The organism is Persicobacter diffluens (assembly GCF_036244895.1).
GTDB lineage: Bacteria > Bacteroidota > Bacteroidia > Cytophagales > Cyclobacteriaceae > Persicobacter > Persicobacter diffluens.
In genome coordinates, this window is record NZ_BQKE01000001.1 from 1038088 (window position 1) to 1095758 (window position 57671).

Annotated in this window: 47 protein-coding genes (1 of these 47 running past the window's edge); 24 read left to right on the forward strand and 23 right to left on the reverse strand. The window is 42.7% G+C overall.

Features of this window, described 5'->3' with window-relative positions:
- Window positions 1–449: 449 nt before the first annotated feature.
- From AAA970_RS04410 to AAA970_RS04420, 3 genes are all read left to right on the forward strand, one after another.
- Window positions 450–3380 carry a tetratricopeptide repeat protein gene (locus AAA970_RS04410; RefSeq protein WP_338236107.1) on the forward strand — a complete coding sequence of 977 codons (2931 nt, stop codon included), beginning with the start codon at window positions 450–452 and terminating at the stop codon, window positions 3378–3380.
- Between the two features lie 157 nt (window positions 3381–3537).
- Window positions 3538–3780, forward strand: coding sequence for a hypothetical protein (locus tag AAA970_RS04415; RefSeq protein ID WP_053404181.1), 243 nt, complete (start codon window positions 3538–3540; stop codon window positions 3778–3780).
- An 85-nt stretch (window positions 3781–3865) separates the two neighbouring features.
- Window positions 3866–4597, forward strand: coding sequence for an ATP-binding cassette domain-containing protein (locus AAA970_RS04420; RefSeq protein ID WP_060685709.1), 732 nt, complete (start codon window positions 3866–3868; stop codon window positions 4595–4597).
- Window positions 4598–4667: 70 nt separating this feature from the next.
- On the opposite strand, the gene AAA970_RS04425 is transcribed toward AAA970_RS04420, so the two are convergent.
- The 10 genes from AAA970_RS04425 to cdd form a co-directional block, all read right to left on the reverse strand.
- Window positions 4668–5096, reverse strand: a complete 429-nt coding sequence (locus tag AAA970_RS04425; protein WP_053404183.1) for a hypothetical protein — start codon at window positions 5094–5096, stop codon at window positions 4668–4670.
- 10 nt (window positions 5097–5106) lie between these two features.
- Window positions 5107–6006 (reverse strand): hypothetical protein, encoded by a 900-nt coding sequence (locus tag AAA970_RS04430; protein ID WP_053404184.1) that lies wholly within the window; start codon window positions 6004–6006, stop codon window positions 5107–5109.
- Window positions 6007–6096: 90 nt separating this feature from the next.
- Window positions 6097–9207 (reverse strand): ATP-binding cassette domain-containing protein, encoded by a 3111-nt coding sequence (locus AAA970_RS04435; RefSeq protein WP_338236108.1) that lies wholly within the window; start codon window positions 9205–9207, stop codon window positions 6097–6099.
- 76 nt (window positions 9208–9283) lie between these two features.
- Complete coding sequence (locus tag AAA970_RS04440; RefSeq protein WP_053404186.1) at window positions 9284–9646, reverse strand: DUF1987 domain-containing protein; 363 nt, start codon at window positions 9644–9646, stop codon at window positions 9284–9286.
- Between the two features lie 28 nt (window positions 9647–9674).
- Window positions 9675–10202 carry a SiaB family protein kinase gene (locus AAA970_RS04445; protein ID WP_053404187.1) on the reverse strand — a complete coding sequence of 176 codons (528 nt, stop codon included), beginning with the start codon at window positions 10200–10202 and terminating at the stop codon, window positions 9675–9677.
- Window positions 10203–10327: 125 nt separating this feature from the next.
- Entirely contained in the window at window positions 10328–13708 is a 3381-nt protein-coding gene (locus tag AAA970_RS04450) for a PAS domain S-box protein (protein ID WP_338236109.1), read from the reverse strand.
- Between the two features lie 20 nt (window positions 13709–13728).
- On the reverse strand, window positions 13729–14547 hold the full coding sequence (locus AAA970_RS04455) for a GAF domain-containing protein (protein ID WP_053404189.1): 819 nt from the start codon (window positions 14545–14547) through the stop codon (window positions 13729–13731).
- Entirely contained in the window at window positions 14544–15140 is a 597-nt protein-coding gene (locus tag AAA970_RS04460; protein WP_053404190.1) for a chemotaxis protein CheB, read from the reverse strand. Before AAA970_RS04460 ends, AAA970_RS04455 begins: the two co-directional genes overlap by 4 nt.
- 18 nt (window positions 15141–15158) lie before the next feature.
- Window positions 15159–15986, reverse strand: a complete 828-nt coding sequence (locus AAA970_RS04465) for a CheR family methyltransferase (protein ID WP_053404191.1) — start codon at window positions 15984–15986, stop codon at window positions 15159–15161.
- Between the two features lie 272 nt (window positions 15987–16258).
- Window positions 16259–16741 (reverse strand): cytidine deaminase, encoded by a 483-nt coding sequence (gene cdd, locus AAA970_RS04470; protein ID WP_053404192.1) that lies wholly within the window; start codon window positions 16739–16741, stop codon window positions 16259–16261.
- Between the two features lie 93 nt (window positions 16742–16834).
- Between cdd and AAA970_RS04475 the strand changes: the two genes are divergently transcribed.
- The 4 genes from AAA970_RS04475 (at window position 16835) to dapA (ending at window position 21829) form a co-directional block, all read left to right on the forward strand.
- Complete coding sequence (locus tag AAA970_RS04475; RefSeq protein ID WP_338236110.1) at window positions 16835–18166, forward strand: saccharopine dehydrogenase family protein; 1332 nt, start codon at window positions 16835–16837, stop codon at window positions 18164–18166.
- Between the two features lie 243 nt (window positions 18167–18409).
- Window positions 18410–20407, forward strand: coding sequence for an NAD-dependent DNA ligase LigA (gene ligA, locus AAA970_RS04480; RefSeq protein WP_338236111.1), 1998 nt, complete (start codon window positions 18410–18412; stop codon window positions 20405–20407).
- A gap of 3 nt (window positions 20408–20410) precedes the next feature.
- On the forward strand, window positions 20411–20932 hold the full coding sequence (locus tag AAA970_RS04485; protein WP_338236112.1) for a DUF6913 domain-containing protein: 522 nt from the start codon (window positions 20411–20413) through the stop codon (window positions 20930–20932).
- Window positions 20933–20938: 6 nt separating this feature from the next.
- The gene (gene dapA, locus AAA970_RS04490) at window positions 20939–21829 is read left to right on the forward strand and encodes a 4-hydroxy-tetrahydrodipicolinate synthase (protein ID WP_053404195.1); all 891 of its coding nucleotides are present in this window, start codon (window positions 20939–20941) and stop codon (window positions 21827–21829) included.
- A gap of 61 nt (window positions 21830–21890) precedes the next feature.
- On the opposite strand, the gene AAA970_RS04495 is transcribed toward dapA, so the two are convergent.
- Both AAA970_RS04495 and AAA970_RS04500 read right to left on the reverse strand, forming a co-directional pair.
- Window positions 21891–22988, reverse strand: coding sequence for a TIGR04133 family radical SAM/SPASM protein (locus AAA970_RS04495; RefSeq protein WP_338236113.1), 1098 nt, complete (start codon window positions 22986–22988; stop codon window positions 21891–21893).
- Window positions 22985–23431, reverse strand: a complete 447-nt coding sequence (locus tag AAA970_RS04500) for a radical SAM-associated putative lipoprotein (protein WP_338236114.1) — start codon at window positions 23429–23431, stop codon at window positions 22985–22987. The genes AAA970_RS04495 and AAA970_RS04500 overlap by 4 nt, the downstream gene beginning before the upstream one ends.
- A 559-nt stretch (window positions 23432–23990) precedes the next feature.
- On the opposite strand from AAA970_RS04500, the gene nadE reads away from it, so the two are divergent.
- The 4 genes from nadE (at window position 23991) to AAA970_RS04520 (ending at window position 31111) form a co-directional block, all read left to right on the forward strand.
- Window positions 23991–25868, forward strand: coding sequence for an NAD(+) synthase (gene nadE / locus AAA970_RS04505; RefSeq protein ID WP_338236115.1), 1878 nt, complete (start codon window positions 23991–23993; stop codon window positions 25866–25868).
- A gap of 306 nt (window positions 25869–26174) precedes the next feature.
- Entirely contained in the window at window positions 26175–27293 is a 1119-nt protein-coding gene (gene lgt, locus AAA970_RS04510) for a prolipoprotein diacylglyceryl transferase (protein WP_060685721.1), read from the forward strand.
- Between the two features lie 73 nt (window positions 27294–27366).
- Window positions 27367–28767: a BamA/TamA family outer membrane protein gene (locus tag AAA970_RS04515; RefSeq protein WP_338236116.1), complete on the forward strand. Its 1401-nt coding sequence runs from the start codon at window positions 27367–27369 to the stop codon at window positions 28765–28767.
- 115 nt (window positions 28768–28882) lie between these two features.
- On the forward strand, window positions 28883–31111 hold the full coding sequence (locus tag AAA970_RS04520; RefSeq protein ID WP_338236117.1) for a S46 family peptidase: 2229 nt from the start codon (window positions 28883–28885) through the stop codon (window positions 31109–31111).
- A 140-nt stretch (window positions 31112–31251) separates the two neighbouring features.
- Here AAA970_RS04520 and AAA970_RS04525 read toward each other — a convergent pair whose 3' ends face one another.
- On the reverse strand, window positions 31252–31878 hold the full coding sequence (locus tag AAA970_RS04525) for a toxin-antitoxin system YwqK family antitoxin (protein ID WP_338236118.1): 627 nt from the start codon (window positions 31876–31878) through the stop codon (window positions 31252–31254).
- Between the two features lie 131 nt (window positions 31879–32009).
- On the opposite strand from AAA970_RS04525, the gene AAA970_RS04530 reads away from it, so the two are divergent.
- The 3 genes from AAA970_RS04530 to AAA970_RS04540 are packed head-to-tail and all read left to right on the forward strand — an operon-like array spanning window position 32010 to window position 35011.
- Window positions 32010–32243, forward strand: a complete 234-nt coding sequence (locus AAA970_RS04530) for a hypothetical protein (protein WP_338236119.1) — start codon at window positions 32010–32012, stop codon at window positions 32241–32243.
- Between the two features lie 51 nt (window positions 32244–32294).
- Window positions 32295–33086: a hypothetical protein gene (locus AAA970_RS04535; RefSeq protein ID WP_338236120.1), complete on the forward strand. Its 792-nt coding sequence runs from the start codon at window positions 32295–32297 to the stop codon at window positions 33084–33086.
- On the forward strand, window positions 33083–35011 hold the full coding sequence (locus AAA970_RS04540) for a hypothetical protein (RefSeq protein WP_338236121.1): 1929 nt from the start codon (window positions 33083–33085) through the stop codon (window positions 35009–35011). Before AAA970_RS04535 ends, AAA970_RS04540 begins: the two co-directional genes overlap by 4 nt.
- On the opposite strand, the gene AAA970_RS04545 is transcribed toward AAA970_RS04540, so the two are convergent.
- Complete coding sequence (locus AAA970_RS04545) at window positions 35002–36483, reverse strand: S8 family serine peptidase (protein ID WP_338236122.1); 1482 nt, start codon at window positions 36481–36483, stop codon at window positions 35002–35004. The genes AAA970_RS04540 and AAA970_RS04545 overlap by 10 nt on opposite strands.
- A 115-nt stretch (window positions 36484–36598) precedes the next feature.
- On the opposite strand from AAA970_RS04545, the gene AAA970_RS04550 reads away from it, so the two are divergent.
- Window positions 36599–37888 (forward strand): aminopeptidase P N-terminal domain-containing protein, encoded by a 1290-nt coding sequence (locus AAA970_RS04550; protein ID WP_338236123.1) that lies wholly within the window; start codon window positions 36599–36601, stop codon window positions 37886–37888.
- 119 nt (window positions 37889–38007) lie between these two features.
- Window positions 38008–38427: a hypothetical protein gene (locus tag AAA970_RS04555; protein WP_338236124.1), complete on the forward strand. Its 420-nt coding sequence runs from the start codon at window positions 38008–38010 to the stop codon at window positions 38425–38427.
- Window positions 38428–38462: 35 nt separating this feature from the next.
- On the opposite strand, the gene rnc is transcribed toward AAA970_RS04555, so the two are convergent.
- The 3 genes from rnc to AAA970_RS04570 form a co-directional block, all read right to left on the reverse strand.
- The gene (gene rnc / locus AAA970_RS04560) at window positions 38463–39140 is read right to left on the reverse strand and encodes a ribonuclease III (protein ID WP_253275643.1); all 678 of its coding nucleotides are present in this window, start codon (window positions 39138–39140) and stop codon (window positions 38463–38465) included.
- Between the two features lie 75 nt (window positions 39141–39215).
- Window positions 39216–40469: a beta-ketoacyl-ACP synthase II gene (gene fabF / locus AAA970_RS04565; protein WP_060685730.1), complete on the reverse strand. Its 1254-nt coding sequence runs from the start codon at window positions 40467–40469 to the stop codon at window positions 39216–39218.
- A 21-nt stretch (window positions 40470–40490) separates the two neighbouring features.
- On the reverse strand, window positions 40491–40724 hold the full coding sequence (locus AAA970_RS04570; RefSeq protein ID WP_053404211.1) for an acyl carrier protein: 234 nt from the start codon (window positions 40722–40724) through the stop codon (window positions 40491–40493).
- A gap of 338 nt (window positions 40725–41062) precedes the next feature.
- Here AAA970_RS04570 and AAA970_RS04575 point away from each other — a divergent pair, with 338 nt between their 5' ends.
- Window positions 41063–41491: an IPExxxVDY family protein gene (locus tag AAA970_RS04575; protein WP_157600820.1), complete on the forward strand. Its 429-nt coding sequence runs from the start codon at window positions 41063–41065 to the stop codon at window positions 41489–41491.
- Window positions 41492–41771: 280 nt separating this feature from the next.
- Here the strand turns inward: AAA970_RS04575 and AAA970_RS04580 are convergent, their stop codons facing one another.
- Genes AAA970_RS04580 through AAA970_RS04590 form a run of 3 tightly spaced genes read right to left on the reverse strand, consistent with a single transcriptional unit; the run spans window position 41772 to window position 44390 of the window.
- Window positions 41772–43337 (reverse strand): NFACT RNA binding domain-containing protein, encoded by a 1566-nt coding sequence (locus AAA970_RS04580; RefSeq protein WP_338236125.1) that lies wholly within the window; start codon window positions 43335–43337, stop codon window positions 41772–41774.
- Window positions 43338–43348: 11 nt separating this feature from the next.
- Window positions 43349–44107: an MBL fold metallo-hydrolase gene (locus AAA970_RS04585; RefSeq protein WP_338236126.1), complete on the reverse strand. Its 759-nt coding sequence runs from the start codon at window positions 44105–44107 to the stop codon at window positions 43349–43351.
- A 1-nt stretch (window position 44108) separates the two neighbouring features.
- On the reverse strand, window positions 44109–44390 hold the full coding sequence (locus tag AAA970_RS04590) for a hypothetical protein (RefSeq protein WP_338236127.1): 282 nt from the start codon (window positions 44388–44390) through the stop codon (window positions 44109–44111).
- A gap of 32 nt (window positions 44391–44422) precedes the next feature.
- Here AAA970_RS04590 and AAA970_RS04595 point away from each other — a divergent pair, with 32 nt between their 5' ends.
- Window positions 44423–44644 carry a hypothetical protein gene (locus AAA970_RS04595; protein WP_338236128.1) on the forward strand — a complete coding sequence of 74 codons (222 nt, stop codon included), beginning with the start codon at window positions 44423–44425 and terminating at the stop codon, window positions 44642–44644.
- 132 nt (window positions 44645–44776) lie between these two features.
- On the opposite strand, the gene AAA970_RS04600 is transcribed toward AAA970_RS04595, so the two are convergent.
- Window positions 44777–45148, reverse strand: a complete 372-nt coding sequence (locus AAA970_RS04600) for a response regulator (protein WP_053404215.1) — start codon at window positions 45146–45148, stop codon at window positions 44777–44779.
- A gap of 2 nt (window positions 45149–45150) precedes the next feature.
- A complete protein-coding gene (locus AAA970_RS04605) occupies window positions 45151–49374 on the reverse strand; it encodes a PAS domain S-box protein (protein WP_338236129.1) in 4224 nt (1407 codons plus the stop codon).
- 164 nt (window positions 49375–49538) lie between these two features.
- On the opposite strand from AAA970_RS04605, the gene miaA reads away from it, so the two are divergent.
- Entirely contained in the window at window positions 49539–50444 is a 906-nt protein-coding gene (miaA, locus tag AAA970_RS04610; RefSeq protein WP_338236130.1) for a tRNA (adenosine(37)-N6)-dimethylallyltransferase MiaA, read from the forward strand.
- Window positions 50445–50724: 280 nt separating this feature from the next.
- Here miaA and pfkA read toward each other — a convergent pair whose 3' ends face one another.
- Window positions 50725–51696: a 6-phosphofructokinase gene (pfkA, locus tag AAA970_RS04615; RefSeq protein ID WP_053404217.1), complete on the reverse strand. Its 972-nt coding sequence runs from the start codon at window positions 51694–51696 to the stop codon at window positions 50725–50727.
- A 288-nt stretch (window positions 51697–51984) separates the two neighbouring features.
- On the opposite strand from pfkA, the gene AAA970_RS04620 reads away from it, so the two are divergent.
- From AAA970_RS04620 to AAA970_RS04640, 5 genes are all read left to right on the forward strand, one after another.
- Window positions 51985–54411, forward strand: coding sequence for a YfhO family protein (locus AAA970_RS04620; RefSeq protein ID WP_338236131.1), 2427 nt, complete (start codon window positions 51985–51987; stop codon window positions 54409–54411).
- Window positions 54412–54622: 211 nt separating this feature from the next.
- Window positions 54623–55207 carry an ECF-type sigma factor gene (locus AAA970_RS04625; RefSeq protein WP_053404219.1) on the forward strand — a complete coding sequence of 195 codons (585 nt, stop codon included), beginning with the start codon at window positions 54623–54625 and terminating at the stop codon, window positions 55205–55207.
- Window positions 55208–55219: 12 nt separating this feature from the next.
- A complete protein-coding gene (locus AAA970_RS04630; RefSeq protein ID WP_338236132.1) occupies window positions 55220–55639 on the forward strand; it encodes a PH domain-containing protein in 420 nt (139 codons plus the stop codon).
- Between the two features lie 644 nt (window positions 55640–56283).
- Window positions 56284–57312, forward strand: a complete 1029-nt coding sequence (locus AAA970_RS04635; protein ID WP_338236133.1) for a Rieske 2Fe-2S domain-containing protein — start codon at window positions 56284–56286, stop codon at window positions 57310–57312.
- On the forward strand, window positions 57305–57671 hold the beginning of the coding sequence (locus AAA970_RS04640; RefSeq protein WP_338236134.1) for a hypothetical protein. 410 nt of this gene lie beyond the right edge of the window; only the first 367 of its 777 coding nucleotides appear in the window; the start codon lies at window positions 57305–57307; the stop codon falls past the right edge of the window. The genes AAA970_RS04635 and AAA970_RS04640 overlap by 8 nt, the downstream gene beginning before the upstream one ends.

A 57671-nucleotide genomic window follows, 5' to 3' on the forward strand; every position in this document is an offset into this window, starting at 1 on the left:
TTTCAAAAGCAGCAGCAGAATAAGGAGCATGCAATCTCGCCCAAATCAGGGCTATTAATAAAAAAAGGAAACCCTATAAAAAGCACCTAACAGGATTAATGCTATAAATCCAGCGGTGCATTATTTGACTAAAGGTACTGTATGGCAGTGCCTTTTTTGTTTTCAAAGGTTTTTCAAGGCAGAAGACTTACACCATGTCTGAACCCGGCTTATTCATGCTTAAATCCTTGTTCAGTTGCAGGTAGGGGGGAAGGGATTCTTCCTGTTTCAATTTTTTGCAACGAAGCAGATGAATGAGGAGCAAGCAAGCTCGCGTAAATGTAGGCTTTTTATAAGTCAATAAACAACACCTTATCTAATCGGAAATAGGCCATTTAAGGCGAGCTACTGAATTTAGCGGTGAATAATTCGGCTTAAATCCTTATTTTTGCAGGATATAATTAGTATTCATGAGCGATTCGATAAATTTTTGGAAACAGTGGCCAAAGCAATGGTCCTTTTTATTGGCTGGGCTGGGGTTTTTAGTGCTCTTCGCCATCTTAACTTTTTTCTATTTTTATTTTGGCGGAACCGGTTTGGCCATTCACTGGAATTTGGTGAGTCAAACTACTGATTTTCCAATCGCACTACGCATGGTGGAAGTCGGAGCCATGGAAGCTCCCCTGGAAATGAACTTCCTGCTTTTACATCAATACTTTGAAGGCAGCCCTATTCAATATTCTTTCACTGGGCAACTGGTCTTTTGGCTGGCCTGTTTAGGGGCTTTTAATATGCTTTGGGCGGTGGTGAGTGGTTTGAATCGTTTTTGGTATACAGTAGGGCTTTGTGGTTTATTTGCCATATTGGTGTATTTCAAACTGGAAGTGCTTATTCCATTCGGTCAGATCTATAACTGGGGTTTATTATTAGCAGTAGTGCTTTATGGAGGGCTGTCCTTTTTGTTTCAGGCTATTCTTAGTCAAACGCCGCTTTGGTTAAGGTGGCTGACTTTTGTGATTTTGAACGCGCTGCTTGTTTATGGATTTCACCTGATGGCAGAGGAAAATTTTGCCCTGGAGCGGGTGATGACCTATGGTGCCTTGCCCTGGGTAGTGCTTACCGTGGTATTTATATTCATGGTCAGTATAGATAACCTTTGGCTGTTGTTTGATATGGTGAGTCGCAGGCAGGTCGTTGGAAATAACTTTTTCCACTTTATTGCGATATCTTTGTGCTATTTGGCATTGGTCGGCTTAGGTTTTTATCAGCAGAATATTCGTTTGGAGGAGGATGCCCTCTTTTACAGTCCTTTTATACTGTTAGCGGCTTCCACCTTGATTGGTTTATGGGCCATGAAAGGCAAGGATATGAACTGGGGCCGGTTTATTCCTTTTCAGCCTTTGGGTGCTTTGTTATACTTGTCTCTAGCATTAATTTGTTGGAGTACCATTGCGCATTATTTCATCACTGATAGCGACGTGATGCTGGATATGCTGGGGAAGATGGTTTACATTTTTCACTTTTCGCTTTCGCTGGTATTCTTTATTTATCTGTTCGTCAATTTTTCGGATATCATTCAGGCCGGTGCAGCTGCCCATAAAGTGGTTTTTAACGGGCGCAAATTTGGTTTAGGCACCGTTTATTTAATAGGATTTGGAATTGCATTTTTGTTTCTGCTGAAAGACAGTATGGTTCAAAACAACCAGGTGCTTGCGGCTTATAATAATGCCATTGGAGATATGCATTATGCTCATGGGGAAATATTAGAGGCAAAAGGATATTATGAAAAAGGGAGCAGGCTCGGTTGGAAAAATCACCATTCTTACTATGCCCTGGCCATGATAGCCAGTGAGGAAGGGAGAAATGCCCAGGCTTTGGATTATTATAAGGCTGCAAATAAAAAACATCCCAGCCCCTTTGCCTTCGTGAATAGCAGTAATATTTATTTGCAACAGGAAAAGTGGTTTGATGCCATATTTGCTTTGGAAAAAGGGTTAGAACATTTTCCAAATCATCCGGAGATACGCACCAATCTTGCGCGTTTATACGAGAAAACGAACCAGGCTCAGGCTCAGGAGCTTTATAAGGCCTTGATGGGTGATCCCGCGGTTGCGGTAGTGAATGCGGCCAATTGGTTAAGTTGGCATAAACGTTCTCAGGGGGCGCTAACTGCTGATATGATTCATTCTTTTGCGCAAAAAGAGGAGGTGGCGATTAATGCTAACTTACTTCCATTTGTTGAAGTAGGGAGTGAGATCAAAGATTTTCAGTTGACCGAATTGGAAAGTAATTCACTTCCGGAAATTGCCCAGATTCACAATAGAAGTATCCACCAAATCTTTTTAGAGGATTCCGGCTGGGAATCAACGCTTCAAGAATGGAAGGAAGAGGCACAATATGAAAGCTATCAGGCATTATTGGATTATGATTTAGCCATTTATCAATATGAAAAGGGCAAGGTGAGCTCTGCTATAGATGCGCTAAAGGATCTTTCTTTTAATAATTTTTTCAGCAAGTCTTTCTATGAAAAAACGCTAGCTCTTTGGATGTGGGAACTGGGAGAGCCTCAGGTCGGTCTGAAGCATATTCAGGAATGTCTGCGCTTCCCGGATCAGGACACCCGAAAATTAGCCTTTAATGCTTTTGTGGAAGCGGGTAGAGGAGAGGAAGCGCTTCGTTTGGCGGCTGATGAAAGTGATAGTTTGTTGGTAACTCAATTACAATCGCCTGATATGCAGCAAATGGATAATGCGTCTAAGTTTTTACTCATGCGTTATAATATGGTGAACTGGAACTTTGATCAGCAATTCAAAGTAGCACAGGCGATGGATGTGAATGCTTGGAAAGTGAAAGCACTTCGTTGGTTATGGGCAGTGACCATGAAGTTTGACCAGTGGCAATATGTCGATCAGTTGGCAGTTGCAGTAGAGCAGGCGGACGGTATTGCATCTGATATCCGTCTTTCCAATGCTATTTATCAAGGTAATATCAGTGAAATCAAGCAGTATCGGGAAATGTTAGTTGGAGACTGGGCCCTGCTTTCTGATGCCGTTTTGGCAGAAAATGCATCAGTACAGGAAGGACTTTCCGCTTATACAGAATTGTTAGAACGAAACCCATTCTTTGTGCCGGGTGTTGTTGCTGCCTCCCGGTTTTTGAATCAATTACCGCAAAAAGAGGAAAGTTATGAGCTATTCCTTACCTATCTCAATAAATATGAGTATTCCATTCCATTGACAAAAGGGTATGCCGTCCAAAGTATTGCTATGGGATTGGACGGTTATGCTTTTAGTGCTTTGGAGGAGATTAGTGCTTATGCTTCGCCACAAGCTTTTGAACAACTGAGCGCTAATATTGAGGGGAAAATAGTGGAATCAACTGAGGAAGAGCTTAGTTGGTAAGCGCATAATGGCTTGGTGAGTTTTTGCCGGTTTTTGTATTTTTGCCGGCCTTTATCGTGATCTGGCTCAAAATATTACACCGGTCTTTTTTTTATCAGATTGAAACATTGAAGGCTTTGTCGTACTTACCAATAGGAAGTATCATTAAGTTAATTCAATGAAATACACGCATTTAAAAGGGCTTAGTTTTGAGCGGCAGGCCTCCATCATCATGGATGAGGGTACCTGCATTTCCAGGGTGAATGCTGCGGATCTGGAAATTTCCCTCTATCGTTTGGAGGCAGATTATATTGAGGTCTGGTCCTGCCGCAAAAGTGGGAAGGTGAACCGTGTGATTGAAACCGCCTTTGAATTGATTGATCCCTGCCTGAAGCATTTTCTCAAAATCCACTCCAATTAGCCGTTAAAATAATTCTTCCTCCAACAGTCCTGATTACCTCGCTTTTTTCGGTTTAATTGTTCATATTTTAGAAAATATCTACATTATGAAGCCAATCATCAAGACCGAAAATATTTCCCGCCTGTATAAAATGGGGACAGAAATTATTTCAGCCCTGAAAAGTGTGTCCATTGAAATTAATAAAGGGGAGTATGTTGCTTTTATGGGACCTTCAGGTTCGGGGAAATCTACTTTAATGAACATAGTGGGCTGCCTCGATACGCCGACCGGAGGCAGTTATGAATTAAAGGGGCAGGATGTTTCCCATATGAATGAGTCAGCATTGGCAGAAGTTCGGAATAAAGAAATTGGCTTTGTCTTTCAGACTTTTAATTTGCTTCCCCGCGCGAGTTCTTTGGACAACGTAGCGCTGCCTTTGGTCTATGCCGGAATAGGTAAGAAAGAACGGGAGGCGAAGGCTTTAAAAGCCCTAGAAAGTGTGGGGTTAGGCTCCCGGGCTAATCATAAACCTAATGAGCTTTCCGGTGGACAGCGACAGCGTGTCGCTATTGCAAGGGCTTTGGTGAATGATCCCAGTATTATATTAGCTGATGAGCCTACCGGTAATCTGGATACCCGTACCTCCTATGATATCATGTCCATTTTTAAGGAATTGCATGATCAGGGAAATACCATTATTATGGTCACGCATGAGGATGATATTGCCCATTACAGCCACCGTATTGTGCGCCTGAGAGATGGCTTGATTGAAAGCGATATTGAGAATGATGATATCCGCGATCCGGCTTATGAAAAGTCTTTGTTGCCAGCAGAATAATCATTTTTATTCTATATAAAAAAACCTATTCCGATTTGGAATAGGTTTTTTTAGTTCCTTATGGTTTTTATTATCTACTGAAACCTAATACAGATCCTCCGCAATAGTTCTCAGAATCCTTGAAAGTAAAGGTAATGTAATAAATACCGGTGGCATTACAAGGGTAAGTGATACCCGGGTAAAACTTGCCGTTGGCATGGTTTGTCGCCACAAGTTTACGGTTGGAATCATACATGGTCACAATAATACCATCAACACCATTCTGTCCACAAACGTTGATGTAATACTTGGTGTCTTTACTGAATACATAGCTGTACTCTACTTTTTGTTTTGCACCACCCTGTCCATCAATTTTAAAGCTTTTTAGGAAAGTGAAGCCATCTTTCAGGGATCCTAAGCAGGTGTCCGTAAAACCATCACTGTTGCACTGGGCCTGGGCAGGAGAAACTGCGACTAAACCAAATGCTAAAAATAGAAATACAAATAATAGATTTTTCATAGGAAGGAACTTATTTGGTAACGTTAGCACGGATTTTTTGAGTTTCCGAACCGATTTTCGCCAAAATTTCAGGAGTTATTTTTATTTCAGTAGTGGAGTTGTCAATAATGACCATTTCTCCATCCACCTCTTTCATTTCTGGCTCATGGTAGGTATAAATAAACTCTACCTGATTGAAGGCCTCGATAAGTGGCTCAAAATCTTTTCTTAACTGGCCGATGTTAGGGTCCGAAGTTTTATAGAAATCCAAAAGGAGTTTTACCTGATCCAAAATGATTTTTTGCTCACCAATTTTATCGATAAGTCCCTGATTAGAAACGTCTGACTCAGCAACTTTCGTGGTAATGTGAAGCGCCTCAAGCCAACCACCGGTCAATAGTAAAACACTTAAATTTGCTCTCTTCTTCTGTTGAAGATACGCATTAATACTATTGAAGTTTTTAGTAGTAGTTAAAAGTAAAGAATCTAAATTACTACTATTAGTGGCTAATCTTTTGATTTCTTTAAAATTAAAGAATTGCCCAATATTTAATCCTTCGGAAAGCTTCTGAATGGACTGTAAATAGTAAATCGCATCCTGATTCTGTTCGTAGATGTTGGTATAACCTAGATCAGTACCGTAAATCCCTAAGTTAATCGCTTTTTGAAAGTCACTGTTATAGTTAGAAGTGGCTTTTGGATCATTTAAGAATTCATTGTTATACTTAACTCCCTGGTCTTTTAATAAGAAAGAAATTTCCAAGGGAGAAGGGATTTGCTGGATAATACCTTCAATCACGTCCTGAGATACTTCAGGAGCACTAGTTTCCTGTTGAGCTTCAAATTCAGCATCCAGGTTTTCTGTGTTAGGTTTTTTATCAGAGCACGCCCAAAACATGAAAGGCAAGAGTCCTAATATTAGTTTTCTCATTACAAACAAATTTATTGTTAAAGGTAATAAAAAAAAGTCAATTTGAAATATTTGGTGAAAAGGTTAATCAATACTACTGTGTCTGCTTGATTATCCTTCCGATTTCTTATTAAACTTTAGCTTGCCAAAACTATCAATTAATTTCAGCAATAATTCTTTATACAAGGTAAAATATAAACAAGCTGTCATCAGCCAGATAATCGCAATATTGAACCAGAAGGTGTCAAAATAAACGCCAAATAAATGCTTTTGCGGGGCAAAGAAATGGGTACGATAATCCAACGCATGCTTCGGGTTCTCCGGGATTTGGAAGATAGGGTCCAGCTGCTGAAGCAAATTTCCGTCATACTGTAAAATTCTATCCTGAACCGATAAGTTTCTTACCAAATCAGTAAGGCTTTCATTAGCGTACTCGTTTTTGAATTGATTCAAATCGTAGTTGGAGCCTTCAGCATTTTGAAGTTTATGCATATAGAACTCTTTCTTGGCTACTGCCTTATTAAAAAGTTCCAGGTAGTGTCCCTCTAAATGTTCGAGATAGTTTAAAATGATATCCTCAGTGCCTTGATTGAAGTTCTCCCGTTTCAGTAAAAGGTCTAAATCAATGTCCTCTAAGCCTTTTTGAAATTCTTCTCTGGCTAAGGCGTTTTTGATGGTGAGCAGATTGTGATCTACCTGAGCAATCTCGTCCGGTTTTTCACTGTTGATATTGTTTTTGATATACAATAATTCTGCTTTGATTTCCTTGATGAAATAGCTGGCCTTAAAATCAGCCTGTCGTTCCTGTTGTTCCATCGGGAAATATACTGCCTCATAGGCATTGTCCCGGAACTGTTTTACGGCCAGGGCTTCATAGGACCATCTGGAAACCATTACATCTGCAATCACGGGTACCTTTCCTTTGGTGGAAATCATTTCATTCATTTTTTCAAATGGGAAAAGTAGTCCACTTAATACCATTTGCGGAATGATCACCAATGGGATCAGGATGTAAACGGTTACGGCTGAATTAAATGCAGAGGAAATATTAAGTCCCAGAATATTAGCAAAACAGGCAACGGAAAACATCACCAGCCAATAGGGGAACAGCATTCCTTTTATTTCGAGAATCATATTACTCACTAATACAAAACCCAAGGCTTGTATAGCGGATAATGTGAATAGGATTCCGATTTTGGACATCAGGTAACTGTTCCAACTCAGGTTCAGGAAGGATTCCCGTTTTCGGATCTTCTTATCCCGGATGATTTCTTCCGCACTGACTGTGAGCCCCATAAACAAGGAAACGATTACCGCCATCATAATGAAGATGGGGATGTTCTCATTAAATCGATAAATATAGCCGGACAAATCCGGGGCTGATTTATATCGAATGATAAAGGCTAACACGAGTGCTAAAACCGGCGCTTCCAACAAATTGATAATCATATACTGTTTGTTGGAAATCTTGGCCAGCACATCCCTTTTGAGGAAAATGGCCGCCTGTTTCAGGTAGTTGGGGATTTTTAAGCTTTTTTGAGGTTTTTCCTTTACGTCCGCAATGCGGGCATGGTCGAAATTTTCCTCGTATTTATTTTTCCACTGAGTGGGGGTGATTTTTCTTTTCTTGGTGAATTCCCCATATTCGTCCACTACCCTCGCTTCAACGATATTGAATATCTGTTCCGGGTTCACATTCCCACAGGAAGGGCACTGCCCACGTTCAGCATCTACCTGATTGGTTTCCCTTTTGAAATAGTTAACCGCTTCCACAGGGTGTCCGTAGAAAATCTGATATCCACCCGTATCTAAAATGATCATTTTATCGAACATCTTATAGATGTCCGAGGAAGGTTGGTGAATCACCACAAAAATGAGCTTTCCTCTTAAAGACAGCTCCTTCAAAAGGTCAATCACATTTTCCGAATCTCGGGAAGACAAGCCTGAGGTCGGTTCATCCACAAATAAGACGGCCGGCTCCCGGATAAGTTCTAAGGCAATATTTAATCTCTTTCTTTGTCCACCAGAAATGGTTTTATCCAGGACGCTACCCACGCGCAAATCCTTTCTTGCCTCCAGTCCCAGGCTGGAAAGTACATCCATAACGCGCTGATGAAGTTCCTCTTCGGGCATATCATCAAAGCAAAGCTTGGCGTTATAGTAAAGGTTTTCGTAGACGGTAAGCTCTTCAATCAACAGGTCATCCTGCGCAATATAGCCGATCACCCCTTTAAGCTCTTCTTTGTCAAGAGGGTGGTTGAGATCCAGATTATTGATAGATATTTTTCCAGCGGATGGGGCATTGAGACCAGCCAATACATTGAGTAGGGTAGTCTTACCCGCCCCCGATGCTCCCATGATACCAATTAACTTGCCGGGGCCTTCTGAGATATTGATGTTTCTCAGACCAATATCACCATTAGGAAAGCGGAATTCCAGCTCATCCGCATTAAAAGAAAGAGCGGTCAGTTTATCTTCATGGAAAAAATTGCGGATTAAATCACTGTAGTACAGTGCAGCTCCTTTGGGCGTTTTAATGGTGCTTCCATTGGAAAACAAATATACTCCCCGGCCTTTCAATATGAAGCCATTGAGAATAATATCCTCATTGCCCACATATTTCACGAAGTACATCTCAACGCTTGGAATGCGAAGGAAATGCAAATAGCCACGGATATCCCCCTTGATGTGCTTGCTTTCTTCACTTTTGGCTGCTTTCGACATGGTCAGAATTGTGTCTATTTCTGAATTGTCGTCCTCTTCCAAAAGGATAAAAGCTTCACAGGCTTTGTATTCGTCAGCGGTTAGTTTAAAAACAGAGGAAACTGTATTGATAATTTCCATTCGCTGAGGGGATAAGTTACGGTCTGACGCAACCAATTCCAACAGCTTCATCAACACCACCACCTTTTGCTTTTGGGTGAGGGTTTTGTTAATTTTTTTGCAGATGCCAAGCGTCCTGACAGAATCCTTCATAAGAGTTCTGCGGGGTTTCTTTTTGACCTCTGTCTGCTCACTGGCAGTATCCTCTTCTTCCTCTTCTTTTTTACCATAGCCCACCAACTCATCATACATGGCGAGATAGTTGACTACCGTATCCTGATCTAATTCCTGTTTAAAAAAGCTGAGAACGTGTTGACGCTCTTTCTCTGTAACCCCGCCGTCTTGCTTGGTGATAATTGCAAAAAGCTGGGTGAGGGCTCTTAGTATCTCCTCACTCATAGGATTTGGTGTGTTGGGTTGATGTTAAAAATGCAGGATAAAGCTACCCTGCATTCTTGTTTCAAGCTAGTGTATATTAATACTCTTTGAATTCAAATTCCAGGTCCACCAATTCAGAGAATTCTTCCCCGGCCTCCTGCATATCTTCATCATCCTCCAGATAATACCAGTGGATTACCGTTCCCTCAATTTCCTCCAATGCCGACAGGACATCCAAAATTAATTTTGAAGAAGCCGTATTAAAATACTCCAACTTAAAAACAAACTCGGTTTTTGGGTTGGCGGCATTTTCATATTCACCGATCCAGTCCAAAATAGGTTGATAGAAACCCTGAGAATCTTCAGGAAGCGAGCGCCCTGAAATCTCAAAAATACCATTGTCCTTGTCTAGCAAGATTTTTGGGGTATCCTCTGTGCCTTCTAGGTTGATAATATTCATTTTTTTGAAATTAGTTTTCTTAAATTTTTTAAGCGCGTCTGATGCAGGTTTTTAGAGAGAAAAAAGAATAAGCATCATCCAAAGGTTTGAAGTCATAAGCTAATTCTTGACCGGATTTACGAGCCATATCCACAAAACCTAGTCCTGCGCCTCCTTTATCGGAGATAGAAGTGTTTTTAATAATCTCTTTATAAAGGCTTTTTAAACCTTCTTTATCTAGAGAGTTGATCTCTTCCAATTTGGATTTCAGGCCTTCCACAAATTCGTTTCGGATAGGGTTGCCGGAAGTGATCACGTATTGCTCATTTTCTTTTCCAATCATGAAAATGGCTTGTTTATTGGCCTCGTCCTCACCATGCTTTACAATGTTTTGCAAGCACTCGACCATTACGTTAAAAACTTTTCTTTTTGTACTCGATTCTTCTCCGATCGAATCCATATTCCTCTCAGCCATGGCAAGAACGGACTTTGTTATTTCCTGGGTAAATTCCCCCTCATAAACCAAAATCAGATTGTTCTCCAACATGGTCTTGTGTAGATCAAAAATGAATTTCATAGGATGAACGGTTTGAAAACAAGATGTATTAACAAATTTATTGATTAACAGTATTAATTTATAATCTTACCTAAAGTTTAAGATTTTGTCTTGAAATATTAAACTTTGAAGTAACTTTTATCCCATTAAAAGCGAATCGCCATTAACAAGACATCATCAGTCTGCTTATAGTCAGCCTTCCAGTCAACCCATGCACCCTCAAAGACTTTCTGCATTTCCTTCATCGGTAAGTTATGGTTAGTTTGAATAAGTTCACGTAGCCTTTTCGGACCGAATTTTCGGTTCAAAGGACCACCAAACTGATCAGGGAATCCATCAGAACAGAACACAATCAAATCGTCTTTCTGCATTTCTAATTCATGCGTGGTGAAGTCGGTCTGATTACGATAACGTCCTCCGCCAATAGCGAATTTGTTACCTTTGATTTCTTCCAATGTACCTTGGTTCACAAAATAAAGCGATCGATGCGCTCCCGCAAATGATACTTTATTTGTTTTTTTATTAATTTTTACAAGTGCCAAGTCCATTCCATCTTTACTCATGGAATCTCCTCTTTCCTGTTTTAAAGTCTCTGTAACTCCCGCATCTAACATGTCGAGGATTTTTCCCGGATCTGATATTTTCTGAGATTTTACAATATCATTCAGTAAGAAGTATCCGATCAGGGAGATCAACGCGCCCGGAACACCGTGGCCAGTACAATCCACGGCTGCTAAATAAACATCATCTCCAACCTCTGCATACCAAGGGAAGTCACCACTGACCACATCCTTGGCTTTGTAGAAGATCATGGAGTCCGGCAAATGTTTTTCAATGACCTGTTCGTCCGGAACAATGGCCCACTGGATACGCTTGGCATAGTTGATGGATTCCGTAATTTTCTTATTCTGATTTTTAACCTCCAGCTCAATTAATTTGCGTTCGGTAATATCATGAGAAACCACCAATACCGATTCGATATTTTCTTCTTCGTCAAATTCCGGAATACCCCTAAGCTGCATAATCCGCTCTCCCATTTTATCAGAAGGGAAGTTAATCTCCACTGCTTTTTGAGCGCCTATTTCCATTACATCTGCAATGATTTCATTGTATTTTGATGTAATGTTTTCAGGGATTTCGGCTTCTTCAAAGGACTTTTCCGTAAAGTCCTCCGGCGTTTTATCTGTATATTGCTCAATGGTCGGGTTAATATAGAACACCTTGCCATCCTGATTGAATCGGGTGATAAGGTCAGGAGAGTTTTCTGAAAGGGATTGCATTTTCGATCTCATGCGCTCCTCTTGCTCCGCTCTTTTTCTTTCGGTGATATCACGGTAATTGAATAGAAGTCCCGCAATAGCCGGGTCGTTCAGGTGATTATTACCGGTGGCCTCCAGCCAAATGGCTTCTCCATCTTTTTTGCGATACTCAAATTGCAGGTTGACCGCTTCGTTGGCATTATTAATCAGGTTAGTGAATTCCTGCTGTAATGCTGCGCGGTAATGCTCCAGTACTTTTCCGGAATCATTGGTGCCCTCCAGTTCTTCTGGTTTATAGCCAAAAATTTTGGTAACTGATGGAGAAACGTATTTGATATTTCCGTTGCGATCATAAATCGTAATGACCTCGGATGCATTTTCAAGTAAAAGCTGCATTTGTCGCTGCCCACGATTCACTTCGTCAATCTGCTCTTCCAACTGTTGGTTGGTGCGTTGCAGCTCTTCCTGGGTAGCCTGCATTTCTTCTGCATTTTGCTGAAGAATTTCCTGCTTTTCCTGTAATTCGTTGGACATCTTTCTGGATTCATCCAGTAAGCGTCTTGTGGTGGCGTTGACCTTGATGTTGGAAATAGTTCGGGCAATAATCACCGATATTTCCTGAACAAATTTTACGTCAGATGGAGAGAATCGCTCAAAACCGGCAAATTCGACTACGCCATAAACCTCTTCCTCTGTAATTAAAGGCACCACCAAAATACAGGTCGGTCTTTGATCACCAAGTAGTCCGGAGGTTACGGTAACATAGTCATAGGGAATCTCCGTCCTTAAGACAATGTCTTTCTCTGCCGCGGCCTGTCCCACTAAACCTTCCGCAAATTTGAAGGTATTTTTCAGGTATTTCTTTCTGTTGTAGGCATAACTGGCACGCATAGCGATCGTGCTTTTTCGAATATCGTCCTGATCGTCTTCTTTTTCAATGGTATAGAAGGCGCCCTGGATGGCGTTGATTTTAGCGCAAACAAACTGCACTATTTCATCTCCCAGTACATCAAGTTCATCATGAGAACGAAGGATTTCAGAAATTTCCGCCAGGCCATGGACAATGCGGTTTCGCTCTTTATCTCTGGCTTCTGCTTCCTGAATATTGTCCCGCATGTTGATCAGTGAATTTCCTAAAGAATCTTTATCACTGAGCGGTTCATAATCTACATCAAACTGTCCTTTTCCAATTTTATGGGCAAACTGAGCGGTTCTCTTTAGTCCGGAAACCAAATGAGAGACATCCTCGGCCATTAAACCAATTTCATCTTTGCCCTCCTGATCAATTTTTTCAGGCAACACGCCACTTCCTACCAGCTGCAGGGTTACTCTCAGTCGGTGAAGGGCTTGCGTTAGGAATTTGGAGAAGATGGTCGTAATGATAAGTGCAATAATGATTACTGCAATGCCTGCGGCAATAAATTGCCAAATCAGCCTGGTGGAATTGTTGTAAACCTCAGATTCATCAATCTTGGTGATAATCCCCATCCCCAGATTGGGGATTTCTGCCCAGCTGGCCAATACGCGATCCCCGGCATAGTCCGTTTGGTAGCCCGTCGCCTGTTGTCCTTTAATGGCCCACATATAATAGGCATGAGTGAGGTCTTCCGCATATATATCCTGCTGCAGTTGTTTTTTCAAAGGAGAGGCCAGGATGATTTTTTCCTCTTGGGCGTAAACGATAAACGATTCGCCGGTTTCACCGAGTTGATCCGAACGCTGAATGATATTGAATAACGATGTCGCATCTGCTTCAGCCAAAAGGGTGTAACGCTTTTCTCCTGCCTGAATCTGTTTTCCTAGCGTATAAACAGTCACTTTTCCTTTCTTATATGCAGGGCTGATCAGGCTTGGGGCGTCGATATTTGATAAAATAACACCGGTAGGATCCTCAATGAATTGATTGACTGCCGCTGCTTCATCTGAGGCCAAAACGATTCCCTCCGCGTCTACTAAATAAAGGTGAGTGAAAGTATATTTTGGGAGAATCTGTTGAATTTTACCCATGGACGGTAGGGAGTCCGTCTCATTTAATTTGTTTTGGACACTATTAGCGATGGTGGTGAGCCAGTTTTTTTGGTTGTTGACCAGCGCATTGATCTGTTCCGCTTTTAACTCGTTGTGCGTCTCAATCGTGCGGCTGAACTGCTCCTGGGTAGTTTTCTTGGATAGGCGATACCCTAAAAATCCCATTAAGCTCACAGCCAACAGCATCATGAAAAATATGATGACCGAGATTTTAGCGCCAAATTTTAAATCTTTTAACATGGTTGACTAGGGATTTTAAATTAACTTTTGGCTAAAGCAGCAGGCTTTGGCAATTGCTCTACCAGCTGATTTAATACATGATTGATGAAATCGATATCCTGAGAGGTGAAAGCAGTAAAGGATGCAATTTCCACCACTCCAAGCACCTGTCCCTCCGACAGAATAGGAAGTACTGCCAGTGCGGTAGGGTTAGACTCTCCCAGGCCTGAGAGAATTCTAATGTATCCTTCAGGAATTTTATTCAAATTGTAAGCCTGACCCTCCTTAATACATTGTCCAATAATACCATCTCCCTGCTCAATTTCGAATTTGGAAGATTCTCCCACAGAGAAGGCATAGCCAGCCTGAAAAATCGCTTTTTTGATTTCTTCCTGCTCTTCGATCAGGTAAAGTGCACCTTGGCCCGCTTCTAATTCTTTACATAATTTATGCAGTACCTTTTCAAGCCCCTCTTTTAATTGGTTGCTTTCATTGAATATTCGTTCCACTAATCCGCTGTCCCAATAGGTACGGTGTTGTTCTTCAGAGGCGATTATTTCTTCGCTGTTGTCTTCATCCGAGTGGCGGTCAATGTAAATTACCTGAGATTCCCCCGCATTTCTAATCGCACTGACATAAAAAAGCAAGGCGACTATGGTCAGGATCAGGTTGCCAACAATAATAAGTTGAAGGGGTAAAACTTCGGATTGAATTTGCGGTAGCTGATCCAATTGAAGGGTTTCCAGATTATTCATTAACTGGTCCGGAAGTAGATATCCGGTAACCGCCGCCACCAGCGAAATGACGATGGTGATGGAAGCCAGGGCTAATCCAAAGATGTTCCTTTTTTGCTGTTTCATGAGTTAAGCTTTTTGTGCAATTGGTTAAGGAAATCTATTATTTCATTTAATTTCAGTTCGTAATCCATGGGGGCAAGATCTAAGGCTGCTTGTGGCATGGTAGAAATCATGCATTCTTCCCGGTCCTGGACGATGGTCAGGCCGCCCTTTTGTTGAATCCTGGCCATTCCTATTCCTCCATCGCGATTAGCGCCGGAAAGTAAAATGCCCACCAGGCGATGCCGATAGGCATAGGCGGCAGTCCCCAGGGTGATGTCAATGGCCGGACGAGAATTATTAAACATTTCCTCTGTTGACAAGGAAAAGTAATTGCCTAATTCAATGGAAAGATGATAATTTGCCGGAGCCAGGTAAACTTGTCCCCGCCGAATACTTTCCTTATCCACCGGCTCCACAATGTCCTTGGTGCTTTTGAGCTTTAACGCTTCCACGAAGCCATTCCGGACGTGTTTTAGCCGGTGTAGGCACATAATGATAGGCAGGGGGAAATCTTCAGGAATCTGGCTAAGAATTTTGGTGATTCCCTGAAAGCTTCCGGCGGATCCTCCGATCACTACGGCTTTATAGTCAGAATTAATTTTGAAATTTCTCATGCAAAAAGATCCTTAGCCTTATTCTTTTATCTTTTTGTAGATCTTTTCCTCGTTGTTGACTACAATGAATTTGTTGGCGCTATCACACCAAATCAGGGATTCTTTGGAGCCCACACATAAATAACCGTAGTTGAAAAGGCTTTCATGTAATTTGTTCAGAACAGAATTCTGAAGAGACTGATTAAAATAAATCATCACATTTCGGCAAAGCGCCAAATCAAATTTATTGAAAACAGGTCCCTGAACTAAATCGTGAACGCGGAAGGTTACATTTTCTACCAAGGATGGATCCATGACCGCAAAGCCATCCTCCTCCTTAAAGTATTTGCTCAACTCAAATTTCCCCTGGAAGCGGATATAGTTTTTTTGATTGAGCTCCATGTTTTTGAGGGTATACTTCCCTTTTTTTGCTTTCTGAATAATCTCTTTATCCAGATCCGTGGCGAAAATACGCACTCTATCCAGGAGATTGGCCTCTTTTAGTAAGATGGCCATAGAAAACACTTCCTCCCCGGAAGAGCAGCCCGCATGCCAAATATTGATCGACTTGTGGTTAAGCAATAAGTTGGGTAAGACCTCATCCCGCAGTTGCCTCCAAAAAGAAGGGTCACGGAACATTTCGGTGACATTGACGGTAATTTCGCAAATGAATACTTCCAGAAAAGTAGGTTCACTTTCAATTTTTTCAATGAGCGCATCTACCGATGGCAAGCGATACAATTCCAGTATGCGTAAGATTCTTCTTTTAAAAGAAGACATCGCATAATTGGTGAAATCATAATTGCCTTTAGTCTTTATATATTCGGTTAATTTCCTTAGATCAGAAATTTCAATATCTAGTATCATAAAAAACGTTGGGTCGAGACAGATATTAATTTTGGTCAAAAATATTTTAAATTCATCCTATATAACGGATGGTAAAACAATTTTCTTCCAGTAAGTAATTAATCTTTATAAAATAGGTTGTTCAACCCCTGAATATAGGAGGACTTTTTAAAAAGTATTCTAAAAAATGAGTGAGAATATGCTGAGCTCAATAAAATCTCGATAATGTTAAAAATATAATTCGAATAGTTTAATTAACAATCTGTTTTTCGGACGTAATGTAATGGTGGAAATTACAACTGATCTCCCGAAAAGGTAAAGGGTAAAAGATCCCTGACGTTATTGATTTTTATAAATGTACCATTTCCATTCTCCAAAATCACCGCATATGGCTGTTGTTGCTTATCCTGATATTCGGACATCACTTGTCGGCAGGCTCCACAGGGTGTGACTGCCTGAAAGGCGGATTCCCCCGCTTTGATGGCGGTGATCATGATTGTTTTTATTTTGAGGTCAGGGTGATTGGCAGAAGTGGAGAAAAGGACGGTTCTTTCCGCACATAAGCCCGATGGATAGGCGGAGTTTTCTTGATTATTCCCACTGAAAATTTGTCCATCCTCCATTAATAATGCCGCTCCCACATGGAATTTGCTATATGGGGCATATGCGGACTCTGTCGCTTTTTGGGCGGCAGCAACCAGTTTTTGTTCTTCTGTTGGAAGTTCTTCAATACTGTTGAATACTTGATATTCAATAATCTGTTTTTCCTTCTGCATGTCTTAAAATTAATGGAAAAATTTAAGTATTATAAGGGTCAAGCGGACCGTAAAGCTATTAACAATAGGACAAAACCCAAAATACTATAATCTATGAATACGATTCTTTGCATTGGTGCGGGTAGATCTACCAGGGCCTTAATTTCATATTTATGTCAATTTAACAAAGCGGATGAGTTTCGCCTTATTATCGCCGATAAAAACCTGCAGATGGCGCAGGAGAAAATTACCCTTGGGGGTAAAGCGGAAGCAGTAGCATTGGATATTTTTGAGGAGGAGGCATTGGATCAGTTGGTTGGGGAAGCCAGCTTGGTCATTTCCATGGTGCCGGCCAATCTGCACCACCGGGTGTTGGAGAGCTGCATTCGCCAACGAAAGGATTTCGTTTCCGCCTCATATGTGACCGAGGAGCTTATGCAATATCAGGAGGCGATTGAAGAAGCGGGGATTTTGGTGATGAAGGAATGTGGGTTGGATCCGGGGATTGACCATATGTCCGCTATGCAGGAATTAGATGCGATTCGAAATAAAGGTGGTAGGGTCAATACCTTTGAGACCTTTACGGGTGGTTTGCTGGCGCCAAGCAAGGTGGAGAATCCGTGGGAGTATAAATTCACCTGGAACCCCAGGAATGTGGTATTGGCCGGGCAGGGCGTGGTGAAATTTCTACAAGAGGGGCGGTACAAATATATACCTTATAATAAGTTATTCAATCGTACTGAAATCATCTACATCCCGCAGTACGGTTATTTTGAGGGATATGCCAATCGGGATTCTTTGAAGTACCGGGAGGTATATGGCTTGCAGGACATCCAAACGCTTTACCGCGGAACCTTGCGCAGAGTAGGCTATTGCAAGGCCTGGAATGTTTTTGTGCAAATTGGGGCCACTGATGATTCCTATCAGATGGAAGGAGTTGCACATATGTCGCACCGTCAGTTCATTAATTCCTTTCTGTCCTATAATCCGGATGATTCCGTGGAGCTTAAGTTAGCCCATTACCTGAATATCGGTCTGGATTCGGATATCATGTATAAATTGAAATGGCTGGGATTATTTGAGGACGCCCTGGTGGGACTTGAAAAAGGGAGTCCGGCTCAAATTTTAGAACATATTCTCCGAAAGAAATGGACGCTGAATACGGAGGAAAAGGACATGGTGGTCATGTGGCACCGTTTTGTTTATGAGTTGGAAGGAAAGCTTTCAGAATACCATACACATATGGTGGTGAAAGGGAAAAATGCCAACGAAACCGCGATGGCAGATACTGTTGGCCTTCCTTTGGGAATTGTGGCCATTAATGTTTTGAATGGGAAAATTAAAACCAAAGGAATCCAGCGTCCGATTTCCGCTGAGGTTTATGAACCCGTGCTGAGGGCGCTGAAAGGTTATGGGATTACCTTTGAGAAGTCTTTGATTCATTAAGCAGGATTGGGGAGGGAAAAAAATTAGTTATAAATTCACGCAGGAATGGGGTAGATGTTCAATTTCTAACTCCTTTCGTTTGTTTTGGGTCAATTGGAGGTTCTCCTAATGAATGAAAAGCCCTCTGATTGCATGTGAGGGCGGTTTTCTCCTAAAGGGAGGTTTCTTTAAGAAGAGAATGTCCCAAAGCAAGCCGTTTTTAATCAGCCGCAAAAAAGGATATTTTTGTACAAGCAATAAGCTATGACAGTAGAGGACGCAAAGATAAGAATTGATCAGCTTAGTGAGCAGGTCAATTACTATAATCAAAAATATTATATGGAGGACAAATCCGAGATTTCAGACTTGGAATTTGACCAATTGTTAGCAGAGCTGGATCAGCTTGAAAAGCAATTTCCGCAATTCGCGGATCCTAATTCGCCTACCCAGAGAGTGGGGGGGACGATTACCAAAAAGTTTGATACGATTACGCATAAGTATCGCATGCTTTCTTTGGGGAATACCTATTCCGAAGAAGACCTGCGGGATTTTGACCAGAGAGTTCGAAAAGGACTGGAAGGCCAGGAGGTGGAATACATCTGTGAGTTGAAATTTGACGGGGTGGCCATATCATTGACCTATGAGAACGGGTCTCTGGTTTTGGGCGCTACTCGGGGAGATGGTACGCAAGGTGATAATATTACGGCCAATGCCCGAACGATCAGAACTCTTCCGCTGAAGCTGAATGCGGCGGTGCCGGAGCAATTCGAGGTCAGAGGAGAGGTTTTTATGTCCATTCGGGATTTTGAAAACCTGAATGCCAGCCTGGCCGAGAAAGATCGCTTTGCCAATCCAAGAAACACGACCTCCGGTACGCTGAAGATGCAAGATTCTTCCGTGGTGGCCAAAAGGAGACTGGATTGTTACCTCTACAGTGTGTTGGGGGAGGATTTGCCTTTCGAAACCCATGCAGAAGCACTGGAAGCCATTAAAGCATGGGGTTTCAATGTTTCGCAAACCTGGCAAAAATGTAGTACCATTGATGAGGTGTTGGCATTTGTTGCCAAATGGGAAGAAGAACGCAAGCAATTGCCACTGGAAACAGATGGAATTGTGATTAAAGTAAATAGTTATGCGCAGCAGCAGGAGCTTGGCTTTACCGCTAAATCTCCACGTTGGGCCATTTCTTATAAATACAAAGCAGAGGCCGCCTGTACACAGCTGGAATCGGTGAGTTATCAGGTGGGGCGCACGGGATCTATCACACCGGTGGCGAATCTAAAGCCGGTGAGCCTGGCGGGAACCGTGGTGAAACGCGCCTCTTTGCATAATGCCAATGAGATTGAGCGCCTGGATCTTCATGAAGGAGACTGGGTGTTTGTTGAAAAAGGCGGGGAGATTATCCCCAAAATCACAGGCGTGGCATTGGACAAACGTCAGGGAGCTAATGAAGTCCTGAAGTTTATTGATCATTGTCCGGAATGTGGAACGGAATTGATCCGTCTGGAAGGCGAGGCCAACCACTATTGCCCGAATACCATGGGCTGCCCTCCGCAGATTAAGGGGAAGGTGGAGCATTTTATTCAACGCAAGGCCATGAATATTGATTCTTTGGGAGAGCGTACCATCGATCAATTGTACCAAAAAGGGCTGGTCACCAATGTGGCGGATTTATATGATCTGACCCTGGAGCAAGCTCTGGAGCTGGAAGGCTTTAAAGAAAAGTCTGCGGAGAATTTGGTGAGTGGTATCGCGCAGTCCAAGGCAATGGCATTTCCGCAGGTGTTGTTTGCTATCGGTATTCGGTATGTCGGGCAAACGGTAGCGGAGAAGCTGGCCGATCATTTCGAAAATATGGACAACCTAAGGGCTGCAAGTGAAGAAGATCTGATTGCAGTACCGGAGATTGGAGAACGAATTGCAAAAAGTGTAATTGAATATTTCGGGGAACCGAAAAATATAGATATTGTGGAGCGCCTTCAGGCGGCAGGGCTGAAAATGCAAATTGAAGCGACTGCTTTTGAAGGAAATGATCGACTCGGAGGAAAGAGTTTTTGTCTATCTGGCAAATTTTCCACCAAGAAAAGTGTACTGGAAGATCTGATTAAGGCGAATGGAGGCAAAGTAATGTCCTCTTTTTCCAAAAAATTAGATTATCTTGTGTCCAATGCTGAAAAAGAGACCTCTAAAACGAAAAAGGCAAGAGAAATGGGGATTTCCATTTTGTCGGAGGATCAATTACAGGAAATGTTGGAAAATTAAACTATGCTTGGTTTAAAGGAGAAATTTATAAATCAGAAAACCAAAAACTTAATTTCAAAAAGTAAGGTAGATCGTGGAGGGATGAATTTCGAAAATGCGGAATTCGTTGCCATATTTTACACACAGACAAGTGAAAGTAAAGATGGTGAAATCCAAAAATTCTGCGATCAGCTTCAAAGGGAAGGTAAAACGGTGGAATTGATCACCTACATTCCCAAGCGTAAAGAGGAACATGCCGTAAAGATAGCATCTTTTTATGGCGATGAGTTCAGCTTTACAGGAGAGGTGAAGTCCGATGCTTTAAGAGATTTTCTCAAGAAAAAATATGATCTGCTGATTCATTGTGACCTGGAAAAGGATGCTGTTACTAAATTTGTGATGGCGAAATCCAAAGCGGTGATGAGGGTAGGCCGATATTTTGAAGAAGAGGCCAAACTATACGAGTTGATGTTTGTGCTCCGGGATGATGAAAAGCCGAGGCAAATGTGCGCGCTTTTTCATCAGTATTTGAAAGCCATACATTAATTAAAGATGATGAGGGATTTTAGTGGTACGGGTGTTGCTTTAGTAACGCCATTTGATGCCCAAGGCAATGTAGATTTCGAAGCACTAGGCCGATTGTTAGATCATACGGCAAAAGGAGGTGTGGATTATTGGGTGGTTCAGGGAACTACCGGTGAGTCTGTGACACTTACTCAAAAAGAGAAGCACGAGGTATTGGCTTTTATTAAGGCGAATAATCCTAAGAATTTACCTATTGTATTAGGTATAGGAGGAAATAATACCCATGTGGTTTTGGAGCAACTTCAGGAAATGGATTTGGAGGGAGTTGATGCCATTTTGAGTGTGAGCCCGGCTTATAATAAACCTACTCAGGAGGGAATTTACCAGCATTATAAAATGGTGGCAGATGCTTCTCCGGTACCGGTGATTTTATATAATGTTCCGGGGAGAACTGCCTCTAAAATCAAGGTGAAGACTACCTTGCGTCTTGCTGCTCATCCGAATATTATCGGGACCAAAGAAGCTACTGGTGATATTGGGGATGCTATCGAAATTGCCCGTAAGGCTCCTGCAGATTTCTTATTAATCTCAGGTGATGACTTATTGACTTTGCCGCTGATTTCTGTTGGTTGTAAAGGGGTGATCTCTGTTTTGGCGAATGCCTTGCCGGAAGCTATGCAGGCTATTGTGAAACCTGCCCTGGCGAATGATATGCAGGAAGCAGGAAAAGCAGTCCATCAGATTGCCGAAATTAACCCTTTGATGTATGCGGAAGCCAATCCTGTTGGGGTGAAGCAATTATTGAAGGAAATGCATATTTGTGAAAACCATGTGCGTTTGCCATTATTACCGGCGACTGCGCCATTGCAGGAAAAAATTAAAAATGCCTATTCCTCTTTTTTAGTCGTTGAGCATTAAGTCTATTGGTTTAATGCGAAAAATATTGACAAGAGCCTGCCCCTTTTGGGTGGGCTTTTTTTTATGATTTGGCACTCTCGCCTTCCTGTATTTTTTGCAGGTGGCAAATCGATAATTCCCCGCTCTGTTCATCGCGCAGGTGCATGCCATTTCCCTGGCAATAGCGGTGAAATTCACAATCTGAGCAAATGCCCTTTTTCGTCCAGCTTCGGTCTCTGAATACCTGATAGCGATTTTCCCAAACCTCTTTTAAATTGTCCTGATAGATATTGCCCTGAATAAAATTTCCTCTGAGATTCGGGCAGGCAGCAATGCTCCCGTCCACCAGAATGGAGGCAATATTGACCCCGGCCTTACAGTTAAAGAATTGGTCGCGTACTTTCCCCTCATAGCTTCCCAAAAATCCCTCGCAGCCATATTCCACCTGAATACGGCCCTCTTCTCTGAAGCGGACAATCTGATCGAATAAGGCTTTGAACTGAACCGGAGAGAGCTGCAAGGCTTCATTGTCTTTAGCTCTGCCGATGGGATAAATAGTGAAAATTCGCCATTTTTTGACCCCCTTGGCTACTAAGAGGTCTTTGAGTTCTTCCAGCTGATGGACATTGTTTTGGTGCACACAGGTTGCCACATCATAAAGAAGGTCTTCGGTTTTGGCCAGTATTTCAATGGCCTTCACCGCCTTTTCAAAGCTTTTGGAGGAGCCCCTCAGCCAGTTGTGTCCCTGTTCCAGCCCATCCAGACTTATGGTTACTGCCCGAAGACCTGAATTCAGAAGGCTTTCCAGTTTTTTTTGAGTCAATAGTGCGCCATTGGTTACTATTCCCCATGGAAATTCTCTTTGGTAAAGTTGTTTTCCGATTTCAGGCAGGTCTTTTCGCATGAGGGCTTCTCCGCCGGTAAGCACAATCATGGTTTTGTGAGCATTAATGGTGCCTTTTAATTGATCCAGAGCCCGAAAGAAATCCGCCGAGGGCATGTCTGCCTGTTTGCTATTTTTAGTACAATCACTTCCACAGTGAATACAGGCCAGATTGCAGCGGAGGGTGCATTCCCAAAACAGGTAATTGAGGGTGTGAATCTGACTGGCATTTTGTTTCATTTTTTGGAAAACCTTTAATGCCAGTTTTTTTCGAAATCCTAGTGAGCGGACGGTCATTCAGCAGCTTCCTCCTTTTTCTTAAGCGGAATATTGATTTCTTTCTCTATTTTCCCCAAATACCAGTTTCCATCTCCGTTCTTAAACTCTTCATCGGTTAGGGAAATCAGCGTGTCCAGCTTTTGGTACTGGCCTGTTTGCTTGGGGTTAAATTCTTCAAAGCGAAGCAATACTTCCGTGGCGGGGAGATCCCGGTAATTCATGACATAATCGCCATTATCCTCATTTTCCACATAAACATAACCATTGTTAGTGCTTACCTTAATGCCGGAGACGCTTTCGCCAGTTGCTGCATCAGTGATTTTACCGCTAAACTTAAAGTCGGCAGTAGGGGTCCCGTATTCGGCGACCGTACTGCTTTCACATCCCATTATACTGAAGCCGAGTAAGCCAATGAGTAAGGAGTATAGCCGGTTAAAAAGTTGAATTGACTTTGCTTTCATTTTTCAAAGGTGTTTTTTTAAATATAAGAGTCGTTCATGCTTAATTATTTGATTATTATCAGCTTGTGGATTGATCTTTAGGCTGAATGCCCCATGCTTAAGCCGGATTATTCATCCTAAAATCTTCGTTTTGTGGTTAGGCGGAAAAAAAGGAAGAAATTTTTCCTATTTCAAGCTTTTTCGAACGAAGCAGATGAAGGAGGAGACAGCCAGCTAGCCCCAATTTGGGCTATTAAAAAATCAGTCGACACGAATGTACTACATTGATAATTAGCTAATTAAAGCAAGTTCCTGAATCTGGCGGTGAATAATTCGGGTTAGTTTATAAGGTTGAAAATAAACCACTTAATCCGATTCTCTACTTTTAGCGGTGAATAATTCGGGTTAAAATAGCAGTGAGGGTGGCTGGAATGGTTTATTAATGAGCTTGTTGGTGGGCTAGGTGGAGCCGGTTGATGCATCATTTGGCTATTGGAGGACTTGTTGCGTGTAACAGCCTGTGGTTTTATTTCATGAGCGAAAAGTTTTCTCTTTCCTAATAGTCCGTTTACTTTGTAATATGAGAGAAATGATAGTTGCTGGTGCAGCATTAAATCAGACTCCAATGCAATGGGAGGAAAATGTTGCCAACATTAAGCGCGCGATTCGGGAAGCTAAGGATGCCAATGTGAAAATATTGTGTTTGCCGGAGCTTTGTATCACAGGTTATGGATGTGAAGATTGGTTTTTGAGCGATTGGCTGGCCGATAAGGCATTGTCCTTTTTGCCGGAAATTGCAGCAGAAACGGAGGGTATTGCTGTTTGTGTTGGTTTACCCATGTGGAAAAAGGGGAAGCTTTATAATGTGGCGGCACTGATTAATGAGCAAGAAGTGGTGGGCTTTTATGCCAAGCAGCATCTGGCCAATGAGGGAGTGCATTATGAGCCTCGTTGGTTTACCGCCTGGCCGGAAGGCAAGCAATCTTCCATTGAATGGAATGGCAGGCACTATCATTTCGGGGATGATTTCTTCGAGGTACAAGGCCTGAAAGTGGGCTTCGAAATCTGCGAAGATGCCTGGGTGGAGGACCGTCCGGCGAAGCACTATTTTGAGCGTGGTTGGGAATTGGATGTCGTATTGAACCCTTCCGCTAGTCATTTTGCCTTTGGGAAGAGTTTGATTCGGGAAGATCTCATTGTGCCGGCTTCCAAGCAGTATGGTTTCACTTATATTTATGCTAACCTTTTAGGGAATGAAGCCGGTCGAATGATTTATGATGGGGATATTTTCATTGCCCAGCAGGGGAAATTATTGCAGCGTTCTTCCCGCATGTCTTTTAAAAATGTGGATTTAATTACCGCCAAAGTGAATTTTGACGGGGAGTCCGAGCAGCCGGAATTAAATCCGGATCCTAAGGATAAGAATACAGAATTCATCAAAGCGTCCTCCTTGGCGATGTTCGATTATTTGCGCAAAACATGGAGCAAATGTTTCGTCCTATCTCTGAGTGGAGGAGCGGACTCTTCTACCTGTGCGGTTTTGGTAGGAGAATTAGTACAAAGAGGTTTGCGGGAGTTAGGGCTGAAGCGCTTTTTAGAAAAAATCCATCGGGAAGATTTATTCCCGGTATTATCTCAGTTAAAGGGAGACGATTTACGCACAGCCTTAGGCAAAGAGGTGTTGGTGACGGCTTATCAGGGTACGGTCAACAGTTCTGATGATACCTTCAATTCTGCCAAGGCACTGGCCGAAGAAATTGGCGCCAACTTTCATCATTGGTTGATTGATGAGGAGGTGAACTCCTATACTGATAAGGTGGAGAAAGCTTTGGGGAGAAAGTTAAGCTGGGAGCAGGACGACATTGCGCTGCAGAATATTCAGGCCAGATCACGAGCTCCTATCATCTGGATGCTTACTAACGTGACCGGTGGATTGCTTTTGACCACTTCCAATCGCTCCGAAGGAGATGTGGGCTATGCGACTATGGATGGAGATACCTCCGGTTCCATTGCACCGATTGCCGGCGTGGACAAGTATTTCGTGTTGAACTGGTTGCAATGGGCGGAGGATACATTGGGTTACCAATCCCTGAACCATGTCAATAACCTGAATCCTTCTGCGGAATTACGTCCGCTGGAAAGGGTGCAGACTGATGAGGATGATCTGATGCCTTACTTCGTGATACAAGCCATTGAACGCTTGGCGATTAAAGAACGAAAATCGCCACAGCAGGTATATCAGGAATTATCTGAAGAAGCATTGGAGCCGGCAGATTTGCTGAAGCTGCATATTACTAAATTCTTTCGTTTATGGTCTCGTAATCAGTGGAAAAGAGAGCGGATTGCTCCCTCCTTTCATTTGGATGATTTTAATGTAGACTCGCGTACCTGGTGCAGATTTCCCATTATCTCAGGAAGTTTCCAACAGGAGCTTAAAGCGTTGGAAAATTTACCTTAAGGCAAATTATTCTCCGCTAGAATTAGGGGATCGCGCAAAAGCCCTAAATATCAGTGTTTTTTGGTGATTTCCTGATTTTGTAGTAGGCCGGATGGGGGCAAGTTTGTTTGCTCCTGATTCCTCTGCTTCTTTGGAAAAAACTTGTATTAAAAGACGATCTCTTCATTTTTTCCGACTTGCAGCTAAGTAAGGATTGAAGCATGAATAATTCGGCTTAAAGTGGAATAGTTGCCATTGTTTTTTACTTTTACCGAATCGAAGTCTTTTACGATTATTATTTTTGAATAATACTTAACGCTTTTTTATATGTTATCAAATTTGATGGGCTACATCTTATGGTATCCCTCACCGGAAATTTTTCCAGGATTATCTGATGTGCCGGTTTTAGGGCATATTCGCTGGTACGGATTATTATTTGCTTTAGGCTTTGTGGTAATGCAGCAGGTAATGATTTACATTTTTAAGATGGAGAAACGTCCGCTTAAAGATATTGAATCCCTGACCGTACATGCCGTTTTAGGAACCATTATCGGTGCCCGCCTGGGACATGTGCTTTTCTATGAGCCGCAAAATTATCTGCCACAGCCCTGGAAAATATTCATGATCTGGGAAGGTGGACTGGCTTCTCACGGGGCTACGATCGGTATTTTGGTAGCTATCTGGATCTATGCCCGCAAGCGAAAGGATCAGCCATTTTTCTGGGTGATTGACCGCATCGCTTTAGTAGTAGGAATCGGGGCCTTTTGTATTCGCACAGGTAATTTGATGAACTCTGAAATCATTGGTTTGCCCACAGATTCCCAGCAGGGTGTCGTATTTGCTCATGATCCACAGCGTGCTTTGGAGAGATATCAGGGCATAGAGGAGGTGAGCTTTTCTAAAGGAAGTTCGGAGGAAATGGCGGCAGCACCTCAGGATAAAGTGCCGGTCGATATGCATATTACCTTTGCCAAAGGGCTGGATGAGCAGGCGGTGCGTAAGTTTACGGAAAAAGACCTCAAGTACATGCTGACCAAATACGATTATGTAGCGGAGCACATGTATCAGGATCCTGCAGCACCAATGCAATACCGACTGAAACAAGAAGGAGGCCTTTGGACTGCTGATGTGAAGGTATTGGGTATTCCACGCCATGCCGGTCAGGAATATGAGGGAATTTCTTCCTTATTACTATTCTTTGGCCTATTCTTCTATTGGAAGAAGCGCAATGTCAATATCCCCAACGGGCAGATTTTGGGTATTTTCCTTACCATTTTGTTTTCCCTGCGATTCATTTACGAATTTTTCAAAGAGAATCAGGTGCCATTTGAGGATACGCTGCCTTTGAATATGGGACAGTGGTTGTCAGTGCCCTTTATTTTGATGGGATTAGCGATTTGGCTCTTGGCCAATAAGAAAAAAGGATTGAGGTTACCAGGAGAATAATCGCTCCGATTTTATGATATTGCGGACTGGTGAATTTCATCAGTCCGCTTTTTTGTACGCAAAACATTAACTCTTGAAAAGTAGGTTATTCTTTTTCATTTTATGCTTTACCGGGCTTCCTCTGATCGTGCTTGCGCAGGAGGATAAAGTGGTGCGGGTGGGCCGCATACTGATTTTGGGGAATCGCAAAACGCAGGCAGAAATCATTTTAAGGGAATTGGATTTTGCGGAAGGGCAGGAGGTCAATTATCAATGGCTGATAAACAACCTGAAGCAAAATGAAGACAAATTGATGAATACCTCTCTTTTCATCACCACCAAAGTGGAGGTGCTGGAGGGAAATGCCTCCTCAGTAAATGTAGTGGTGAGGGTGAAAGAACGTTGGTATACCTGGCCATTGCCGGTATTTTCATTGGCGGACCGAAACTTAAATGACTGGGTAGAAAACCATGGTGCTGATGTCAGTCGGTTGAACTATGGTATTCAGTTTCGGCAGGAAAATATCAGAGGTCGGGGAGAGGAATTGGGAATGGTGGCACAATTGGGCTATACCCGTAGGTTCGGCATTTATTATAAGATTCCTTATTTGAATGAAAAGCAGAATCTGGGGACTAAATTAAAGTTCAACTACCGTCTGAATCAAAATTTACCGGTTAAAACAGAAGACCATAAACGGGTATTTCTGGATGCACAAACCCCCATTCAGGAATGGTATGAGGTAGACTGGATGTTTACGGTGCGAAATGGTTTTTATGTTCGCCATGAAATGGGCGTAAATTATAACCACCGATGGGCGGCAGATACCATTTTGCAGGAGAATCCGCACTATTTTGCCAATGATCGGAAGGATCAAAGGGTGTTTGGTTTATACTATACCCTGCGGGTGGATCATCGTGATTTTCAAAATTATGCCACCGAAGGAGACTTTTTCTATTTTAATGTGCAGAAAAACGGATTGGGCATTTTCGGGGATGTGGATCAGTGGGAATTCCTGGGAAGGTATTCCAAATACTGGAAATTACCCAAACAGTTCTATATCTCCACTTTAGCGGCAGCAAGTCTGTCTTTTCCCGCGGAGAATCAGCCCTATACTCATTTAAATGGCCTGGGTTTTCGTCCCTATGATATTCGGGGCTATGAGCTCAATGTGATTGAGGGGCAGCACTATTTTCTAAACAAATGGGATTTTAAGAAACGGTTATTGGCAGGTACGTATGATTTTTACCCCATCACCCAGATGAGTCAGTTTAACGGTTTGCCATATGCCTTTTATCTGAAATTTTTTGGCGATTATGGATATGTGAAGAATTATCCTCAGTATCAGCAGAATAGTAGCTTGACTGATGAGATTATTTACTCTTTCGGCCTTGGGCTGGATATGGTGGCCGCCTATGACTTTGTCTTTCGTCTGGAAGTTTCCTATAACTCCATGCAGCAAACTAATTTTGGCTTTGCCTTTTTATCGGCCATTTAAACCATTATTAACAAAATTTCACCACTGGTAAAGAGCACTTTCCTGATTTGAAGAATAATTGATTTCTTTGAAGTAAATTCATGTAAAATTCATACATAAACCAAAATATATAACGATGAAACGGATACTAGTTGCCGTATTGATGGTCGCAATGAGCTTCCCTGCTTTGGCAGATGAAGGGATGTGGCTGCCTATGCTAATCAAGCGCCTTAATTATGAGGATATGCAGAAGGAAGGCTTGAAGTTGACTCCTGAAGAAATTTATAGCGTGAACCAGGCCAGTTTGAAAGATGCCATCGTATCTTTTGGTGGGTTCTGTACCGGTGAGGTCATTTCCAAGGAAGGATTGTTATTGACCAACCACCACTGTGGATACGGTGCCATACAGGATCACTCCACGGTAGAGCATGATTACCTGACGGATGGCTTCTGGGCCATGAACAAATCAGAAGAATTGCCTAACCCCAAATTATTCGTTCGCTTTTTGGTACGCATGGAAGATGTGACAGAGCAGGTGAAAGGGGCTGCAACGGCTGAAATGACGGATGAAGAGCGTAGCCAGGCCATTGGCAAAGCGATGAAAGAAATTTCTAAAGCGGCGGAAGAGGGCAATGAATACACGGCGGAAGTGAAGCCATTGTTCAAAGGCAATGCCTACTATATGTTTGTTTACGAAACTTACCGCGATGTGCGTTTAGTGGGGACTCCTCCATCTTCTATCGGTAAATATGGTGGGGATACCGATAACTGGATGTGGCCTCGTCATACGGGTGATTTCTCTTTATTCCGTATCTATATGTCACCGGATGGTAAGCCAGCGCCTTATGCAGAAGAGAATGTGCCATTCCAACCTAAGCATTATTTGCCGGTTTCTATGGACGGTGTTCAGGAAGGTGATTTTGCTATGATTATGGGATTCCCGGGCAGCACGAAGCGTTATTTGTCTTCTTATGGCGTGAAAGAAGCCCTGGATGTGTCCTACGCTTTGCGTATCAAATTGATGCAAACCAAATTGGAGTTGTTGAAAAAAGATATGAATGCTGATGATAAAATCCGTATTCAGTATGCTTCTAAATATGCTTCTACCGCAAACTACTGGAAATACTTGATTGGGCAGACCAAAGGCTTGAAGCGTCTTCATGTTTATGAGAAAAAACAAAAAGAGGAAGGTGATTTTGCCAATTGGGTTGCCGCGGACAGTAACCGAAAAGAAGAATTCGGTGCGACTTTGAATGATTTGGAAAGTGGCTTTGCCACCATGACGGATTATTCTGCGCCGGTACAGTATTCTATCTTTGTGCCTTACCTGACCGAGTTTATCTACTTCACCCGCAACTTTGAGGCGATGAAAGGCATGATGGGCGAGGAAGAAAAATCAGAAGCCTTGGTGGATTTCAGCAAATCTATGGAGGAGCCGGTGAAGGAGCACTTCAAAGATTATAGCCCGGCGGTGGATCAAAAAGTATTCCGTGCATTGATTGAAATGTACTATAATGAAGTGGATTCTGCTTACCGTCCAAAGGTATTTGAAGCAGCCAATAATGTGGCATTGACCGAAGAAGGTGAAAAGACTTCCGCTGATTTCGACGCATTGGTGAATTATATTTTTGAAAAGTCTGTTTTTGTAAATCAGGAGCGTTTAGAAGCATTTCTGGCAGATCCAAAAGCGGAAGTGTTGGAAAACGATCCGGGGATGTTGGTAGCAGATGCTTTCATGGCCAATAGTGGAAAAGTTCGTGCTTTGGTAGGAGAGGCAGCAGCTGCTATTAACCGTAGTGAGCGCATGTATTTGAAAGGAATGATGGAAATGTTGCCAGAGCGTGCATTCTATCCTGACGCCAACTCTACGATGCGTGTGACCTATGGACAGGCATTAAGCTATGATCCGGCAGATGCGGTGCATTATGACCTTTATACCACCTTGGATGGGGTAATGGAAAAGGAAGATCCAACAAATCCGGAGTTTGTGGTTCCTGCGAAGCTGAAGGCGCTTTGGGAAGCAAAAGATTACGGGCAGTATGCCAATGAAAAAGGAGAATTGGTGACTTGTTTCTTGTCCAATAATGATATTACAGGGGGTAACTCAGGTTCTCCGGTAATCAATGGCAAAGGAGAGCTAATCGGTACTGCTTTTGATGGCAACTGGGAAGCGATGAGTGGCGATATCGCCTTTGAACCTAACGTACAACGCACAATTTCTGTAGATGTACGGTATACTTTGTTTATCATCGATAAATTTGCAGGCGCCGGCCACCTGGTAGAGGAAATGACTTTGGTGAAAACACCCAAAGAAGTGAAGCCTGCAGGTAAGAAGAAAAAGAAAAAGAAATCAAAAAAGGCTTAATTTAGGCCAAATTGGTTCGTCAACATAAAAGGAATCTCTCCGCTTTGGGGGGATTCCCTTTTTTTTGGGGCGTAAGGTTCTTTAGATAATTCCTAATTCGTGAAATATTTTGCGTTCAATGCCAAAATTCTAACAAGATCTTATTCCTTTTCCTCCATGCGCCGCCTACGGCCCTTTTTATCAATAGAGTACCAAGCGGTATCTTGATCTATATGATAAAAACCGACAAATTCTGGCTTTCCATTACGTTTGTAATAAATCCACTCTCCTTCACGTTTTCCTTCCAAAAATTCCCCTTTTTCAATTTTTTTTCCTTTCTCGGAATAGAAAATCCATAAGCCTTCCGGTATTCCAAAAGTATAATTCCCTTCCCGTTTTATAGAATTATTATTGTGATAAAAAATCCATTTTCCTTCATAAAATCCACCTTGGTATTTCCCTTGCTTTTCAAGCTTTCCATTTTCATAATAATAGACGCTTTCTCCCTCTAATAAGCCATTTTTCCATATTTCTCTTCCTGCTACCTGCCCATTGGGGTAATAGGTGATCAGACTACCATCTAGCTGACCATCTTTATAATTTTCAATTGCACTAAGCTGACCATTTGGGAACTTATACCGCCATTCACCCTCCTTTTGTCCATTATCGTTCCGCTTTCCTTCTCCTGTAGAGGGAGTATTTTCGATGTTATTTTGTGAATGTGCTTCAAAACAAAATAGCGTAAAAAATAGTAGAAAGTATCGTAAAGCATTGTAAATGAGGTTCATTTCTTACTTAATCAAATTTAGTCTTTAAAATCTTCGTATTATTGAGCTACCACTTGGTTGGAATCAAGAAGCGATCGAATTCATGCTTACAAATTAGCCAATTATTACATTAAGTCTAATTTTAGTAAATTATGCATCACAGGAGATTACATAAGTTTTACCTCTCTTTCAAAGTGGAACGTGAGGTTCGGACAGTTTGGGTTGAGGGTCTTAATCTTCGTCATGCGAAAGATCGTCTGGCGATGACGGAGCCTGAAGCGATAGATATCATTGACTGGACGTCAGAAAGTCCTGAAAAATTAGAGAATTACCTCTCAAAAATCGGGAATTACTTCGAATATACACAAGGAGCGATTGCGCATTAAGACATTGCGCTGAACATAAAATACCTAAATGAGTCATAGGTCTACCTGCCTATGACTCATTTTTTTCCCACCCTGCTTTTTTTCCTCCTTGGCTTGTCGCTGACCCCCTCCATGGGTCAGGGGACTTTATTTAATCAGGTATCGGATCCTGAGATGAGGACTATTGATGCTAATCCGGCCTCCGCTACTTCCAGGCCAGATCATTTTCATTTATTACTTCAGCATCAGCTATTTTACGGTAAGTTTAATTTACCCCGAACAGGGATTCTCCTGGGCATGCCTTCCCGCTTTGGAAATACCCAATTTGCCTATTCCTATTTTGGAGATCAACTGCTGTCTGAGCGAGGGGCATCCTTGGCTTGGGCTCACCATTTGGGGCAGTTTAAGCTCGGATTACGATTTGCCTATACTTATGTCCAAAGCGCTTACAAAATTGAGGGCAGGCAGTTTGCAGTGGATTTAGGGATGCAATGGCAACCGATAACCGAACTGATTATTGGATTTGATGTTCAGGAAATCCAAAAACCATCACCAGCTGAAGTTGTCGCATTGCCGGCAGCTTTAAAAAGCAGATTAGGTATACAATATGAGCTTTCCTCGGATTTGAGGGTTTATTTGCAGTGGCAGCAGGACTATTTTACGGGATCTCTGCTCACCACCTCCTTTCAATATTTTTTTAAGCCCAAATTTTATGTAGTGGGAGAAGTAGAGCTGATGCACTTATCCCAATGTTTTGGATTCGGCTGGGAAAAGGCAGCTTTTGCTTTACAATATTTGGGTGCCTTGCAATACCCTCTGGGTTTTAGCCATCAGTTAAACCTGCATTATTTCTTCGGGCAATGAGGTATTGGTTTATCATCGGTTTTTGCATTATCAGCCATTGGTCCCGAGCGCAGTTGGGTCCCATCGCTGCCGTTTTGAATCATTTGCAACAGCAGGAGGTTCAAGCCATGGATGTGGACCGATTGGAAATGGACTTGGAGGCTTTACTTCATGAGCCCTTGATGGTGAATCAGCAGCCGGTAGATTTATCAGGATTGTTTTGGTTAGATGATTTTCAGCAAAGGGCCTTGGCGAATTATCTGGAACATTTTTCACCGGTTTTTGAACCTTATGAACTTCAATATCTACAAGGCTGGGACCAATCCCTTGCGAAGCTCACGGCCCCTTTTTTGGATTTTAGTTTTCGTAAAAAATCGAAGCCCAAAGGGAGAAGGCAACAGTACCTGTTGTTGGGCTTTCATCGGGCGTTTTTATGGCCATCTGCTCAACAGGAAGATTATTTGGGAACCAATGCCTGGCGTAATTTGAGGTTTAGAGAAAGTCGTGGTCGGGTCCAAATGGGATTTAACGCTCGATTACAAGCTGGGGAGGCCTGGGTATTTAATCCCCGGAGTAATCAGTATGGGGCCGATTTTTACAGTGGTTATTTGAAGTATGCATGGGGTTCAGGGCAACTGATTGTAGGGGATTTTCAATTGCAAGCTGGTCTGGGGCTGGTTTACCATCAGGGATTTTTCTCAGGCAAGGGGACAGATCCTTTATTGGCCTTCAACCGAATGAATACTAGGTTGAAGGCTATTTCGGGCAGTTTTTCTGCTCAGTTTTTTCGAGGGTTTGCCCTGTCACAGCGGAAGGGCCCACATCAGTGGAAGGCTTTTTACTCTCAACGATATCAGGACTTTCGACTGGAGAATGGCCAAATCTCTACGGCCTATGCAAGCGGATATCATCGTAATGAGGCAGAATTGCTGTGGCGGCATAATGTGCTTGATCGCAATGCCGGTATACTATACACCTATGCGAATAAAGAAAATGGTTTGTATGCCGGAGCCAATGGTTTGTGGAAGCTGCCCTATCAGCTGCGGGAAAGCGGAAGGATGGTAGGAGGGCATCAGGTGGTTTTTGGGGGCTATGCGGATTATACCAGGGGAATTCACCGAATGGCCATCGCTTCTTCCATGAATAGCTTAGATGGGCTTGGGCTGAACGCCCTGTGGATGGCCGCCCTGAGTAAAAGGTATAGAACAGGACTTTATTATCGGCATTATGGTTCCTCCTATCAAGAAGGAACAGGGCAGGGCTTTTCAGAGACAGGTGCCAGAAGGGGCGAGCAAGGGCTGTATTGGGCTAATCGGCTTTACCTTACGGATAAGTGGCGGTTAGATTTTTACTTTGATCAGTTTTTTATTCGTGCGGGGCAATACCGCATTTCAAAAAGCTTTAAGGGTTATGAGCATTTGGCGGGACTAAGCTATCGACCCAATCGGCAGCAACAATGGAGTTTTAGGTTTAAAATGGAATCCAAAGCACAGGATTTAAGGGAGGAGGATGTGCGATATTTGTCGTTGCAGGAAGTGAAAAAGTTGAATATGGCCGTGATCCATAATGCAAGCTGGAATGAAAAGTGGTCTACTCAAAGCAGGCTGCATTGCTCTAATGCTGGTCAGGAATGGGGCATTTTATGGGTGCAGGATGTTAAGTATCGCTTGGAGAAATGGCGGTTTTTTGGTCGCCTGGCAATTTTTGATATTGAAGATTGGAATAGCCGCCAGTATGTGTATGAGCAAAATGTAAGGTTTCAGTTTTCAAGTCCGGTATTTTACCGGAGCGGATTCAGAACTGTTGGCATGGTACAGTGGGTGCCCCATCCTAATTTTACTTTTTGGTTACATCAGGTGTGGGAACACTATCCTTTGGAAAAGGTGGAGGAGCAATTGGGGTTAAACCGATGGCAATGGCGACTTCAGGCCATGATTCACTGGTAGGAAAGCCAAATTAATTCAATAACTTTTTCTTTAGTAACAATGGTGCTCCTTTTGATGCCTTTGGGCCTCTTGAGCGAAATGCCTTTCTTCTTACCTTTTTTTATCACTTGCTGTTCTACTATCCGATCATCTGATTTATGAAAAATCAACACTTCCTCCGCAATAGTGGGGACCTTAGCCAAATCTCCATTGGCTCCCAGTGATTCAAAAGGAAATTCAGCCTGCTCTCCCTGACATAATGCTAAAATTCTTCGGCAATTGGGAATGCCAACCCCTACATAGTTATTAGGGGCCTTGTACAGATTGGCCGAAGCTTTTATGATGTTTTTGATCTCCTCATGACTCAAATCCGGTTGATACTGCATGATGCAGGCGACTAGTCCGGTGATAATTGGAGCTGAAAAGGAAGTGCCCGAGGAGGCATAACAAACAACGTCAGGCTTGATATAGGGCAGTATTTTTGGTCCCTGAGCAGAATATTCATATTTGCGGGGAAGGTTATAATGACTGGCGCCTACGCTAAAAACACTACGGGCATCTGCCGGGGCAGAGACTACTCTCCAGTCTAATTCATTCCCCTCATTTCCGGCCGAAATAACCAAAAACATCCCTTTTTGATTCGCCGCAATTTCGGCCGCCCGAGAAATAATGGTCGTTTTTCCATCCATATCGCTGGGGCGATAATTTTCCTCCGCCCGGTCGTAGCCTCTGGCATAGCCTAAGGAGGAGTTAACCAGTTTCACTCCCAGACTATCCATCCATTCCAATGCGGCAATCCAGTAATCTTCCTCTCCCCGGAATTCCCGGTCTCCATGGTCGGTACGCGCCAGATAATAATCAGCTCCGGGCGCAAAACCTTTTGGCTGACTTCCTTTTTCAAAAATGCCTGCGGTGCATTCAAAAACCTCCGTGCCGTGCCAGTCCTGGAAGGTTTCAGGGGATTGGTACAAGTCTTTTTTCCATTTATTGATAAAGTCCCGACCCATTATGACCTGATTGTTGTCAAATACATGTTTCAGGCTGGGCTTAACATTGGCGTCAATATAGCCGGCATCAATCAGGCCTATCTTTACGCCCCGTCCATCCAAACCTTTATCGGTAAAAGCTTGTCCTTCCATTTGATTAAAGGCATATTGAGCCTTTTCCCGGGCTAGATTCCGCTCACCGGAGGCGATGACTATTCCGGGGCTGACCGGCACAATTTCTTTGATAAAGTCCTCTTGCTGCAAGGAAGAGATTTGACTGGAATCCAAAATTGCGGTAATACCATTGAGCCACTTGGATCGACAAATTTCCTGTACTTCCCATTTTTTTAGCGCCTGTAAATACTGCTCAGAAAGGGGGTGGTCCAGGTAGGAGGTGGAGTCTTGAAAGGAGAAGTTTTTATCCTGAAAAAAGACCCAGTATTTGAGTTCCTGAGCCTGACAAGGAATTGTAAATAATAGAAAAAGAAAAAAAGAAAAAAGTCGCATGCTGAAAAGTGGGCTCTTTTTTATGGCCGGAAGGCAAATTAAGCAAATATTATTTAACCGTTGAATTTTTTGGTAAATTGAAGCGCTTATTAATTATTGAATCCGGAAACTTAATATGAAATACGAAACTATCGAATCTTCGTTATTTGTGGCGAACAGAAAGCGTCTGGCGAAGATGATGAAGCCTAACTCTCTGGCTGTTTTTAATGCTGCGGACATCATGCCTACCTCGGCGGATGGCACTATGAAGTTTAAGCAACAATCCGATCTTTTTTATTTGTCGGGCATTGATCAGGAGCAAACCATCCTGGTGGTGTATCCGGATGCCATCAATGAAGAGTGGCGTGAAGTCCTTTTCTTGAGAGAAACGAATGAGCATATCGCCATTTGGGAAGGACATAAATATACGAAAGAAGAGGCGACCAAAGCCTCCGGAATTCAACAGGTGAAGTGGTTGGACGATTTCGAGACCATTTTCCAGATGATGATGGCAGAGGTAGACCATGTCTATCTGAATACTAATGAGCATTGGAGAGCCGAGGTCGTGGTGCAGACCCGTGATGCCCGTTTTATTAAAGATTGCAAGGAGCGTTACCCTTTACATCAATATGAGCGTGCGCAGCCTTTGTTGCATCACCTCAGAGCGGTGAAATCACAGCAAGAAATTGATTTGATCGCTCATGCTTGTGAAATTACCAATAAAGGATTCCGACGTCTGTTGCGTTTTGTGCAGCCGGGAGTAATGGAATATGAGGTGGAGGCCGAGCTGATCCACGAATTTGTAAAGAATCGTTCCGCTGGTTTCGCTTATGAACCCATCATCGCTTCCGGTTTTAACGCCTGCGTTTTGCATTATTTGGAAAATAACCGCGAGTGTAAGGACGGGGATTTGTTATTGATGGATATTGGTGCTGAGTATGGGAATTATGCTTCGGACATGACCCGTACCATTCCGGTAAATGGCAGATTTTCTGACCGTCAGCGTGCGGTTTATGATGCGGTATTGCGCGTATTTAAAGGGGCAAATGAAATCCTACAGCCGGGCACTAACATTCCTGCTTACCATAAAGAAGTAGGGAAAATGATGGAGTCGGAATTGTTAGCCTTAGGTTTGATTGATAAGACCGATATCAAAAATCAGGATCCCGCCTGGCCAGCCTACAAAAAGTATTTCATGCACGGAACCTCCCACCATTTGGGCTTAGATGTGCATGATTATGGAAAGGTCAATCGGGAAATTGCCGAAAATATGGTCTTTACCATTGAGCCGGGAATTTATATTCCGGAAGAAAATATGGGCGTGCGCCTGGAGAATGATTTTGTTGTGAAAGTGGGTGGTAATCTGGACTTGATGCGACAGATACCTATTGAGGCTGAGGAAATTGAAAGTTTGATGAATGCCTAAGCGCATATTGATCATAAAAAAAGCCTCCTTGTCTAGCAGGGAGGCTTTTTATTTATTCAGGTAAAATAAATTCATCTTCTGATGCCGATGGAAAGTTAATAGAGGTAAAACCCATCGACATGAAAAGATTTTACCTAATACTATTAATCATCCCCTTGCTTTACGCCTGTAAAGATGATGAAGATCCTTCTCCAACCGATCCCGCTGAAGGCACTTATGAGCTTACTTCTGTGTCCATCTTTTCAGATGGTTTTTCTCAGGTGTTTGAAGGCGAGCTACTGGAAGCATTAATTGAAGAAAATGAAGGCGTATTCTCCCAAATGACGCTGGAAGGGAAGGAACAGCTGGTGATTGACGGGCAGCCCGTGGCTGAGAAATGGATTCGTGATGGAGAGACGGTGCGGATAATATTCGGAGGTAATCAGGCTGATCTGGTCTTTACCTGGGATGGGGCCAATGAGCTGGTCTGGCAGGCTTCGGAGGAATTTGAAGAGGAAGCGTATATTAGTCAGATGGTATTTACCCGCATAAATCAATAGATAAAATAAAAGCGAACCGGTGACCGATTCGCTTTTTATTTTTGAACGAGCTTTTCCAGCGACTTTTCTGCGGCAGATTGTTCTGCTTTTTTCTTTGAAAGTCCTGTGCCCCGCCCGCAAGGTTCCTCATCAACGAATACCTGGGCAACAAATTCTTTGAAGTGCTTATTGTTCTTGACTTCTTCCACCTCGAATCGTACTTCTTTCTTTTGTTGATGTGCCCACTCGATTAACTGGCTTTTATGGTTGGGGTTCACCTGAATGATCTTCTCTAAATCATAATGAGGGATCAACAGTTTCTTCACCACAAATCGGTGGCAGCGTGCATATCCATGATCTAAATATACTGCTCCTACCAATGCTTCCAGGGCATCTCCATATATGGATTTAAAAGCCAGACCGTGTTTATTCCCCTGATTATATTCCACCAGGTTGTTCAGGCCTATCTTTACCGCAATTTGGTTCAGGGTTTCCCTGTTGACCATTCTTGACCGAATCTCTGTTAAAAATCCTTCATTCTTGAAGGGGTATTTTTTGAATAGAAATTCCGCCACAATGGTGCCCAATACGGCATCTCCAAGGTATTCTAAGCGCTCGTAGGATTCTTTTAAACCGTTCTTGTTTTCCTTTGCGACACTGGTGTGCTGGGTCACCAAACGGTATAAGTAAAGATTTAAAGGCTTAAGCCCTACAATCTGACCGATTGAAGACATAAGCCTTTTATCTTTTTTGCTCATTCGAGCACTTAATGTAAAAATCCTTCTTAGAATTCGAATCACAATGAAATCTTAATCCTCTAATTTTTTGAAAATTACTGAGAAATTATGACCACCGAATCCAAAAGTATTGGACAATGCTGCTCTGATCTCACGCTTCTCTGCTTTGTTCAGCGTAAGTTTGAATCGCTTGTCAATATTTTCATCTAATTCCGAATTATTGATGGTCGGAGGTACGACGCCCATTTCCATCGCCTTAATGGAAGCAATGGCTTCAATCGCCCCTGCAGCACCCAATAAGTGGCCGGTCATAGATTTTGTAGAGCTCACGTTCAAATCATAAGCGTGTTCTCCAAATGTTTTCTCAATAGCTTTAAGCTCGGCAACATCTCCTAATGGAGTGGAAGTACCGTGAACGTTGACATAATCAATGTCTTCCGGCTTTAAGCCAGAAACCTGAAGTGCCATTTCCATAACTCTGGCTGCGCCGGTTCCTTCCGGATGCGGGGCAGTCATATGGTGAGCATCTGCAGTAGCGCCACCACCGGTTAATTCACAATAAATCTTTGCACCGCGCGCTTTAGCGTGCTCATATTCCTCTAAAACGATCGCACCGGCACCTTCTCCCAATACAAAACCGTCACGATTTTGATCGAATGGGCGGGAAGCCGAAGCTGGATCATCGTTTCTGGTAGATAATGCTTTCAATGCTCCAAATCCACCAACACCTGCTTCCGTTACGGCTGCTTCAGAACCACCGGCAATGATAACATCAGACATTCCACTCTTGATATAGTGGAAAGCATCCAACAAAGCGTTGGTCGCTGATGCACATGCCGAAACTGTACAGAAGTTAGGGCCGCGGAAACCGTATTTGATAGAGATATGACCAGCTGCGATATCAGCGATCATTTTTGGAATAAAAAATGGATTGAATCTTGGCGTGCCATCACCTTGTGCAAAAGATGTGACTTCCTCTTGGAAGGAACGAAGTCCTCCAATTCCGGATGCCCAAATTACTCCTACACGATCCAAATCTAACTTATCAGAAATTAGGTTTGCATCGTTCACTGCCTCATCTGTAGAGATCATGGCATACTGAGCGAAGAGGTCCATTTTACGAGCATCCTTTCGAGGGATAAAATCCTCTACCTTTAGTCCTTTAACCTCACACGCAAATTGCGTTTTGAATTTTGAGGCGTCGAACTTCGTGATGGGTGCAGCGCCACTGACACCCTCGGCAAGACCGTTCCAGAAATCCTGAACGTTATTTCCTAAGGGAGTCAGCGCACCTAAACCCGTGACAACAACTTTTCTTGAAGACATAAAAATCTTTAAAAATGCTTATTACTTGTTCTCCTCTAGGTAAGACACCGCTTGACCTACAGTAGAAATGTTTTCAGCTTGATCATCTGGAATAGAAACATTGAATTCTTTTTCGAATTCCATGATCAATTCTACAGTATCCAATGAGTCAGCTCCTAGATCGTTAGTGAAGCTAGCTTCCAATGTAACTTCCGATTCTTCCACACCGAGTTTCTCTACGATGATCGCTTTTACTTTCTCTGCGATTTCAGACATTGTTATAAAAGTTTTGTTGTTTAACTACGGTGCAAAGAAATACAATTCGCCCAATAATGTCAAACGATTTATCACAAAGATATTTTCGGCTATTATGCGCTATAAAACGGTTCGCGTGTCCTGTTTTTACCTTTAAATGGCTATTTGTCAGTTAATTACGGGTATCGCTTGTTCGGGAAAAGCTTCGAGAGTTTCCTTTACGGAAAATAAATATATATCAAAAGCAATTAGTAGGGGGTTAAAAATAGATGATGAATTCGTGAAAAAAGGGGGATTGCGTAAAAATTATTTACTTTTGTGAGAAAGAAATCTTTGGAGCGATCAATTTTTTTGAAGCATTGAAAAAGCGCAGACTTTTAGTAGAGAATAATTACGACTTCCAGTTGATGGGTATTGTAGCACCCATGCGAGCATACAAAATGGTGTGGTATATCAATCAGGCGATGCGTATCGCTTTTGCTAAGCAAAAGGAATGTACGGTGCATCCTTTCGGACGGGAACCCATTGATATTTCCTTCTATACCTATGAGGCACCCTACGGTAATTATCGATTTATTGAAAATCGTGCAGTGAAAAGTCCAAAGGGGGAAATTCATTATCTGATTCCGGAGTTAAAGGAATTTGACTTCCTATTATATGTGCAGGGAGAAATGCACAAAGATTATTTTGAACGGCTGAAGAATGGGCTGGAGCAGTTATCCATTGTTCATTATTTTAAAATATTTGAAGTAGACCGGATTAAGGCGAAGGAAAACCTGATCTTTTAGAAGCAAAAAAAAGCGGATCAGTGGGAGATTCGCTTTTTTTTTTTGAGGGCTTTTATGCCGAATGATTCAAGGTAAAATTCATTGATATAACCCAAGAGCCTACTGTCAGTCTACTATGGTTATTTTCCTTGATTATTAATAACCGGAATTTGGGTAATCTGGCGCTCTCCTCCTCGTCTGCTTTCTTGGAAAAAAATGAAATAGGAAAAATCTTACCATTTCTAATGCTTTGCCTACCTACGTGCATTAAGGTATGTAGTGATTCGGCTTAAACATTCACTTATGGTTTTTGGGGAGGAACGAGTACTACCTCTTCGCGATCGATGATCACTTTCCCGGCTTCCAGATCCTTTGTTTTACGGATATACTTTCTTGGCGTCACGGATACCGGGCAAAGGCTATCCGTTTTTCTTTTGGAGAAAAAGGCGGCCCATCCGGCTACTTTTTCGATCACGTCTTTTGGAAATGGCTTTCCCGCCTGATGCTTGATCAATAGGTGAGAGCCCGGAACATCTTTGGCGTGCAGCCATAAATCCTCTTTAAAGGCGTATTGGCCGATTAGCTTATCATTGGCCTTGGGGTTTTTGCCCACCCAAACATCGAAGCCCATGCACTCATAACTGTTGTAGGGAAGAATGACTTGTTTTTTGTTCTGCTTCTGGGCATTGTTCTCCAGCTGGTGGTCTTTCAGAATTTTTCTGATTTCCTTAATAGATTCCGCATCCTGAATTTCCCCTACTGCCAATTCCAGGTTTTCCAGCTCTTCCATTTTTGCGGCCATGTTTCCTTCAATATTTTCAATCTCCAGTCTTTGATTCTTCGCTTTTCGATAATATTGCTCGGCATTACGCTGTGGGCTCAGGTCTTTTTTGAGCTTTATCTTAAGGTCCTTATTAGTGTAGAAGTTAAACAAGCTGACTTCCGTCGCTCTTTCGGGTACCTGATGCAGATTGGCCATTAAAATATCCCCAATATGCTGATAGCTGATGCCTCCTTTTAGTCCCTCTAGCTTTTCTTCATTATTGGTAATATAGGCATAGCCCTTATCAATGTCTTGCTTGAGTTTTTTTAGGTTGCGCCCTCTTTCTTTTTCCAGCCAGTGGGTGCGGGAAAATTGATAGTAATAGGCATTAATGGCTGCTATTGGATCATGTCCTTCGTAGATCAGTTCACCGACTTCAGTGTCAAAAAGGGTGAGCTTCACTTTTTGTTCCTCCTGTCGAACATAAATAGGGCCGTTGTTTAACTGTTCAATGATAAGCTTAAGCAATTTCCATTGTTTTGCACGCTCCAATCCCGGATAACCTTCTTTCTCCAATAAATTTTTCACCTGCTTTCCAAAGGTAGGGTAGAGCTTAAAGTAATCCCCTTCCGCTGCTTCAAGGGCTTCGAAACTTTGATCAATATCTCGTTGCAGGTCGGAAATGCCTAAATCCTGATCTTTGGACAGGTTGTTTCTGAAAAGTTCACGCCGCTCCTCATTTTGAAAAAGGAGGATATTGGACTGAGAGCCATGCAGCTTGAATAATAGTTGGAAGCCTCCTTCAAAAAATATGATAAAGGAACGTTCGTTGGGCAGGCATTTGATTTCCAGAATCTGTTTCTCCAGAATTTCGGAAAAAAGCGTGACCGTATTTTTTTTGGAACGCGCAAAATCTTCCGGAAAAGAAAGCGTGGAGACGTCCGGTGCCAGATTTGCCCGGAAGTAAAACTCCTTTCTTTCCAAATAAAAGCCCATAATCAGCTCATCTCGTTGCTGACTGAAACAGCTGCCCAGCTTCCAGCCTTTTAATTTTTCGTCCAGCTGATGCGCCAGGCGGTTGATGAAGAAATAATTATTATGCAAAGCGTCTTTGTTTAAATCTCAATTTTGAGGCCGTCGTAAGCCAGGTGAATGCCCATGGGAAGTCCACTATCTACCTGCCCATGCAGCCCCATGTGATGGCTCATATGTACAAAATAGGTTTTAGGGATCGATAGTTTTTTGGCCAGATCCAATGCTTCTTTTAAAGTGAAGTGGGAGTAGTGGTCTTTGTGATGCAGGGCATTGAGGACCAAGACCTTACTGCCGGCAATTTTGTCCCACTCCTTTTCCGGCAATTCATTCATATCGGTAATATAGGTAAAATTCTCAATTCGGAATCCAAAACAAGGCATTCCCCCATGCATGCCATCAATGGGAACGATTTCCAGGTCCTCGAAAAGAAAAGCCTGATTACTGATGGGAATGGTGTCAATGCGTGGTCGGCCGGCATAGTCCTCGGCAAAGGCATAAGGGAATTCTACTTTTAGTCGGTCTATCACCCGCTGCCGGGCGTAAATCGGAATATTTTTATTTAATGAAAAATTATATCCCCGGACATCATCCAGGCCCGCAATATGGTCTTTATGTTCATGGGTTAGCAGAATAGCGTCCAGCTGATGAATGCTTTCTCGCAATACCTGCTGGCGGAAATCCGGCCCGGTATCGATAACGATGCTTTTTCCATTAACCTCAATATGCACCGAACACCGCAGCCTTTTGTCCCGGAAATCGAGGGATTTGCAAACGGGGCAGTCGCAATTGATAATCGGGACACCTTGTGAAGTTCCCGTTCCTAAAAAAGTGATTTTCATGTTATTGAGCTTCCGTGTTTACAGCCTCCTGAATTTGCTGGTATAAGGCCAAAGATTTTTCACTTAAGCGCTCGGGGCCAATGGGCAGTTGTTGCAAAATTTGTATCAGGCAGCTGATGCGGCCTTCCAGTGGGTAAAATTTATTGACCACCACTACGCCTTTTTGATTCAGCAGGCACCAGCCAGACTTGAATTGTCCCTTTTCATAGCGCAAGGTATAATCAGATTCGGCGAAGATGTCCTCTAGTTTGCTTAGGAAATTTTTCGTGTACTTTATCGTCATGGCCTTCAAATAAGGCCACAATATCGGAAAAGATGAAGAAAAAAGAGGGCTTAAGCAGAATTATGCATTTTAAAGCCGATTTATTTCTGCTTAAATTCCCGTTTAGCTGCAAGGCGGGAAAAATGAAGGGGTTTTCCTTATTTCAAGTTTTTTACAACGAAGTAGATGAAGGAGGAGAAATCAAGCCTGCCCAAATTTGGGCCATTATTAAATCAGTAAATCCAATCTTATTAAGTCGAAAATATATCACTTAACAAGAACTTCTAAATTTAGCGTTGATTAATTCAGGCTTAATCCTGGCGGTGAACATTTCGGGTTTAAATACGCTCTAAAACAAAAAAGCGGTCACCTTTCAGGTAACCGCTCCTTTGCCGAAGATGGTTTAATTAATTCACCAAGGTGTATTTTTTTACTGTTTCCACTAACACATCAAAATCCAGTGGTTTAGGTAAAAATTCATTGATACCTACGGCTTTAAAGTCTTCCATAGAATAGTTTCTTGCATTTCCGGTGATGGCCACTATCGGCACATCATTTCCCTGATCACGTATCGCTTTGGCACATTGCATACCATCCATTTGTGGCATATTAATGTCCATAAGAATGACATCGTAATTTTTCTTGGCCACCTTGTCCATTACTTGTTTACCATTCTTGGCAGAATCGATGTCATAGTTTTGAATCAAAAGGATTTTTTTGGTAAGTGTCTGAATAACAGAGCTGTCCTCGGCAATCAAAACTTTCTTTTTATCGGCCATTTCTATCTTAGTTTATAGGTCTTTAAGAAATTCTTATATTCTGTTTTAAAGATATCAAATAGCTTGCCGATTTTGTCTAAATCGTTTTCCAAATTGTCATACGGTGCAATTTTTAATTCTTGTTCCGTAGCTTTTACTTTTTCTGCAAGCTGTTCAATTCCCAGTGTAGCGGCATTACCTTTAAGTGTATGCAAATTACGTAAAATATTTTTGTAATCTTTTTTTAATGCAAAATTTTTCGCTTCCTGGATAAGATCCGAGGACTCTAAATCAAAATTTTGATAAACTTCATCAATAAGATCACAACCGCCTATGTCATAAAGTTGATCCACTATGGCTTTGTTTATAAGTGGGGTGCTGTTTGTTTCCTTTTTTGTTTCAACAGTTTCTTTTTGGGCTAAACTGTGGGTGTGCTCTTGGACTTTTTTGATAATTTCTTGCGCTCTAATCGGTTTAGCTAAATAATCATCCAGGCCTTCCTCCAGGAATCTTTTTTTATCGTCTGACATGGCATAAGCCGTCATGGCAACAATCGGCGGACAAAATTCCAGTCCCAAAGCTTTAATTTCCTTGGTGGTTTGTATTCCGTCTTTACCCGGCATTTGGATGTCCATGAAGACCAAATCGAAGGGCATCTGTTGCACCTTGCTAATAGCCTCTTCTCCACTGTTCGCTGTGGTGACCGCACAGCCTGCTTTCGATAATATTTCTCCGGCTACTTTTCGGTTGATAAAGTTGTCATCTACCAGTAATATTTTGGGCTGTTCTTTAGGGCTGAAAGTGTTCCGAATAAGTTTTGGTTTGGATTCCTTCACGATCGGGATTTGGTCTTCGTCGGGTAATTCGGCCTCAAAAGTAAACCAAAAGGTGCTTCCCAGCCCCAGGGTGGAGTTCAGGTGAATTTCTCCATTCATTAGTCGGCATAATTTCTGACAAATAGCCAGTCCCAGACCTGCTCCTGAAAAAGGTTTTGAGGTAGAATGGTCACCCTGTTCAAAGGCATTGAAAAGGGTTTGTTGAGAGGCAGGGGAAATGCCAATGCCAGAGTCTTTAACCTCTGTCCGGAATAGAAAAACATCGTCCGTTTGTTTTTCCACCTTAAGGTAGATGTTGATAAAGCCCTTGGGTTCTGTGAATTTTATAGCATTGGAAGTAAGGTTGGAAAGCACCTGCAAAAGGCGGGTTTCATCCAGCATGACTACCTCCGGTACATTATTGTCCACCAGTAGGTCAAAGGAAATGTCATGATTATCCGTCTGAGGTTTGAAAAGGTTATGAAGCTTTTCCAGGGTTTCACGAATCTTAATAGGAGTCTTTCTAAGACGCATTTTTCCCGCCTGAATTTTGGATAGGTCCAGGATGTCATTCAGGATTTCCATCAGGGTTTCGGAAGATTTTCTTAGGGCATCTACATAATCTGCCTGTTCCTCCAATAAGGGGGTATGTCCCAAAAGGTCAATCATCCCAATGATTCCATTCATCGGTGTCCGTATTTCATGACTCATATTAGCCAAAAAGGAATCTTTGGCCTTAATGGTCTTTTTTAATTCCTTTTGGGTGTGTTCTAATTCCGTCATGTCCCGGATAAAACCCTCCAGCTCTAATGGCCCTTTTTTATTATCCGCATGACGAAGGTGAAGGAAACAAGGTACGGTTTTTCCGGATTTATGGATGATATGTACCTGTACGTTGGACAGCCGCTTGGACTGCGCCAGGGCTTCGGAGAATTTCCGGGCCGCCCCTTTATACAGGTAATAATCCCCAATATTTTTTCCTATGATTTCCTCGGGATTGTAGCCCATAATATCCAGTGCGCTGGGGCTGATCATGGTGATTTTACCCATGATATTACACCTGAAATACAAGTCAGGGGATCGCTCATATATTTTTCGATATTTGCTTTCATTTGCTTCCAGCATAAACAGCTGATGAGTCTCCACGCTGATGTCCTGAATGCTCATGATGATTTTTTCCGCTTGCTCATTTTCCACGCAAGGCAGAAAGGCTATTCGGAACCAACGCATTTTATTTCCTTTTTTTTGTGCATGGCGAAACTCAAAAGCCATGGGTTTACCTGCGGTGACTTCCTTCCAGTGTTGTGTGAAAATGTCGCGTGTGGCTTCATGATCGGCTTCCGGGCATTTTTCGCCAATCTGGAATGCATTTCCCATCAATTCCGCATAGGCCTCATAATTACCATTTACCGAAATTATTTCAGCTTTTGGATTCAGGTTGGCCAGGCAGATAATGCCCTGTTCCCTATTTTTTTCCTGATGCTGTTGGCCTTTTAAGCGCTGGCCTGAAATGGCCTCCGAAATGGCCGGTGCAACTATGTCGATTAACAGGGTTTCCTGAAATCCATAGTTCGTTCGTGGATTTCGGTGAAGGAAGATCCACTGCCCAATCAGTTCTCCATTCCAAAATAAGGGCATATAAAGGAGGTCTTTTACCGTAGGGTCGGATATAGAGAAATTTTGGAGGCTTTGCTCATTAATAATGGAAGGGCTTGCCAGGGTCGATAATTTTTCAAAAACCTCCTCCTGAAGCTGTACGGGGCTATATAATTGGTCTTCCTGCCATTCATGATAGGCCTCCTGATTGGCTTTAGGCTGTAAGATTTTCAGGGCGCAAAAGTCGTAAAATACGATGGTCTTCAGGGCTTCATTGATCCTGCTGAACCATTTTGGGGAAGATTGCAGGTAGCTGACCCAAGAGGGGAGGCCGGAATATATTTCCTGGGTTTTATTTAATAAATAAGAAGAGTCAAAGCTGTTGATGATCAGTTGAATGGCAGTGACCTCATCCTTTTCCTTGATGGCGATAAAGGTGCCTTTTAAGACTTCACTTGAATTATCCCCTTTAATAAATTCCAAAGGAAGGTCCATCTCAGGAATGCCTAAAACCAGAAATTGCTCCAGATGGTGTTTGAGCTCGGTAAGTTGATCCTGCGCAATCACTTCCAAAAGAGTGGCCTCCAGAATTTCCTTTTCCGACATTCTCATGCGCTTGCAGAAGGTCTCATTGACATAAGAAAATTCTCCATCAATCTTCATGAAAGCCACCATTTCTGAGATTTTGTCAAAAGACTGATAGTGGAGCAACTGCCCTTTTCGGTCAGTCTTTTCCTCTTCCGGATCTACTCCTCCTACCAATGTGATCAGGTTAGAGCGATTGGTGATTTTACCGGGTACCCGATAAAAATTTAACTCCAGCGGGTTGAAATCTTTATTTTTGGTCAGGCATTGTACGGCATCAAACTCCTCCAAATCCTTTGGGAAGAAGTTATCCTTAAAAGAACTTTTGGGGTTTCCCTTTTTAGGATTGAGGAAATTGGAAATCTTTCTGCCAAACAGTTGCTGGGGTAGAAGGTGGAAAAGCTCCGCAAAAGATTGGTTGCAACTCAGAATGAAACCGTCCAGGGTGACGGTCACAATAAAGGGGGCTCCGGTGCGGGCCGGGTTAATTTTGGAGGTATTGTCATTGGTGAGCTTGATGGGAACCGTTGCGACAATAAAGCCATTAAAGGAGGTTTTATGAGGGTATCTTGGGATGCCGGTTTCCTGTACGGTAATATATTTTCCTTCCTGATTTTTTAGTCGATATTCAATGCGATAGCTTATTTTCCGACGATGGGCATTCTGAATTTTGCTAAAGACGAAGCTGTAATCATCCGGGTGAATCAAATTAATCCATTCGTCGATCAGTTTATTCTCCGGAATGCCGGAAAAGGCCCGCCAATTTTCATCGAAATAATAAAGGTTATGGTATTCATTGGTCATCCGGGTCATGACTGCCGAAATAGGCAAGTCAAGACTGTCCTTTTTTGTTTCCCTGCTCAGCTTCAGGAAAATCATTTTGGTCTGGCTGATGCGAACAATGGATAAGCTCGCCAGCACGGAGATTTCTTCCCCTGTGGTGGGTTGGAAAGGGATTTGGAGGGTGAGTCCACCGGATAATCCCTGCGCCTCAATATTTTGAAATATAGGTGCTCCTTCTACTTCCTGGGCTAATATGTGTAGAAAAAGAGGGTTTTCAGCAATTTGCTCCTGAGAATCCAGGCCAAAGAAGTTCAGGCAGGGGGTGTTGGCTGCAATCAAGTCTCCTTCCATACTGATAATCATCGCTGCTTTGGGAGATTCCTTTACCAACAGGCGTGCCTGCGAGGAGGAATCTTTTTGCATGCGTAAAATCTCTTCTATCAGTTCTTCCTTGCTCTTTTGTAGCAAATCGTTTCGATTTCCAAGCATATTTTCCTAAAAGTCTGTATCAAATAAAACATAAAAATAAAGAAATTTATTGGTGTGCCCCTATGGATTGCTCTTCATTTAAAAAATCTACTTTTTGAATTCCTGCGGGAATATTTCGAAATTGGCTCCCTAATTAGATAGGAATGGAAGATAAATTACTGGTGGTCATTGTAGGGCCGACGGCGGTAGGGAAAACAGCCCTTTGTGTGGAGTTGGCTAAATTGCTTGAGACAGAGATTATTTCGGCGGATTCCAGGCAGTTCTTTAAGGAAATGGCCATCGGCACGGCCAAACCTACGAAAGAAGAAATGGATGGTGTGCCGCACCATTTTGTAGACTGCATGTCTATAGTGGAGGAATACAGTGCGGGTCATTTTGAAATTGACGCTTTGGCGAAAACCAGGGAATTATTCCAGGATCATGAGGTGGTGATCGCTACCGGAGGGAGTACGCTATATGTTTCAGGGCTGTGTGAAGGCTTTGACGATATGCCCCGAACGCCGGAGGAGCTGCGGCAGCAGGTCATTGCAGATTATGAAAATAAGGGATTGGCTTTTTTGGTGGAGGAGCTACAGGCCAATGATCCCGAATATGCTTCGGAGGTAGATTTGAATAATCCGCAAAGAGTCATGCGAGGAGTAGAGATCTTCCGGGTGAGTGGCAAGCCGATGTCCTCTTTTCGTAAAAATAAAATGGATCAGCGGCCGTTTAAGATTTTGAAAATTGGCCTGGAGCGGGATAGAGAAGAGTTGTATGACCGTATTAATCAGCGGATGGACATCATGATTGATCAGGGGCTATTTGAGGAGGCGGAGCGTTTGTTGCCGCATAAGTCTGCTAATGCCCTGCAAACGGTGGGTTACAAAGAAATATATGACTATATGGAGGGGCAATATGATCGGGAGGAATGCATCCGGTTATTAAAAAGAAATTCTCGCCGGTATGCTAAGCGGCAGTTGACTTATTTCAAAAAAGATGAGGCTTTTCATTGGTTTCATCCAGAGCAAAAAGCAGAAATTTTAGGGTTGATCAAATCCCAAATGAAATAAAAAAAGCCTTCTCTGTGGTTTCAGGGAAGGCTTTTTGGGGCGGTGATGATTTTAACCCGAATGCTTCACCGTTAAATTTATCAAATCATCATAAGTAGCTTTTTTTGCTCATTATGAATTGTTTTCTTTGATTTATAGTAGCCCGAATTTGGGCGTACTTGCTTTCTCCTCATTCCACTGCTTCCCTGGAAAAAATTTAAAATAGGGAATTATTCCTTCATTTTTTCCGCCTTGCAGTTAAACAAGGATTTCAGCAGGAATAATCCGGCTTTAAACACGCTTAGCTATTCAGGATTTCTACCATTCTGACCAGTTCGTCATTCAGTGGTTTTGGGGTATTCACCGCGATGTCCAGCGGAGTGTAGACCACCTCATCCTTTATTATCCCGATCATGACCCCCTTTTTGCCGGACCTTAAGGCTTCTACCGCATTTAGTCCCAGACGAGAAGATAAAATTCGGTCAAAAGCGGAAGGAGATCCCCCTCTTTGGATATGCCCCAAAGTAGTAATCTTGATGTCCTTATTATTAATATGACTTTTTACTTTTTGTGCAATGTCAATGGCGGAGCCTTCGGCATTTCCTTCTGCGGTTACGACGATGGAAGCGCTTTTGGCACGATCCCAACCCGCCTGTAGGGTGGAGATCACATCCTGAATGGAGGTCTCAGTTTCTGGAACCATGACCAGTTCAGCGCCCCCGCCAATGCCGGTCTGAATGGCGATATAGCCGGCATCACGACCCATGACTTCCACAAAAAATATCCTATCGTGCGAATTGGCCGTATCACGGATTTTGTCAATGGCGTCCAGCGCGGTGTTGACCGCCGTGTCGAAGCCAATGGTAAAGTCCGTTCCGTAAAGGTCGTTATTGATCGTGCCCGGAATTCCAATGATAGGGAAATCATAAGCTTTGGAAAACCGATCCGATGCCATCATGGAGCCATCTCCGCCAATGACAATTAAGCCTTCAATGCCCCGGCTTTGCAATTGCTCATAGGCCTTGTCACGGCCTTCTTGTGCGTGAAAGTCCACGCTTCTGGCGGTTTTTAAGATGGTGCCGCCCAGAGAAATTATATTACTGACGGAATAGGATTTCATCTTATAGATGTCGCCTTGTATTAGTCCGTCAAACCCACGTTTGGCGCCATAAACCTCCATGCCATAGTAGGTGGCTGTACGTACCACCGCTCTTAAGGCTGCATTCATTCCCGGCGCATCACCACCAGAGGTTAAAACCGCTATTTTTTTCATTTTGAAAAATGCTCTTTTGTTCTCTGTTTCTGCGAAACGCTAAAAAAATGATGGTGTTTACATCGGTATTTTGCAGAAACCTTATCCAAAGGTATCTGAATTATGTGGTTTATTAGCTGATTTTAGTCAGTATTGCACCATAAGATGGCGCAATAGTTGACGGCTTTTTGAATTAATTGAAGATCTGTTCCACATTTCTCATCAAGCTATTTATCTTTAAGCTGAATAGGGAAATTCTTTAGCCTTATTTGAACAGCATTAGAAATCAATCATTTTTATTACGATTCGATGAATTTTAAACAATACCTGCCGCATATATATGCAGTTGTGGCATTTTTAATCATTACTCTGGGATATTTTGGTGCCTCGCTCAGTGGAAAAGAACTGCTGCAAAGTGATGTCATCCAGTTCCGGGGAACTAATCAGGAAGCGGAAATTTATTCTGAAAAAGGGGAACGTATTTTATGGACAAATTCTTCTTTTGGGGGAATGCCCACCTTCCGGAGCACGGAAAAGAATATCTTTCAGCAAGTACATGCTTTCACTAAAGCTGTTTTTCCGGATTCCGCGCTTTTAGTGTTTTTGGGCTTTGTCGGATTCTATATTTTGTTGGTCAGTTTCGGGGTGAATCCCTGGTTGTCTTTCGCAGGATCTGCTGCCTACGCATTTTCCACTTTCACCCTGATCAGTATTGAAGCCGGCCATATCAACAAGGTGTATGATATGGTGTATATGGCGCCTACCCTGGCTGGTGTGTTTTTAGCTTATAGGGGGAAATATTGGTCTGGTGCTGCGATAACAGCTTTCTTCCTGGGGATGGAAGTTTATTATGGTCATATTCAGATCAATTATTATTTATTATACATGATTGTCGGGGTGGGCATCATGGAATTGGTAAAGGCGTTTCGCAGCAAAGACTGGCCTGCATTTATTAAACCTTCTGCCTTTTTACTGGTAGCGGCTGTTTTGGCGATTGGAGCGAATGTGGTGAGATTATGGTCCACCGCAGAATTGGCTCCTTCCACTACGCGTGGGGCATCTGAATTAACAGCCAAACAGCATGAAGGAGGCGGATTGGATTATGATTATGCTTTTGCCTGGAGTAATGGCCTGATAGAGCCGATGACCACATTGGTGCCTTACTTTTATGGTGGAAGTTCGCATGAAGGATTGAGCAAAAATTCGGAAACGTATAAAACTTTACTGAAAAACCAGGTGCCTAAGCCACAGGCGGATCAGTTGGTTTCGGCTTTGCCCATGTATTGGGGAGATCAGCCCTTTACTGCCGGTCCGGTTTATTTCGGAGCCATCGTTATTTTCCTTTTTGTATTGGGGATGATCAGCCTGAAAGGGCCTCTGAAATGGTGGGCACTAACTTTAGTATTGCTATCATTTTTACTTTCCATGGGTAAAAATTTACCCTTGGTTAGTGATTTCTTTTTCTATTATGTGCCGCTGTATAATAAGTTCAGGTCGGTCACGATGATTCTTGCCATTGCGCAGTTGATTATGCCTTTTATTGGGATTTTGGCCATTCAACGCTGGTTGGATGGTACTACAGATAAGGCCACTTTTGATAAGGCGCTTAAATGGGCCACCCTTTCTGTGGGCGGCTTATGTTTGATGCTGGTTTTGGGAAGTTTTATGATGAGTTTTCGGGCTCCCAAAGATGCCGGTTTAGGCTTACCCGAGTGGTTGATTAGTGCTATCCGGGAGGACAGAGCCGGTATGTTGAGGGGAGATGCTTTCCGTTCTTTGATTCTGGTGGTGCTCTCTGCTGCGGGACTGTGGGCTTTGTCTGTTAAAAAACTGAAATTCCAATATGCGATGGTTGGCCTTTGTGTGTTGATGACATTTGATTTAGTCGGAGTAGGGCTTCGTTATTTGAACGGAGAAGATTTCAAGGATGTAAAAGGTTATGAGAAGCAGGTGTTTGCTGCTACAGCAGTGGATGCAGAAATTAATAAAGATACTGATCCCAACTTCCGCGTACTGAATGTGGCCGCCAATACTTTTAACGATGGGGTTACTTCCTTCCATCATAAATCTATCGGGGGCTATAGTGCCATTAAGTTAGGGCGCTATCAGGAACTGATCGAGGGGCAAATTTCCCAAAACAATCAGGCGGTATTGGATATGCTGAATACCAAATATGTAATCTTCCCCGATCAGCAAAGCCGACAGCCACGCTTACAGCAAAATCCGGGGGCTTTAGGGCATGCCTGGTTTGTGCCGATGATTAAAATGGTGGCCAATGCTGATGAAGAAATGGCCGCTTTGGGTGGGGATTTCAATGCCCGTCAAACGGCTTTGGTGGATCAGCGCTTTGCCGGTTTAGTGACGGAAAATTATAAATTTGATCCCGCTTCTACCATTAAGCTGAAAGAGTACAGCCCTATGAAAATGGTGTATGAGTCCAACAGTGCCAGTGAGGCTTTTGGGGTGTTTTCGGAAATTTACTACCAGCCGGGCTGGACGGCCACTATTGACGGTCAACAGGTGGAGCATATTCGGACGAATTATGTTTTGAGAGGAATGATGATTCCGGCAGGGAAGCATACCATTGAGTTTACCTTTAATCCGCCCAGCTATGCCAAAGGAGAACCGATCGGTTTAATATGTTCTTTATTGATTGTCCTGATGATCGGATTTGCCATTTTCAAGTACTTTCGCTCTGAGCCGGATCACGCCACGGTAGAAGCGGAAACTGTATAATTCAAATATAGAATAATAATCAAGGGAAGTACATTTACGTATTTCCCTTTTTTATTGTATTTCTTAAGTGAATTTTAGCCTTAGGGTTTTCACTTAAAGGGATTTAAAGTTAATTTTAATTCTTTGATACAGGGTAAACCTATTTTACACTTAGTATCATGATTAATTTTTGGAACCTATTGTTCCGGTGAGCTATTAAAACCGATATCCTATGTCGAATGAGCAAACAAAAGAAGTTACTCAGCTATTAAATCTTGCTAAAGATGGGTCTGAGGATTTTGATGCTGGCCGTTTGTATGAAATGGTTTTCAGTCAAATGCATCAGATTGCTGAAAATTTATACCGCCGTGAAAGAACTGATCACACCCTGCAGCCGACAATATTGGTAAATGAAGCCTTTATGAGCCTGATTGGTCAGGATCATATTGACTGGAAAAGCCGTGCTCACTTTTTTGCCGTGGGCGCACAGGCGATCCGCCGTATTTTAATTCAACATGCCCGTAAAAAGCATGCCCTCAAAAGAGGAGGGGATTATACGAAAGTGGAGCTGGATAAGGCCGTCAACCTGACCGAGGATGAGGGAGATCAACTGCTGGCGATAGAAGAATCATTGAAGGAGTTGGAAAAAGTGCATGAACGTCAGGCCAAAGTGGTGGAGATGAAGTTTTTTGCCGATATGAAAATGGAAGAAATTGCCCATGCTTTAGGGGTGTCAAAGAGAACGGTGGAAGTGGACTGGACGGTGGCGCGTGCCTGGCTGAAGCGATATATGGCGGAGCAATTGATGAATGATTAAAGGTCTCCGCTCATGAAAAAGGCAAGAATTTACCATTCAGCGATTTCTTGGGGATTGGTGATTTTCCTACTTTTTCCCTTGTTGGGCGTTATGATAGTGGAGTTTTACTTTCAAACTTGGATGGCCTCCGCTATTATCCTGCTCTCCTTACTTTTCATTTTTTATCTGTATCGAACAACAGTCTATTGGCTGGAGGAGGATACGCGAGTATTGAGAATAAAATCGGGATTTTTGATTAATCAGCGTATTTCGATCGATGAAATATACAAAATTGAGGCCAGCAATAGTATGCTTTCTGCACCGGCCTGGTCTTTAAACCGGATCGTTATTTATTTTGGAAACAAGCAGTCGGTTTTGATTTCGCCCAAGCATCAGGAGGCTTTTTTGGAAGACTTGAAACGGTTAAATTCCGAAATAAAAATATCAGTATAATACGATTAAGCCAAATAATTTATCTATAGTAGATAAAATCAAAGATTTAAATATCAGGTTCTTATCGGTGGGTTTACTGATTTTTTTAAGTCCAAATTGGGGTAAGCAGCTTTCTCCCATATTCTTCTGCTTCCTTGGAAAAGAGATGAAATAAGCCACTATTCTTACATTTTCCTTGCCTTGCAGCTAAAGGAAGGTGTAAGCATAAATAATTCGACTTAGGCGGACCAACAGGTCCGCTTTTTTGTTGGTAAAAAAATAATGCTATATCGCTGACCTTTAGGGTGCTATTTCGTTTATTATTATTGATAAATTTCAATTTTTATTGAATTAACGGTCAAGCCCCATTCTTTATGGTCAACCTCTTCAATTTCCTTTTTGGGATTTTAGGTGTATATGTTATGCTCAGTTTATGCCTGTCGATGTATTTGATATTTAGATGGTTGCCCAAAAGGGATAAGACGTTCCGAAATTCTTCCTGGCAATTTAAATTGATTATCCTGCCAGGGATGGTTGCCTTCTGGCCAGTCGTATTATATACTAAAATCAAATAGCTTAATGGATCCCCTCCAACGAAGATACCATGCCAGTATATGGCCCCTATTATTTTTGATTACCCTCTTGCTCTTAATCTTTAGTCTGCCATGGGTCTAAATTATCAGGCGGTGAGCTGGAACCGACAAAAGAAACGGTACGACCTTGTTATTTTATTGGCGGTCTTGGTTAGTTTATTATCCATTAGCCTTTTCCAATGGTGGTTGCATCCGGATATTACCACGGAAACTTTATTGCTCAGGGCGACGAGTGTAACCGCCTTTTTGATGTTGCATTTTATACTGAGCATAGGGCCCTTGGCCCGGCTGGATAGCAGATTCTTGCCTTTATTATATAATCGAAGGCACCTGGGTGTTGCCATGTTCATTATTGCAGCTACCCATGGCCTATTGGCACTGATTCAATTTCATTCGCTGGGGGATCAGCCTATTCTCACCAGTTTGTTTTTGGCTAATCCTGATTACGACAGCCTGAAGGAATTTCCTTTTCAGGTGCTCGGCTTTTTTGCCTTGATCATTTTATTTCTAATGGCGGCCAGCAGTCATGACTTTTGGCTCAAGGTCTTGAGTCCACGCCTTTGGAAAGCCCTTCATATGTCCGTTTATATGGCGTATGTACTAATTGTGGCTCATGTCGCCTTAGGAGCCTTGCAGTATGAAAGCCAGGAGCTGCTCCGCTATCTCTTGCTCTTCGGCTTTGTATTCATCGCTGGTTTGCATTTTGCCGCTGCCCGTGCAAGTAGCAGAGAGGCCCTTACTTCCTCTGAATGGGTAAAGGCAGTTGCTGTGGCGGACTTGGAAGAGGGTTGCGCGAAGGTGGTTCTGGTGGGGCAGGAGGAGATAGCGATTTTCCTAAATAGGGGTAAAGTTTCTGCCGTAAATAACCAATGCAAACATCAGCAAGGGCCAATAGGCGAGGGGCAAATTATCAATGGCTGTATTACCTGCCCCTGGCATGGATACCAATACCTGCCTGAAAACGGGCAATCCCCACCTCCCTTTAAGGAGCAGCTGAAAACTTACTATTTGAAATTGGAGCAGGAAGAAATTTGGGTAAACCCCCATTCTCCCGGAGAGGGAGTACTTATTGAGCCTATAAACCTTTCAAAAGATGGATAAAAAACCTTTTTATATCGGATGGGAAAAGAAAATGCCCGCATTTCATAAAAAAGGCATTTTTCCGCTTTTGCTAGTGGTTTTTTTACTTTTGCCCGTTCTGGCCTTCCTGTTGGTGTATACTCAAAAAGGATTTAATGATCACCAGTTTGAGCTTGGACAAATTCGAACTTTCCAGGGAGATTACTATGCTTATCCCGTACCCAGATTGGTGGTAACCGCGGACCAGGTGCCGGAAGGTTACTCCCCGGATATGCTTTTGGTGGGTTATGGGAAATTTGGCGCAGAAGGCATTATGAATAAAGCTGCTGAGCAGATTGGTGTTCCGCTAAATGGTCGGAAAATAAAGGTGGAAGGCAGTC

Coding starts and splice junctions, on each gene's coding strand:
- nadE (WP_338236115.1), top strand. CDS start 23,991: ATGAGAGAAATGATAGTTGCTGGTGCAGCATTAAATCAGACTCCAATG.
- rnc (WP_253275643.1), bottom strand. CDS start 39,140: ATGTCTTCAATCGGTCAGATTGTAGGGCTTAAGCCTTTAAATCTTTAC.
- AAA970_RS04530 (WP_338236119.1), top strand. CDS start 32,010: ATGCATCACAGGAGATTACATAAGTTTTACCTCTCTTTCAAAGTGGAA.
- AAA970_RS04520 (WP_338236117.1), top strand. CDS start 28,883: ATGAAACGGATACTAGTTGCCGTATTGATGGTCGCAATGAGCTTCCCT.
- AAA970_RS04420 (WP_060685709.1), top strand. CDS start 3,866: ATGAAGCCAATCATCAAGACCGAAAATATTTCCCGCCTGTATAAAATG.
- AAA970_RS04500 (WP_338236114.1), bottom strand. CDS start 23,431: ATGAAAGCAAAGTCAATTCAACTTTTTAACCGGCTATACTCCTTACTC.
- ligA (WP_338236111.1), top strand. CDS start 18,410: ATGACAGTAGAGGACGCAAAGATAAGAATTGATCAGCTTAGTGAGCAG.
- AAA970_RS04585 (WP_338236126.1), bottom strand. CDS start 44,107: ATGAAAATCACTTTTTTAGGAACGGGAACTTCACAAGGTGTCCCGATT.
- AAA970_RS04485 (WP_338236112.1), top strand. CDS start 20,411: ATGCTTGGTTTAAAGGAGAAATTTATAAATCAGAAAACCAAAAACTTA.
- AAA970_RS04625 (WP_053404219.1), top strand. CDS start 54,623: ATGTCGAATGAGCAAACAAAAGAAGTTACTCAGCTATTAAATCTTGCT.
- AAA970_RS04600 (WP_053404215.1), bottom strand. CDS start 45,148: ATGGCCGATAAAAAGAAAGTTTTGATTGCCGAGGACAGCTCTGTTATT.
- lgt (WP_060685721.1), top strand. CDS start 26,175: ATGTTATCAAATTTGATGGGCTACATCTTATGGTATCCCTCACCGGAA.
- dapA (WP_053404195.1), top strand. CDS start 20,939: ATGATGAGGGATTTTAGTGGTACGGGTGTTGCTTTAGTAACGCCATTT.
- AAA970_RS04535 (WP_338236120.1), top strand. CDS start 32,295: ATGACTCATTTTTTTCCCACCCTGCTTTTTTTCCTCCTTGGCTTGTCG.
- AAA970_RS04465 (WP_053404191.1), bottom strand. CDS start 15,986: ATGATACTAGATATTGAAATTTCTGATCTAAGGAAATTAACCGAATAT.
- AAA970_RS04550 (WP_338236123.1), top strand. CDS start 36,599: ATGAAATACGAAACTATCGAATCTTCGTTATTTGTGGCGAACAGAAAG.
- AAA970_RS04635 (WP_338236133.1), top strand. CDS start 56,284: ATGGGTCTAAATTATCAGGCGGTGAGCTGGAACCGACAAAAGAAACGG.
- AAA970_RS04630 (WP_338236132.1), top strand. CDS start 55,220: ATGAAAAAGGCAAGAATTTACCATTCAGCGATTTCTTGGGGATTGGTG.
- AAA970_RS04540 (WP_338236121.1), top strand. CDS start 33,083: ATGAGGTATTGGTTTATCATCGGTTTTTGCATTATCAGCCATTGGTCC.
- AAA970_RS04435 (WP_338236108.1), bottom strand. CDS start 9,207: ATGAGTGAGGAGATACTAAGAGCCCTCACCCAGCTTTTTGCAATTATC.
- AAA970_RS04525 (WP_338236118.1), bottom strand. CDS start 31,878: ATGAACCTCATTTACAATGCTTTACGATACTTTCTACTATTTTTTACG.
- AAA970_RS04620 (WP_338236131.1), top strand. CDS start 51,985: ATGAATTTTAAACAATACCTGCCGCATATATATGCAGTTGTGGCATTT.
- AAA970_RS04445 (WP_053404187.1), bottom strand. CDS start 10,202: ATGAAATTCATTTTTGATCTACACAAGACCATGTTGGAGAACAATCTG.
- pfkA (WP_053404217.1), bottom strand. CDS start 51,696: ATGAAAAAAATAGCGGTTTTAACCTCTGGTGGTGATGCGCCGGGAATG.
- AAA970_RS04430 (WP_053404184.1), bottom strand. CDS start 6,006: ATGAGAAAACTAATATTAGGACTCTTGCCTTTCATGTTTTGGGCGTGC.
- fabF (WP_060685730.1), bottom strand. CDS start 40,469: ATGTCTTCAAGAAAAGTTGTTGTCACGGGTTTAGGTGCGCTGACTCCC.
- AAA970_RS04425 (WP_053404183.1), bottom strand. CDS start 5,096: ATGAAAAATCTATTATTTGTATTTCTATTTTTAGCATTTGGTTTAGTC.
- AAA970_RS04545 (WP_338236122.1), bottom strand. CDS start 36,483: ATGCGACTTTTTTCTTTTTTTCTTTTTCTATTATTTACAATTCCTTGT.
- AAA970_RS04410 (WP_338236107.1), top strand. CDS start 450: ATGAGCGATTCGATAAATTTTTGGAAACAGTGGCCAAAGCAATGGTCC.
- AAA970_RS04570 (WP_053404211.1), bottom strand. CDS start 40,724: ATGTCTGAAATCGCAGAGAAAGTAAAAGCGATCATCGTAGAGAAACTC.
- AAA970_RS04450 (WP_338236109.1), bottom strand. CDS start 13,708: ATGTTAAAAGATTTAAAATTTGGCGCTAAAATCTCGGTCATCATATTT.
- AAA970_RS04590 (WP_338236127.1), bottom strand. CDS start 44,390: ATGACGATAAAGTACACGAAAAATTTCCTAAGCAAACTAGAGGACATC.
- AAA970_RS04475 (WP_338236110.1), top strand. CDS start 16,835: ATGAATACGATTCTTTGCATTGGTGCGGGTAGATCTACCAGGGCCTTA.
- AAA970_RS04595 (WP_338236128.1), top strand. CDS start 44,423: ATGAAGAAAAAAGAGGGCTTAAGCAGAATTATGCATTTTAAAGCCGAT.
- AAA970_RS04440 (WP_053404186.1), bottom strand. CDS start 9,646: ATGAATATTATCAACCTAGAAGGCACAGAGGATACCCCAAAAATCTTG.
- AAA970_RS04495 (WP_338236113.1), bottom strand. CDS start 22,988: ATGACCGTCCGCTCACTAGGATTTCGAAAAAAACTGGCATTAAAGGTT.
- AAA970_RS04455 (WP_053404189.1), bottom strand. CDS start 14,547: ATGAAACAGCAAAAAAGGAACATCTTTGGATTAGCCCTGGCTTCCATC.
- AAA970_RS04555 (WP_338236124.1), top strand. CDS start 38,008: ATGAAAAGATTTTACCTAATACTATTAATCATCCCCTTGCTTTACGCC.
- AAA970_RS04460 (WP_053404190.1), bottom strand. CDS start 15,140: ATGAGAAATTTCAAAATTAATTCTGACTATAAAGCCGTAGTGATCGGA.
- AAA970_RS04415 (WP_053404181.1), top strand. CDS start 3,538: ATGAAATACACGCATTTAAAAGGGCTTAGTTTTGAGCGGCAGGCCTCC.
- miaA (WP_338236130.1), top strand. CDS start 49,539: ATGGAAGATAAATTACTGGTGGTCATTGTAGGGCCGACGGCGGTAGGG.
- cdd (WP_053404192.1), bottom strand. CDS start 16,741: ATGCAGAAGGAAAAACAGATTATTGAATATCAAGTATTCAACAGTATT.